General features: G+C 74.5%; 47 protein-coding genes (1 of these 47 only partly in view). 19 read left to right on the forward strand and 28 right to left on the reverse strand.

Annotated features, from left to right (window positions below):
- Positions 1–486: 486 nt before the first annotated feature.
- From ACFYVJ_RS31905 to ACFYVJ_RS31920, 4 genes are all read right to left on the reverse strand, one after another.
- The gene (locus tag ACFYVJ_RS31905; RefSeq protein WP_388898998.1) at positions 487–1,479 is read right to left on the reverse strand and encodes a fibronectin type III domain-containing protein; all 993 of its coding nucleotides are present in this window, start codon (positions 1,477–1,479) and stop codon (positions 487–489) included.
- A 116-nt stretch (positions 1,480–1,595) separates the two neighbouring features.
- Entirely contained in the window at positions 1,596–2,894 is a 1,299-nt protein-coding gene (locus tag ACFYVJ_RS31910) for a helix-turn-helix transcriptional regulator (RefSeq protein ID WP_388899001.1), read from the reverse strand.
- 1 nt (position 2,895) lies between these two features.
- On the reverse strand, positions 2,896–3,825 hold the full coding sequence (locus tag ACFYVJ_RS31915) for a DUF4097 domain-containing protein (RefSeq protein WP_388899003.1): 930 nt from the start codon (positions 3,823–3,825) through the stop codon (positions 2,896–2,898).
- 379 nt (positions 3,826–4,204) lie between these two features.
- The gene (locus tag ACFYVJ_RS31920; protein WP_388899006.1) at positions 4,205–4,384 is read right to left on the reverse strand and encodes a DUF6104 family protein; all 180 of its coding nucleotides are present in this window, start codon (positions 4,382–4,384) and stop codon (positions 4,205–4,207) included.
- A 148-nt stretch (positions 4,385–4,532) separates the two neighbouring features.
- Between ACFYVJ_RS31920 and ACFYVJ_RS31925 the strand changes: the two genes are divergently transcribed.
- The 7 genes from ACFYVJ_RS31925 (at position 4,533) to fxsT (ending at position 17,017) form a co-directional block, all read left to right on the forward strand.
- Positions 4,533–5,249 carry a CU044_2847 family protein gene (locus tag ACFYVJ_RS31925; protein WP_388899008.1) on the forward strand — a complete coding sequence of 239 codons (717 nt, stop codon included), beginning with the start codon at positions 4,533–4,535 and terminating at the stop codon, positions 5,247–5,249.
- Complete coding sequence (locus ACFYVJ_RS31930; RefSeq protein ID WP_388899011.1) at positions 5,246–7,438, forward strand: trypsin-like peptidase domain-containing protein; 2,193 nt, start codon at positions 5,246–5,248, stop codon at positions 7,436–7,438. Before ACFYVJ_RS31925 ends, ACFYVJ_RS31930 begins: the two co-directional genes overlap by 4 nt.
- Before the next feature lie 436 nt (positions 7,439–7,874).
- The gene (locus ACFYVJ_RS31935) at positions 7,875–8,951 is read left to right on the forward strand and encodes an AAA family ATPase (RefSeq protein WP_388899014.1); all 1,077 of its coding nucleotides are present in this window, start codon (positions 7,875–7,877) and stop codon (positions 8,949–8,951) included.
- A 5-nt stretch (positions 8,952–8,956) separates the two neighbouring features.
- Complete coding sequence (locus ACFYVJ_RS31940) at positions 8,957–12,250, forward strand: SAV_2336 N-terminal domain-related protein (protein WP_388899207.1); 3,294 nt, start codon at positions 8,957–8,959, stop codon at positions 12,248–12,250.
- A gap of 67 nt (positions 12,251–12,317) precedes the next feature.
- Positions 12,318–12,554, forward strand: coding sequence for a hypothetical protein (locus ACFYVJ_RS31945; RefSeq protein WP_388899016.1), 237 nt, complete (start codon positions 12,318–12,320; stop codon positions 12,552–12,554).
- A gap of 200 nt (positions 12,555–12,754) precedes the next feature.
- Positions 12,755–13,996 carry an FxsB family cyclophane-forming radical SAM/SPASM peptide maturase gene (locus tag ACFYVJ_RS31950; protein ID WP_388899019.1) on the forward strand — a complete coding sequence of 414 codons (1,242 nt, stop codon included), beginning with the start codon at positions 12,755–12,757 and terminating at the stop codon, positions 13,994–13,996.
- Positions 13,997–14,062: 66 nt separating this feature from the next.
- Positions 14,063–17,017: an FxSxx-COOH system tetratricopeptide repeat protein gene (gene fxsT / locus ACFYVJ_RS31955; RefSeq protein WP_388899022.1), complete on the forward strand. Its 2,955-nt coding sequence runs from the start codon at positions 14,063–14,065 to the stop codon at positions 17,015–17,017.
- Positions 17,018–17,138: 121 nt separating this feature from the next.
- Here fxsT and ACFYVJ_RS31960 read toward each other — a convergent pair whose 3' ends face one another.
- The 4 genes from ACFYVJ_RS31960 to ACFYVJ_RS31975 all read right to left on the reverse strand — a co-directional run bounded on the left by ACFYVJ_RS31960 (position 17,139) and on the right by ACFYVJ_RS31975 (position 24,014).
- Entirely contained in the window at positions 17,139–20,987 is a 3,849-nt protein-coding gene (locus tag ACFYVJ_RS31960) for a multifunctional oxoglutarate decarboxylase/oxoglutarate dehydrogenase thiamine pyrophosphate-binding subunit/dihydrolipoyllysine-residue succinyltransferase subunit (RefSeq protein ID WP_388899025.1), read from the reverse strand.
- Between the two features lie 303 nt (positions 20,988–21,290).
- Entirely contained in the window at positions 21,291–22,421 is a 1,131-nt protein-coding gene (locus ACFYVJ_RS31965; protein WP_388899028.1) for an ATP-binding protein, read from the reverse strand.
- Complete coding sequence (locus tag ACFYVJ_RS31970) at positions 22,418–23,167, reverse strand: response regulator transcription factor (protein WP_101421632.1); 750 nt, start codon at positions 23,165–23,167, stop codon at positions 22,418–22,420. Before ACFYVJ_RS31970 ends, ACFYVJ_RS31965 begins: the two co-directional genes overlap by 4 nt.
- A 79-nt stretch (positions 23,168–23,246) precedes the next feature.
- A complete protein-coding gene (locus ACFYVJ_RS31975) occupies positions 23,247–24,014 on the reverse strand; it encodes a spermidine synthase (protein ID WP_388899031.1) in 768 nt (255 codons plus the stop codon).
- Positions 24,015–24,121: 107 nt separating this feature from the next.
- Between ACFYVJ_RS31975 and lon the strand changes: the two genes are divergently transcribed.
- On the forward strand, positions 24,122–26,554 hold the full coding sequence (lon, locus tag ACFYVJ_RS31980; RefSeq protein ID WP_388899034.1) for an endopeptidase La: 2,433 nt from the start codon (positions 24,122–24,124) through the stop codon (positions 26,552–26,554).
- Positions 26,555–26,725: 171 nt separating this feature from the next.
- The gene (locus tag ACFYVJ_RS31985; RefSeq protein ID WP_388899209.1) at positions 26,726–26,881 is read left to right on the forward strand and encodes a hypothetical protein; all 156 of its coding nucleotides are present in this window, start codon (positions 26,726–26,728) and stop codon (positions 26,879–26,881) included.
- Between the two features lie 24 nt (positions 26,882–26,905).
- Here the strand turns inward: ACFYVJ_RS31985 and ACFYVJ_RS31990 are convergent, their stop codons facing one another.
- Positions 26,906–27,190: a hypothetical protein gene (locus tag ACFYVJ_RS31990; protein WP_388899036.1), complete on the reverse strand. Its 285-nt coding sequence runs from the start codon at positions 27,188–27,190 to the stop codon at positions 26,906–26,908.
- Positions 27,191–27,295: 105 nt separating this feature from the next.
- Between ACFYVJ_RS31990 and ACFYVJ_RS31995 the strand changes: the two genes are divergently transcribed.
- Complete coding sequence (locus ACFYVJ_RS31995; RefSeq protein ID WP_388899039.1) at positions 27,296–28,648, forward strand: hypothetical protein; 1,353 nt, start codon at positions 27,296–27,298, stop codon at positions 28,646–28,648.
- Between the two features lie 2 nt (positions 28,649–28,650).
- Complete coding sequence (locus tag ACFYVJ_RS32000; protein WP_388899042.1) at positions 28,651–29,394, forward strand: Imm52 family immunity protein; 744 nt, start codon at positions 28,651–28,653, stop codon at positions 29,392–29,394.
- 57 nt (positions 29,395–29,451) lie between these two features.
- Here ACFYVJ_RS32000 and ACFYVJ_RS32005 read toward each other — a convergent pair whose 3' ends face one another.
- Complete coding sequence (locus ACFYVJ_RS32005; RefSeq protein WP_388899045.1) at positions 29,452–30,333, reverse strand: lysozyme; 882 nt, start codon at positions 30,331–30,333, stop codon at positions 29,452–29,454.
- Positions 30,334–30,719: 386 nt separating this feature from the next.
- On the opposite strand from ACFYVJ_RS32005, the gene ACFYVJ_RS32010 reads away from it, so the two are divergent.
- Positions 30,720–31,220, forward strand: a complete 501-nt coding sequence (locus ACFYVJ_RS32010; RefSeq protein ID WP_388899048.1) for a MarR family winged helix-turn-helix transcriptional regulator — start codon at positions 30,720–30,722, stop codon at positions 31,218–31,220.
- 121 nt (positions 31,221–31,341) lie between these two features.
- Here the strand turns inward: ACFYVJ_RS32010 and ACFYVJ_RS32015 are convergent, their stop codons facing one another.
- Entirely contained in the window at positions 31,342–31,815 is a 474-nt protein-coding gene (locus tag ACFYVJ_RS32015) for a MarR family winged helix-turn-helix transcriptional regulator (RefSeq protein WP_388899051.1), read from the reverse strand.
- Positions 31,816–31,961: 146 nt separating this feature from the next.
- Between ACFYVJ_RS32015 and ACFYVJ_RS32020 the strand changes: the two genes are divergently transcribed.
- Complete coding sequence (locus ACFYVJ_RS32020) at positions 31,962–32,948, forward strand: alpha/beta hydrolase (RefSeq protein WP_388899053.1); 987 nt, start codon at positions 31,962–31,964, stop codon at positions 32,946–32,948.
- Positions 32,949–33,098: 150 nt separating this feature from the next.
- Here the strand turns inward: ACFYVJ_RS32020 and ACFYVJ_RS32025 are convergent, their stop codons facing one another.
- Positions 33,099–33,866, reverse strand: a complete 768-nt coding sequence (locus ACFYVJ_RS32025; RefSeq protein ID WP_388899056.1) for a protein phosphatase 2C domain-containing protein — start codon at positions 33,864–33,866, stop codon at positions 33,099–33,101.
- A gap of 231 nt (positions 33,867–34,097) precedes the next feature.
- Between ACFYVJ_RS32025 and ACFYVJ_RS32030 the strand changes: the two genes are divergently transcribed.
- Together ACFYVJ_RS32030 and ACFYVJ_RS32035 are read left to right on the forward strand one after the other, a co-directional pair.
- Positions 34,098–36,536: an ATP-binding protein gene (locus ACFYVJ_RS32030; protein ID WP_388899059.1), complete on the forward strand. Its 2,439-nt coding sequence runs from the start codon at positions 34,098–34,100 to the stop codon at positions 36,534–36,536.
- On the forward strand, positions 36,533–36,952 hold the full coding sequence (locus ACFYVJ_RS32035) for a roadblock/LC7 domain-containing protein (RefSeq protein ID WP_388899062.1): 420 nt from the start codon (positions 36,533–36,535) through the stop codon (positions 36,950–36,952). The genes ACFYVJ_RS32030 and ACFYVJ_RS32035 overlap by 4 nt, the downstream gene beginning before the upstream one ends.
- Positions 36,953–36,965: 13 nt before the next feature.
- Here the strand turns inward: ACFYVJ_RS32035 and ACFYVJ_RS32040 are convergent, their stop codons facing one another.
- From ACFYVJ_RS32040 to ACFYVJ_RS32080, 9 genes are all read right to left on the reverse strand, one after another.
- Positions 36,966–38,279 carry an NlpC/P60 family protein gene (locus tag ACFYVJ_RS32040; protein WP_388899065.1) on the reverse strand — a complete coding sequence of 438 codons (1,314 nt, stop codon included), beginning with the start codon at positions 38,277–38,279 and terminating at the stop codon, positions 36,966–36,968.
- An 89-nt stretch (positions 38,280–38,368) separates the two neighbouring features.
- Positions 38,369–38,626, reverse strand: coding sequence for a hypothetical protein (locus ACFYVJ_RS32045; RefSeq protein ID WP_388899068.1), 258 nt, complete (start codon positions 38,624–38,626; stop codon positions 38,369–38,371).
- A 5-nt stretch (positions 38,627–38,631) separates the two neighbouring features.
- On the reverse strand, positions 38,632–39,396 hold the full coding sequence (locus tag ACFYVJ_RS32050) for a TetR/AcrR family transcriptional regulator (RefSeq protein WP_388899070.1): 765 nt from the start codon (positions 39,394–39,396) through the stop codon (positions 38,632–38,634).
- A 47-nt stretch (positions 39,397–39,443) separates the two neighbouring features.
- Entirely contained in the window at positions 39,444–40,373 is a 930-nt protein-coding gene (locus ACFYVJ_RS32055; RefSeq protein ID WP_388899072.1) for a diiron oxygenase, read from the reverse strand.
- 222 nt (positions 40,374–40,595) lie between these two features.
- Positions 40,596–42,050: a penicillin-binding transpeptidase domain-containing protein gene (locus ACFYVJ_RS32060; protein ID WP_388899075.1), complete on the reverse strand. Its 1,455-nt coding sequence runs from the start codon at positions 42,048–42,050 to the stop codon at positions 40,596–40,598.
- Positions 42,047–43,555: an FtsW/RodA/SpoVE family cell cycle protein gene (locus ACFYVJ_RS32065; protein ID WP_388899077.1), complete on the reverse strand. Its 1,509-nt coding sequence runs from the start codon at positions 43,553–43,555 to the stop codon at positions 42,047–42,049. The genes ACFYVJ_RS32060 and ACFYVJ_RS32065 overlap by 4 nt, the downstream gene beginning before the upstream one ends.
- A gap of 130 nt (positions 43,556–43,685) precedes the next feature.
- Entirely contained in the window at positions 43,686–44,390 is a 705-nt protein-coding gene (locus ACFYVJ_RS32070; RefSeq protein ID WP_388899079.1) for a type 1 glutamine amidotransferase, read from the reverse strand.
- 19 nt (positions 44,391–44,409) lie between these two features.
- On the reverse strand, positions 44,410–44,772 hold the full coding sequence (locus tag ACFYVJ_RS32075; RefSeq protein WP_388899082.1) for a DUF6191 domain-containing protein: 363 nt from the start codon (positions 44,770–44,772) through the stop codon (positions 44,410–44,412).
- Between the two features lie 72 nt (positions 44,773–44,844).
- Entirely contained in the window at positions 44,845–45,822 is a 978-nt protein-coding gene (locus tag ACFYVJ_RS32080) for an SDR family NAD(P)-dependent oxidoreductase (protein ID WP_388899084.1), read from the reverse strand.
- A 129-nt stretch (positions 45,823–45,951) separates the two neighbouring features.
- On the opposite strand from ACFYVJ_RS32080, the gene ACFYVJ_RS32085 reads away from it, so the two are divergent.
- On the forward strand, positions 45,952–46,887 hold the full coding sequence (locus ACFYVJ_RS32085) for a LysR family transcriptional regulator (protein WP_388899087.1): 936 nt from the start codon (positions 45,952–45,954) through the stop codon (positions 46,885–46,887).
- 4 nt (positions 46,888–46,891) lie between these two features.
- Here the strand turns inward: ACFYVJ_RS32085 and ACFYVJ_RS32090 are convergent, their stop codons facing one another.
- Entirely contained in the window at positions 46,892–47,311 is a 420-nt protein-coding gene (locus tag ACFYVJ_RS32090; protein ID WP_388899090.1) for a winged helix-turn-helix transcriptional regulator, read from the reverse strand.
- A gap of 111 nt (positions 47,312–47,422) precedes the next feature.
- On the opposite strand from ACFYVJ_RS32090, the gene ACFYVJ_RS32095 reads away from it, so the two are divergent.
- The gene (locus tag ACFYVJ_RS32095) at positions 47,423–48,310 is read left to right on the forward strand and encodes an NADP-dependent oxidoreductase (RefSeq protein ID WP_388899093.1); all 888 of its coding nucleotides are present in this window, start codon (positions 47,423–47,425) and stop codon (positions 48,308–48,310) included.
- Between the two features lie 108 nt (positions 48,311–48,418).
- Here ACFYVJ_RS32095 and ACFYVJ_RS32100 read toward each other — a convergent pair whose 3' ends face one another.
- Positions 48,419–50,833, reverse strand: coding sequence for an ATP-binding protein (locus ACFYVJ_RS32100; protein ID WP_388899096.1), 2,415 nt, complete (start codon positions 50,831–50,833; stop codon positions 48,419–48,421).
- Entirely contained in the window at positions 50,830–51,570 is a 741-nt protein-coding gene (locus ACFYVJ_RS32105; RefSeq protein ID WP_388899099.1) for a VOC family protein, read from the reverse strand. Before ACFYVJ_RS32105 ends, ACFYVJ_RS32100 begins: the two co-directional genes overlap by 4 nt.
- A 75-nt stretch (positions 51,571–51,645) precedes the next feature.
- On the opposite strand from ACFYVJ_RS32105, the gene ACFYVJ_RS32110 reads away from it, so the two are divergent.
- Positions 51,646–51,939: a hypothetical protein gene (locus tag ACFYVJ_RS32110; RefSeq protein WP_388899102.1), complete on the forward strand. Its 294-nt coding sequence runs from the start codon at positions 51,646–51,648 to the stop codon at positions 51,937–51,939.
- 126 nt (positions 51,940–52,065) lie between these two features.
- On the opposite strand, the gene ACFYVJ_RS32115 is transcribed toward ACFYVJ_RS32110, so the two are convergent.
- The 3 genes from ACFYVJ_RS32115 to ACFYVJ_RS32125 form a co-directional block, all read right to left on the reverse strand.
- The gene (locus ACFYVJ_RS32115; RefSeq protein ID WP_388899105.1) at positions 52,066–53,670 is read right to left on the reverse strand and encodes an MFS transporter; all 1,605 of its coding nucleotides are present in this window, start codon (positions 53,668–53,670) and stop codon (positions 52,066–52,068) included.
- A gap of 136 nt (positions 53,671–53,806) precedes the next feature.
- On the reverse strand, positions 53,807–54,658 hold the full coding sequence (locus ACFYVJ_RS32120) for a PhzF family phenazine biosynthesis isomerase (RefSeq protein ID WP_388899108.1): 852 nt from the start codon (positions 54,656–54,658) through the stop codon (positions 53,807–53,809).
- Between the two features lie 96 nt (positions 54,659–54,754).
- Positions 54,755–55,708, reverse strand: a complete 954-nt coding sequence (locus tag ACFYVJ_RS32125; RefSeq protein ID WP_388899111.1) for a sigma-70 family RNA polymerase sigma factor — start codon at positions 55,706–55,708, stop codon at positions 54,755–54,757.
- Between the two features lie 133 nt (positions 55,709–55,841).
- Here ACFYVJ_RS32125 and ACFYVJ_RS32130 point away from each other — a divergent pair, with 133 nt between their 5' ends.
- The gene (locus ACFYVJ_RS32130; protein WP_388899114.1) at positions 55,842–56,612 is read left to right on the forward strand and encodes a methyltransferase domain-containing protein; all 771 of its coding nucleotides are present in this window, start codon (positions 55,842–55,844) and stop codon (positions 56,610–56,612) included.
- A 66-nt stretch (positions 56,613–56,678) separates the two neighbouring features.
- Here the strand turns inward: ACFYVJ_RS32130 and ACFYVJ_RS32135 are convergent, their stop codons facing one another.
- Positions 56,679–56,682: the end of an NAD(P)/FAD-dependent oxidoreductase gene (locus ACFYVJ_RS32135; RefSeq protein ID WP_388899117.1), read on the reverse strand. 1,238 nt of this gene lie beyond the right edge of the window; only the last 4 of its 1,242 coding nucleotides appear in the window; its start codon lies beyond the right edge, outside the window; it ends in the stop codon at positions 56,679–56,681.

Here is a 56,682-nt window from a genome sequence, read left to right on the forward strand (position 1 = left end):
AGGCCGACGATTCAACGCAAGGACAGCCGAAGCGTCAGTCAGAGCAAGAGCCAGACCCCCGGGCGGTGCCATCACCAATCCTCACTGTCAGAGCAGGCGCCTACCCTTGGGCGGGTGTGAGGGGAAGGCTGGGTGCGACGGCTGGGGTGCGTACGCCTGGGCGGGCGTCAGGGGAGGCGAGGCGCGCACCCTTGGGCGGTGTCAAGGGAAGGCGAGGCGCACACCCTTGGGCGGTGTCAAGACAAGGCGAGGCGCACACCCTTGGGTAGGCGTGGGTGAGGGTCGGGGCGCATACCCCTTGGGCGGGTCTGCGGGCAAGACCGGGCGCGTACGTCTGAGTGGGCGTCAGGGAGGACGAAGCTCGTACCCTCGGGCGAGCGCGGGCGACAGCCCAGGCGTATACGCCTGGGCAGGCGTCAGGGAAGGCCAGGCGCGCGCACACCCCTGCGCAGGCGGGCGAGGGCTACGCCGCCGCCATGCGCAGGGCTATCCCCCCGCCTTCACCGTCACTTCCTTCGCGAACGGACCCCACTTCCCATCCGGCAGCTTCGCCCGCACCTTCACCGCATACGTCGCCTTCCCCGACTTCTCCAGCGGCAGGCTGATCCGCCCCGTGTCCTTCGGCGCGGACTCGCCCAGGACCAGCTTCGAGGCGAACTTCCCGTCCACGTACACCTCGTACTCCGTGATGTCGCCGCCCGCCTTCGGGGCGTTCCACACCAGGTCGAGGTTCCACGCGCCGGCGTCCTTGCGGGCCGTCGCCTGGAGGTCCGTCGGGATCTCCGCGCCCGCCTTTCCACCCGGTTCCGCCTCCGTCGTGACGCTCGCGGAGGGGCTGGCCGGGCCCGAGTTGTCGGCGGCGTCGCGGGCCTTGACCGTGAAGGTGTAGTGGGTGTCGGGGCGGAGGGTGGTGACCGCGGCGGTGGTCTCCGTGCCGCCGACGCTGTGGATCTTGGTGCCCTCCTGGTAGATGTCGTAGGACGTGACTTCCTTGTCGTCCTCCGACCTCGTCCAGGTCAGCGTCGCCGAACGCGGCCCGTCCGCACGCGCCTTGAGGGTCGCCGGCCGCGTGGGCGGCTTGCTGTCGTCGGCGTCCGCCGACGGGGTCGTGACCGCGGGGGCCTGGCCCGGGCCGGAGAGCTTGCCGTCGGCATCCCGTGCCCGTACGGAGAACGTGTACGAGGACGACGGCTTGAGGCCGGTGATGTCGATCATGTGCTTCTCGGCCGGTACGTTCTGGATCTTCTTGCCGTTGCGATACACCTCGTACCGCCGGACGTTCTCCGCCTCCGCCGCCTTGTTCCACATGACGTGCACCGACGTGGACGTGCTCGTGTAGACGGTCACGCCGGTCGGCACGGTGGGCGTCTCCGGCGGTTCTGCGGCGGCGCCGCTGTCCGAACTGCAGGAGGTCGCGGTCAGGGCAAGGAGGCAGGCGGCGGTGGTGCTCAGCGCGGCGAGCGTGGGGGTGGGCCTCACAGGGACGCCTCTCATCGTGCGAGCAAAGGTCCAGACCTTTTTCGCACACTCACCGCGTACATTTCAAGACGTCGGCAGCGCCCCGCAGTTCAGTCCCGCGCGGTGCCGCCTCTGCCTCAGCCCCCTCCGCCGTGGCCCCCGCCGCCTCCGTCGCGACGCCCGTCGCTGCCCAGGCGCAGCAGTGCCGTTAGGTGCGCCGCCGCCGTGGACAGGTGGCGGCGGGCCTCGCGGAGCTGGTCCGGCGAGACGCCGTTGTCGCGGGCGGCGTCGCGGACGTCGTCGCGGAACCGGTCGAGCAGGCGCTCCAGTTCGCGGGCCAGCTCGGCGGGGGTGGCGTCCTGCGGGGTGTCCTCCTCGGCCCACTCCGGGGTGTCGGCGGGGTCCGGCTTGATGTACGACGGCCAGGGTGTCCTGACGCCGCCCATGCCCGCCGTTCCGGCGGCGGTGCCCATCCCGCCCGACGGCTGGGTGGGGGCGTTGGCCGCGTCGGCGATCGTGTCGGACGGAGAGGCGGGCCCCGTACGCGCGCTCGGCCCAGCGCCCGTGCTCGTCCCGGCGGCCACGTCCGTCCCAGCGCCCACGTCCGTCCCAGCGCCCGCGTCCGTCGCGGCGTCCGCGTCCGTCGCGGCGTCGGCGCTCGTCCGAGCGTCCGCGTCCGTCCGCGTACCCGCCTCCGCCCCCGTCCCCGCGCCCCCCGCGCCCGTGCCGCGGCCGCCGAAGCCGCCCAGGTTGCCCAACTCCCGCGTCAGCTCCGCCAGGCCGTCCATCAGGCCGCCCTGCCAGTCGCCGGTACGGACCCTCGTCTGCACCTGCTCCTGCACCTGCCGCGCGATCCGCTCCGCCTCGCTGCGCACCCGCTCCTGCGTCTCACGCGCGTGCTTGCGCGCCTGCTCCGCGTCCTGCCGGGCCCGCCGTGTCTCGTCCTTCGCGCGCCTCGCCTGCTCCTTGAACTCCTGCTTCGCGCGCTTGAAGTCCTCCTTCGCCTGCCGCCACGACTCCTTCTCGCCCGCGCTCGCGCCGCCCGACGTACGGGCCTCCTTGGCCGCCTGGCGCATCTCGCGGCGCAGGTCGCTAGCCGTGCCGCTGACGTCGGCCTGGATCTCGGCGGCGAGTTCGGCGACGGACTCGCGGATCTCCAGCTCCAGTTCCGCCAGCTCCGCCTGGCGGGCGGCGAGTTCGGCGCGGCCGGACTCGGTGATGGCGTAGACCTTCCGGCCGCCCTCGGAGGTGTGCGTGACCAGGCCCTCGGTCTCCAGCTTGGCGAGCCGGGGGTAGACGGTGCCGGCGGAGGGGGCGTACAGGCCCTGGAAGCGCTCTTCGAGGAGGCGGATCACCTCGTAGCCGTGGCGGGGGGCCTCGTCGAGCAGCTTGAGCAGGTAGAGCCGGAGACGGCCGTGGGCGAAGACGGGGGGCATGTCAGAGCACCTTCTTGTCGGACGGTCCGGACGGTCCGGACGGTCCGGACGGACCGGCGGGACCGGCCGGACCCGCGCCCGGCGGCGCGTCCTCCGGTTCTTCGTCCACCCCCTCCGGGCGGCGGAGCAGCGCGAGGGCGCCCGAGACGGTCGTCGCCTTCAGCGAGCCCTTGCCCGCCCCCAGCCGGCCGTCGACGGACTTCGCCCCCCACTGGCCGCTGACGTCCAGCGCCGGGAAGGCGTTGGAGACCGCGCCGCTCGTCGTGCTCGCGTGCACCTCGATGTCCGGCTCCTCCGGCAGCCGTACGGCGATCTCGCCGGAGACCGTGTTGACCCGGACGTCCGCGGCGCGGGCGGCGGGGGAGAGGTCGATGACCATGTCGCCGCTGACCGTGTCGGCCTGGACCCTGCCGCCGGCGCCGTCGATGAGGGTGAGGGGGCCGGAGACGGAGTTGTAGCGCAGGTCGCCTTCGAGGGCCTGGGCCTCCAGCTCCCCCGAGACCGTGTCGGCGCGGACCGGGCCGGAGAGTCCGACGAGGGTGGCGCCGCCGCTGACGCCGCGTACGTCCGTACGGCCCGCGATGCCCGAGACGACCGCGTCGGCGCCGACGACGCCGACCTCGACGCGGGCGGTGGCCGGCACGGCGAGGGAGACGACGACGCGGCGGCGCCAGCCCTTGCGGTCGAGCCACTTCAGGAAGCCGCGCCAGGGCAGGTCCTCGTACGCGACCGTCAGCTCGCCGTTCTCCAGCGAGACGCGCAGCGGCGGGCCCTCGATCTCGCTGACCTCCAGGCGCGCCGCGCCCGGCCGACCGGCGTCGTCGTGGGTCCCGACGACGTGCACGGCTCCATTGACGATCCGCACCTTCAGGGCCGTGACCGGCTCCTCGAAAGCGAGGGTCTGGGGATCGGCCACAAGCTGCACCGACATCCACGGCCTCCTGACTCGGGCTCTGGCGAGCGCTCCCACCCAACGCAACATATCGCGTCTCTGCCAAGACACGATATATCGCGGTGCACGGAAGTCAAGCGTAGCCCCGGGGGCGGGTCCGGTGTGGAGGGGCGGACCCGGTGCCGGTGGCGGAGTGGCGGATCCTGCAGCCTGCCTGGCGGACGTTCTTCGTCCGGACCCAGGTGAGCCGGGTACTTCAGGTGTGCGTGCGACTGGTTCCGGACCGGCGGACGGTCCGTGCCCCAGACCGGCAGTGGGCAGTCACGTGGGCCGCCGGTGCAGCGAGAGGGGCGCTGTCGCACACGTACTCCCGCGGGCGCCGCTCGGCAGGCTGCGACCGGTCGGGCTGTGCCTGTGCCTACTCCTCGTCCTCGTCGTCGAGGCGGGCCAGCCAGGTGGCCAGGCGCTCGACCGGGACCTCGAATTCGGGGTTCAGGTCGACGAACGTGCGCAACTGCTCGGCGAGCCACTCGAAGGTGACCTCGTCCTCGCCGCGCCGCTTCTCCAGCTCCTCGATGCCGCGGTCGGTGAAGTACATGGTGGGTGCTCCGGAAGGGGGAAAGTGACCGGTTCAGTATCGCTCACCGGGGCGGATGGGCGGCGTGGGGCCGCGGGTACCGTCGCGGGGCGGCGGTCCGCGGACTAATGTCGGTGCATTGGGCACCGAGCGTAGTCGGGGGAACCGGATGAGCAGCAACCTGCCGCAGCGCGTGACTCTGCCGGACGGCACCGAGGTGTGGGTCCGGGCGACGCCGCTCGACGAGCGGGTCGCGGCGGGTGCGCGGGCAGGGACGCGGGCGGGGGTGCCGGCGCCCGCGGGTGCCCCCGGGGGCGGCGCCGGGCCGGACGTCGAGCCCGAGGCGGACCTCGACGCGGATATCGCCGACCTCGCGGACGCCGGCTACGACCCCGACTACGCCCCCAGCTACGACGCCGACGACGACACCGACCTCGAACCCGTCGCCGACTGGGGCCGGTTGACCTCCCGGGTCGCCGGGCTCACGCCCCTCATCGGCGGAGTGGCCGCCTCCGTACGGGCCGCCGCCGCGGCCGCCGCGCCGGACGAGGTGAGCGTGACGTTCGGCGTGGAGATCTCCGCGGGGACGGGGAAGGCGATCGCGCTGCTCGCCGACGCGAACACCACGGCCCAACTGTCGGTCACCCTGACCTGGCAGCCGGGCTCGCGCCCGGCCGGCCCCTCGGGAGCCGAGTCCGATACGGCATCCACGGCATCCACGGCATCCACGGCATCCACGGCATCCACGGCATCCACGGCATCCACGGCATCCACGGCATCCACCGCATCCACCGCATCCACCGCATCCACCGCATCGACCGCCACGTCCGATACGGCTGCATCTGGTGCATCCGGCACGTCTTCCACGGCGTCTGCACCGGTATGAGGGTTCCGATCGAGAGCAGCGAGGCGGCGGACTACGCGCGTTACCAGCTCTGCAAACTGGCCGCCGCGGCGACGGTCGACATCCGGGCGGCGCCCGGGTCGGAGGACCGGTCGCTGTGGGGCAGCGGGTTCCTCGTCGCGCCGGAGTGGGTGCTGACTTGCGCGCACGTCTTCGTCCACCCCGACGGCTGGCGGCGCGGTACGGCGCCGGGCGAGCTGATCGGCGTGGTCGTGGGCGGGCGTACGGTGCCGGGGCGGGTGGAGTACAGCATGCCGTCGCCGGACAGCACCGCCGCGCGGATGGGCCGCGATCCGGAGGTACGGGACGAGACGTTCGCGGAAGCGGTGATGCAGGTTGGGCCGGATCTGGCCCTGGTGCGGCTGTTGCCGGTACGGGCCGAAGCGGCAGGCGTGGGCGCCCCGGCCGGCGAAGCGCGGTACGGGCTCCCGCCCGCGGCAATGTTCGGCGCCCAGACAGGTGCCCAGACGGGCCCTCAGCCAGGCGTTCAGGCGGGCACTCAGCCCGTCGCCCGGCCCCCGGCCGGCAGCGAACCCGTCTGGCTCGGCGACCGCTACGACGACTTCCTCGACCAGGCCGTCCTCCTCAGCGCCCCCGGGCGCGCCGGCGCCGGGAGCGAGGACGTCGACGCGGCGCTGCTCAGTGCCGAGTTCGCCGGGCGCAACGGGCAGCAGATCCTGCTCGGCACCCCCACCCCGATCCGCCGGGGCGCCTCCGGCGGGCCCGTACTGCACCTGGGCCGCGGCGAGGTCGTCGGCGTCGTCAAGGCCCGCTACCGCAGCGGCACCGGCGGCGGCACCGCCGTGTCCCTCGACGAGCTCCACGCGCTCTCGGACGAGCACCTGCTGCCCGGCGCGACGGGCCTGGGCCCCGAGCCGTACCGCGAGCTGATGCGGCTGCACGACGCCTGGCACTGGCACCGCCACCACGGCATCGACGACGAACGCACCTCCTGGACCGACCTGCAGCGCGCGCTGGGCCCGGCGCGGTTCGGCGCCTGGGGCGCGCTCGACCGGCTGAGCGCGCTGTGGCGGCTCGCCGACCTGCCCGCGCCGCGCGACCCGGAGGTCGTCGAACGGCTGGTGCACCAGGTGCTCGACATCCAGGGGCGCCCGCTGGGCGCCCGGCGGCTGCGCGACTGGCGCGACGGCCACGGGCTGCTGCACCGGCACGCCGCGCCGGAGCGCGCGCTGCGCGACATGCTGCTCTATCTGAAGCTCGTGGCCCGCGAGGCCGCCGCCGACATCGGCGCGGGCTCCGACGCGGGGGCGGGTACGGCCGTCGGATCCCTCGAGTCGTGGGTCGCGGAGCGCGCGGGCGAGCTGCCGCCGCGGCAGCGGCAGGAGATCCGCGCGGTGCGGCGGGCGCCGGTGAGCGTCCTCGTCACGTTCGACAAGCTGCCGTTCCTCGACCCCGCCGCGGGGTCGGTGCCCCGCTACAACTGGACCGTGCGGCGCGGCTACGGCAAGGGGGAGTGGGAGCACGTCGCGCTCGACCAGTCGTACGCCGGGGGCTCGTTCGAGGAGGCGGAGGCGCACGTGCTCCAGGCGCTGGCGCCGCAGTTGCTCGGGGCCGACGCGGAGGCGCAGACGCGGGTGCGGCTGGAGGTGGCGCTGCCGGAGGAGCGGCAGGCGCACCCCACGTACCGCTGGGAGCTGCCGGCGTCCGGCCGGGCGACCGCGGCCCGGCCGCCGGCGGGCACGGTGCGCCCGGTGGTGCACCGGGACGCGGCGCGCGCCGGTCCCGAGCCGGAGCCGCTGTGGCGCGACCGGTGGCGGCGGATGAGCCGTGCGCCGCGGCAGCGGCTGGTACGGGCCGCGCCGCCGGGCTGGGGGCGCGGTGCGGGCGACGGCGGGGTGCCGGTGTTCTGCCACGCGCTGGGCGACGGCAGCGGGCGGGCGGCGGTCGTGGGGCAGTTGCTCGACGAGGGCACGGCCGTCGCGCTGTGGCGCGCGGGGGGCCACCGGGGCGAGGAGTGCGGCGAGGACTGCGCGGCGTACCACGAGGAGCTGGCGGCGCTGCTGGCGGACGGTGCAGGAACGGTCGTGCGCGATCTGCCGGGGCGGCTGCACGAGGTGCGCCGGGAGGCGCTGGAGGCCGGCCGCGGGTGCGCGGCGGACGTGATCCTCTTCTACGACGACGCGGACGACACGATTGGTGCCGGTGGTTGAGCGGCGGTGGAGGGGGAGTCGAGGGGCTTGGCGAGCGACAGGCGCGAGTTGGCGCGGTACGCGGGTGGCGTGATCGGGGCCCGCCGGGTGCCGGTGTGACCGGTGTGGCGCGTGGGGCGACGCCCGCGGACCCGGATTATCACCCCGGTGTGCCCTGCCCCAGGGGGCGTGAACGGCGTACGGGTGGTGGTGAATGGGTGAGCCGGGCGGTGAACGGGTGAACGCCGCGCGGGCGTCCGGGTGCGCCGTACGCGAACCCCGTGCCCCCACTGCGCAGTTGGACGAAACCGGCCCGCCACCACGCGGATTGGCCGATTCGGCACCCGGCGTCAGCGCGCCCGGCTAGCCTCTTACCCCCGTGAGGGTTGCCCTCGTCCGTCCCCGGGCAGACAGTGGGGCAAGCCCGCTGCCCGGTCGGCGACAAAGGGGTTACGACGTGAGCGAGTGGCTCATCTACCGAGGCACCGGCGCCCCCCACGACGGCATGGAGAGACTGCCGGCACCGCCTCCCTGGCGAGAATTCGACGGCGGTCCACCGGTGCCTCCGCCGGCCGCGCTGGAGCCCTCCTCCGAGCGCAGGCTCGGCCAGCGGCGCCGCGAGGCCAGCCACCACCGGCCCAGCACCCGCGAGTGCGAGATGGTCAACGCCGCGCTGTATCTGCGCCGCCCGCTGCTCGTCACCGGGCAGGCAGGCAGCGGCAAGAGCACGCTGGCGCACTCCGTGGCGTACGAGCTGGGTCTCGGCCGGGTCCTGACCTGGCCCATCGTCAGCCGCAGCACACTGCGCGACGGGCTGTACGCATACGACGCCATCGGCCGCCTCCAGGACGCCCAGCTCGACCGCGCCGCCCGCCGGGCCGACAGCGCGGACACCGCTGACACCGCTGACACCGCAGCCCCCGCCGGCGCGGCGGGCGCCGCCGAGGAGCCCGGCGGCGGCATCGGGCGCTACATCCGCCTCGGGCCGCTGGGCACCGCGCTGCTGCCCTCCGCGCGCCCGCGCGTGCTGCTCGTCGACGAGCTGGACAAGAGCGACATCGACCTGCCGAACGACCTCCTGCACGTGCTGGAGGAGGGCGAGTTCACGATCCCCGAGCTGGAGCGGATCGCCGACCGCGCGCCGGTGGTCGAGGTGCTCAGCGACGACGGTACGAAAGTGCCCGTGCGCGGCGGCCGGGTGCGCTGCGGCGCCTTCCCGTTCATCGTGCTCACCAGCAACGGCGAGCGCGAGTTCCCGGCACCGCTGCGCCGCCGCTGCATCGAGCTGCAACTGCCGGTGCCGGACCGGGCGCGGCTGACGGGGATGGTCCGGGCGCACTTCCCCGAGGGCGACGACGAGCGGTTCACGGAGCTGATCGACCGCTTCCTGGCGGCGGGCCCCGGCGACGTACGGGCCGTGGATCAACTGCTCAACGCCATCGAGCTGACCCGGCAGGCCGATTGGGACCAGGCGGACGGCTCCGCCCGGCGCGTGACCGAGGAGCTGATGCGGCCCATCAACAGGCCGCGGTGAGCACGATGGCGGGGCACGGGGCTGCTGCGGGCGGACAGGAGAAGGCCGAGGAGCTGGTGGGCCGGCTCCTCGCGGCCGGGCTGCCGCCGGACGCCCGTGGCCTCGCCGACGTCCTGTGGTTCGCGGAGGAGCTGGCGCGCAGCGCGGAGGCGGCGGACGGCGCCGATGCGCGCGCCGATGTGCCGGGGTCGGCGAACCGCATGAAACCAGCCACTTTTCCCGATGCCGCCGACGCTCCCGAAGGCTCCGACCCCGCGACCGCCGAGGGCACGGACGGCGCCGACGAGACCGGCGCGGGGGCGCATACGGCGCCCGAGCGGCGCGTGGGGCTCGCGGCGGGCCCGGGACTCCTGCCGCGTACGCCGGTGCCCGACGCCGTGGACGCCCCCGCGTACCGGCAGATCGGCCGTGTCGGCGTGCCGGAGCCCCCGGCGCTGCCCGCCCTCGTGCCGCTGCAGCGCGCGCTGCGCCCGCTGCGGCGCTACCAGCCGCGGGTCGCGGCCGTGGCGCCCGGCGAGCTGGACGAGGAGGAGACCGCGGAGCTGAGCGCGCGGGCCGACCTGGTCATCCCCGTGCTGCGGACGCCCCGGCGGCGCGCCACGCTCCAACTGCTCATGGACGCCTCGCCCGCCATGGAGGTATGGGGCCGGCTGCTGGAGGACCTGCGTACGGTCGCCGAGCGCTCCGGTGCGTTCCGTGACGTCACCGTGCACCGCCTGCACCCGCTGCCGGACGGCGGCGTCGGCTGCACCGGCGAGCCGGGCCGGCCGTCGATGCTCCAGGACGCAGGCCAGTTGCACGACCCGGGCGGGCGCCGGCTGACGCTCGTGCTCAGCGACTGCGCGGGCCCGATGTGGCACGACGGCCGGATGCAGCGGATGCTGCACGGCTGGCTCGGCACCGCCCCCGTCGCCGTCGTCCAGCCGCTGCCGCACCGGCGGTGGCGCGAGATGCCGTTCGCCGCGCTGCCCGGACTGCTCGTCCGGCACCCGGGACCGTACCCGACGCTGGAGTTCCGCCCCGGCACCCGCGGCGACGTGCCGCCGGCCGGCGCCCGCGCGCTGCCCGTGCTCGCGCCGGAGCCCGCCGCCGTCGGCACCTGGGCCCGGCTGCTGGCCGCGGGCGAGGGGCTGTCGCTGCCCGGCGCCGCCGGCTGGGTGCGCCGGGACCACGCCGCCGCCCCGGCCGCGGCGGCCCGCCCCGCCGACGTACGCCCCGACCCGGCGGCCACGCTCGCCGCGTTCGACGCGACGGCCTCGCCCGCCGCCCGGCTGCTGGCCATCCACCTGGCCGCCGTGCCGCTGGTCCTGCCCGTCATCCGGCTGGTGCAGCGCGCGCTGTTCCCCGACACCGGGCCCGCCGAGACCGCCGAGATCCTGCTCAGCGAGCTGGTCGTGGCGCGCGACCCGGCGCGCGGAGCGGGGCGTGAGCCGGCGCGCGAACCCGTGGGCGAGGACCCGTGGTTCGACTTCCGCCCCGGCGTGCGCGAGCTGCTGCTGCGCCGGCTCAGCCACGGCGAGGCGGCGCTCGTGCTCAAGCACTGCTCGCTCTACATCGAGCGGACCTTCGGGCAGGGCGCGCGCAACTTCCCCGCCGTCGCGGTCGCGTACCTCTCCGGCGAGGACCGCGAGCCCGACCTCGGCGGCGCCAAGGTCCCCGACCAGTTCGCGCGCGTCTCCGAGCAGGTGCTGCGCGCCTTCCAGCCCGCCTACCGCGGTCCCGCCGCCGCGGGCGGCGCGGAGCTGCTGCGGCAGTACGAGGACAACCGCAGCGTCCGCGACCTGCTGGACGCCGTACGGGCCCTGCGCCGCGCCGTCGTCGAGGAGCGGGACACCGCGCAGCAGGGGCTGCTGGCCCGGGCGCTGCTGCTGCACTGGCAGCGGCTGCGCGAGCCGGACGCGCTGGCGGAGGCCGAGCAGTGGGCCCGCGGCGCCCTGGCCGCGGACGGCTCGGGAGCGCCGGCCGGCGGCGGCGTGCCGCTGGCGGCCGCCGCGCCGCCGCTGCGCGAACGGCTCACGTACGCCGAGGTGATGTGGGAGGTGGCCCGCGAGCGCGTGGCCGACGGCGAGCACGAGCAGGCCGTCGCCGCGCTCCGCGCCTCCGCCGCCCAACTGCGCGAGAGCCGCCCCCTGGCCACCACGCACGCCGCCCGGCGCGAGCGCGGCGGCCTGCTCGCCGAGGTGCTGCGCCGGCTGCACTCCCTGACCGGCGACGGCGCGGCGCTGCACGAGGCCGAGGAGACGATAGACGAGCTGCTGGCCGGCTGGCCCGACGAAGAGCTGGTGCCCGCGCGGCTGTTCCTGGCCCGCGGCCGGGTCACCCTGGGCCGCGCCCAGGCGGAGCGCACGGTGGACGAGGTCCGGGCGTACGGGCTGCGCGCCGCCGCCGACCTGCGTACCGGCGTCGACCTGCTGCGCATGGAGGGCGGCCCGGAGCTGCGGCGCCAGGAGTGCGAGGCGCTGCTCGACCTCGCGGAGGCCAACACCACCGCCGCCGGCGACGCGGGCGCCGCCCGCGCGCTGGCCGCGCTCGACCGCGCCGGCCGGCTGGCCGCCGCGCTCGACGACTACCGGCTCCAGGCCGAGAGCCTGCGCCGCAAGGCCCAGGTGCGGATCGCGGAGTTCACCCGGGGCGGCGCCGCCGAGCTGCTGGTCGAGGCCGACGGCTGGCTGACGGACGCGCTGGCGCTGCTGCCCCCGGGCGCGGCGCTCTACGGCGAGGTGCTGACCGAGCACGGCGAGCTGCTGCTGCGCCGCGGCCGGCTGGCCCCGGACGACGCCGGGCTGCGCGGCCGGGCGGTGCCGGTGCTGCGCGAGGTGCTGGCGGAGACGCCGCAGCGCCACCCGGACCTGCCGCGGCGGCAGTTGCTCTTCGGCCGGGCCCTGCGGCTGCGCTACGAGGCGTCCGGCACCCGCACCGACCTGTACGAGGCGGAGTGGGTGCTCGACCGGGCCGCGCGGGAGGACGACGCACCCGCGCGGGTGCGGGCGCAGGCGTGGCTGGAGCTGGGGGACGTGCAACTCCTGCTGGACATAAGGACCGAGTTCCGGCAGCGGCAGGAGCGGGCGGCGGACTGCTACCGGCGCGCGGCGCTCCTGGCCGAGGAGGCAGGCGACGCGGCGGAAGCCGCCCGGGCGCACCACCGGCGCGGGCAGATGCTGGAGCCGACGGCGGGGCGCGCGGTGGCGCTCAGGGCGTACCGCGACGCCTGGGAGCAGTGGAGCCGGGCGGAGCAGACGGAGAGCGCGGGGGCGCTGCTGACCCGGGAGCAGATCCGCACCCTCGAAGCCGGCGACTGACCCGCCGCCGTTTTGCTGCACGACTGTTCGGGGAAGGACTCTCACACCCTTCCGGAGGAGTTACAGCGTGGAGAACCCCCTGTCGGCGAAGCCGGGCGGGACACCGTCAGCCGCGGGCGCGGCCGTCCGTCTGCCCGACTTCAGCGACGTCGACGTGTATGCGGTGGCCGCCCGCGGCGAGCCGCCGGTACTCGCGGGAGCCGTCGCCCACCTGCTCCGCAACTGGCCGTCCGACAACGATGCCGGGGCCTACTTCGAGAACGGCCCGCCGGACGCCGGCCAGCCCGTATCCGGCGGCAACTGACCGCCGGCGACATCACGGCGCACGCTCCGGCCGATGCCACCTCACAGCCCGCCGACGAAGCCGGGCGGTCGGATTGCGGCAGATTCCGTACAGAAGCAGTCAGTTGGGCTTCCGTTTGGTTTCACCTGTGTGACTTGTGCGCCATGCATTCAGGGGCGGTGGTTCGTCACCGCCCGGACTCGGGGGAGCCGGGGAGCCGCATGGAGTACGGAGATACGGGCGCGGAGGAGGCGCCCTGGCCCGGCCGGCTGCTGGACATCGGCCGGCTGCGCGCCGCCGGGGTCCCGGCGGTGCCGTTCCGGCAGTTCATCCTCAAGGTGCACAGCCGGTGCAACCTCTCCTGCACCTACTGCTACGTCTACCACGGCGCCGACAGCGGCTGGCGCGAGCGGCCCGCCCGGATGCCGGAGGCGACCACCCGCCGCACCGCCCAGCGCATCGCGGAGCACGTACGCGGCCACGGGCTGAACCGGATCCGCGTCGAGCTGCACGGCGGCGAACCGCTGCTCGCCGGCGCGGCCTCGCTGGTCCGGCAGACGGCGATGGTACGCGCGGCCCTGCCGGCCGGCTGCGCCGTCGTCGCCGGCGTGCAGACCAACGGCACGCTGCTCACCGAGTCCGCGCTGGAGACCCTCGCCGCCGGTGACATCCGGGTGGGGCTGAGCGCGGACGGCGGCACCCCGGAGCTGAACAGCCGCCGCGTCGACCACGCCGGGCGGCCCGCCTGGCCCGCCCTGGAGCGCGCGGCCCGGCTCCTGCGCCGGCATCCGGAGAGCTACGGCGGCATCCTGTGCACGGTCGACGTCACCGCCTCGCCGGCCGCGGTGCTGGACTCGCTGTGCGCCCTGGAGCCGCCGGTCATCGACTTCCTGCTGCCGCACGCCAACTGGTCGGCGCCGCCCGCCCCGGTGCCGGGCCGCGGCCCCACCCCGTACGGCGACTGGCTCTGCGAGGTCTTCGACCTGTGGTGGGACCTGCCCAGGCCGTCGCCCCGGGTGCGGCTGTTCACCGAGATCCTCGGGCTGCTGCTGGGCCGGCCGAGCGCCACCGAGTCGGTGGGGCTCTCGCCGGTCACGGCGCTCGTGGTGGAGACCGACGGCGCCATCGAGCAGATCGACTCGCTCAAGTCCGTGTACGAGGACGCCGCCGGCACCGGTCTCGACGTCTTCCGCAACTCCTTCGACGAGGCGCTCAACCACCCGGGCATCGCCGCGCGCCAACTGGGCCTGCGGGCGCTGTCCGCGCAGTGCCGCAGGTGCACGGTCGTCGGGGTGTGCGGCGGCGGCAACTACGCGCACCGGTTCCGGGCCGGCGAGGGGTTCCGTAACCCCTCCGTGTACTGCGCCGATCTGGAGCAGCTCATCAGGCACGTCGCCCACCGTCTGGCGGCCGCGGTCGCGGGACAGCGGAAGGTGACGGCGGGTCCGCCGTGCGTGAGCTGACGGGCCACCAGATGGGGTACTGTGCCACGAGGACGGCCTGCCTCGGCACCGGAGGGAGACGGTCGTATGGCCAAGCCCATCAGCATCAGTTACGCGGGGTTCAACCGCCCCTGGGCGGCCTGGATCGCCTATCAGCTCGAGCTGCTCGGACACCCCACCTCGATGCTGCGCTGGAGCCCCGCGCCCGGCCGGCCGCTCGTCGACGAGCTGACGGGGTTATTGGAGGCGCCCGACCGCATCCTGCTGGTGCTCGACGACTGGTTCTTCGGCCTCGGCCCGCGCGAGACGGACGAGTGGAACGAAGCCCTGCGGACGATCATTCCGCAGCACGGGCAGCGGTTCGCCGCCGCCAGCGTGGCCACCGACATGCCGGTCGCGGCGGCGGCCCTGGCGCCCGTGGACCTCCGCGACCTCGGCACCGTCGAAGCCCGGCGCCGCGTCCTGACCCGGCTCGGCATCGACCCGGACACCCCGGTGCGCCCGGACCGCGAGCCGGAGCGGGCCCCGCGGTTCCCCAACGACCCGCCGGTGGTCTTCAACACCCCCCGCCGCAACTACCGCTTCACCGGCCGCGACGACATCCTGGAGCGGCTCCACGGCACGTTGTCCGCCGCCGGCCAGGGCGCCAGGATCGCGCTGTCCGGCATCTCCGGCGTCGGCAAGAGCCAGATCGCCATCGAGTACACGCACCGGTTCGGCAACGACTACGACGTCGTCTGGTTCGTCAACGCCAGCTACCGCATGACGGCCCGCGAGCAGCTCGCCGACCTCTCCGTACGGCTGAACCTCCCGGTCGGCAGCAACATCGGCGACCGGCTCCGCCGGGTCCGCGAGGCGCTGCGCACCGGCCGCCCGTACCGCCGCTGGCTGGTGGTCTTCGACAGCGCCGACGAGATGGAGCTGATCGACGACATCATCCCCGAGGGCGACGGGCACGTGCTCATCACGACCCGTACCCGGGACTGGGCCGTCAGCGGCGGCGCCGAGCAGATCGAGGTCCCGCACTTCACCCGGGCGGAGAGCACCGCCTTCGCCCGCCGCCGCGCGCCCCGGCTGACCGAGCCCGAGGCCGACGGACTGGCCGAGGCCGTCCAGGACCTGCCGCTGGTGCTGAGCCAGACCGCGGCGTGGCTGGACTCCAGCACGATGGCGCCGGCCGACTACATCGAGCTGCTGCGCGAGAAGGAACCCGGCAAGGTCGGCATCAGCATCGGCTCCGACTATCCGATGGGCTTCCTGACGAGCTGGTCGATAACGCTGAACGGGATGCGCGAGAAGACGCCCGCGGCGGCGGCGATGCTCAACCTCCTCGCGTTCTTCTCCCCGGACAGCATTCCGGTGTCCCGCATCGTCGAGCGCAGCGACCAACTGCCGTCGCATCTGGCGGAGCTGGCCAACGATCCCATCAGTTGGCACTCCGCCCTGCGCCGGCTGTCGGAGTCCACCGCGGTGACGATCGACTACCTCACCGACCCTTCGCCGGAGACCGAGGTCGAAAAGGTTCAAATGCACCGTCTCTACCACCGCTTCCTGCGGAGTGACCTCCCGGAGGACGAGCGGGAGGCGATGTCGGCGACCGCCTGCCGGATCCTGGCGGCGGCCGACCCCCGCCGTCCCACGGACACGCGGGAATGGGCGAGGTATGCCGAGCTGCTGCCGCATCTGGAGCCGGCCGGTGCCTTGGAGAGCGCCGACCCCGCCGTGCAGGAACTCGTCCTGCACTGCATCAACTACCTGCTCCAGCGCGGCGAGTACCGCGCCGCCCTGAGGATGTGCGAGCTGACGCTCGCCCCCTGGACCATCCGGCTCGAACCCACGCACCGCTCGATGATCACGCTCGTGCACTCGCACGCCGAGGCGCTGCGCAACCTCGGCCGCTACCGCGAGTCCGAGGCCGTCGGCCGGCGGCTGGTGGACGTGCTGAGCCCGGTGCGCGACGAGGAGGACCCCGACCTGCTGGCGGCCAGGAACGGCCTCGGCGGCGCACTGCTGGGCCTCGGCGAGTACCAGACGGCGCGGGGGTTCTTCGACGACGTCCGGCAGAAGTACGCCGGTCTCCTCGGCGCCGACCATCCGCGCACCATGGCGCTGCGCAGCAACCTCGCCTCCGCCCTCGCACTGCTCGGCCGGTACGAGGACGCGCTGGAGATCTACCGGGTCCTGCTGGTCGAGCGGGAGCGGCGGCTGCGCACCCGCCACCACCAGACCATGGCCTCCGGCACCCGCTACGCCTGGATGCTCCGCCTCCTCGGCCACTACGAGGAGGCCCACTCCCGGCAGCAGCGCAACGCCGCGCTGCACCGCCAGATCATGGGCGAGCACAACCCGCAGACGCTGCGGGCCGAGCACAACCTCGCGCTGTGCATGCGCCGGCTCGGCAAGCTCGCCGAGGCCGACCGCGCCATGGAGTCGGTCGTCCAGCGCTTCACCCAGGTCCAGGGCCCCCGGCACCCCGAGACCCTGATGGTCGAGGCCGACTACGCCACCTTCCTGCGCGAGCACCGCGACCTGCGCCGGGCCCGCGAGCTGGCCGAGTCCGTCAACCGGCGGTACGAGGCGATGCTCGGCGAGCACCACCCGTACACCGCCGGCACCCTCGGCAACGTCGGGCTGGCCCTGTGGCCCACCGGCGACTGGCAGGAAGCCTCCGAGATCGCCGAGCTGGCGCTCACCCGGATGACCGCCGCCGTCGGGCCCGCGCACCCGTGGACCCTGGGCTGCGCGCTGAACGCGGCCGCCGCCCGCAACCGGCTCGACGCCCCCGATCACGCCGAGGAGCTGAGTCGGCAGACGGCCGACACCGTCAAGGAAGTCCTCGGCGCCCGGCACCCCATGGCGCTGTCGGCGATGATGGCGCTCGCGGACGACCTGCGGTCGCTGCGGCGTTCGCAGGAGGCGAAGAAGGTTGAGCGGGAGGCGATGCAGAACCTCAGCGAGACGCTGGGCGCCGATCACCCGCACACCCTGGCGTCGCGCCGCCGGGAGCGCCCGTACTGGGACTTCGAGCCGCAGCCCACGTAGGAGGCGGGCGGACCCCCGGGTCCGTGCAGACGAGAGCAGACGAGAAGGGCCCCGCGCAGTGCGCGGGGCCCTTCTTTGCGCTGGTACGGACCGGGCGCCCGGCCCGTACCAGCGCGGGGACTCAGAGGTCGAAGACCTCGGCCATCAACTGGGCGTGCTCCGCCTGGTGGCGCTTGGCCGAGCCGACCGCCGGCGAGGACGACGACGGGCGCGAGACCCGGCGCAGCCGGTCGGCGTTCGGCACCGGACCGGAGCCAATGATGAGGTCCAGGTGGTCGACCAGGTTGAGCGCGATGAACGGCCACGCGCCCTGGTTGGCCGGCTCCTCCTGGGCCCAGACGAACGTCGTGGCGCTGCTGTAGCGCGCCAGCTCCGCCTGGATCTCCGCCCCGGGCAGCGGGTACAGCCGCTCCACCCGGACGATCGCGGTGTCCTTCGCGCCGCGCTTCTGCCGCTCGGCGTCGAGGTCGTAGTAGACCTTGCCGGAGCAGAAGACGATCTTGCGGACCGCCGCCGGCTCGACCGAGTCGTCGCCGATGACCGGCCGGAAGCCGCCCGAGATGAACTCGTCCGTCCGCGACGCCGCCGCCTTCATCCGCAGCATGGACTTCGGGGTGAAGACCACCAGCGGCTTGTGGTGCGGGTTGTGGACCTGCCAGCGCAGCAGGTGGAAGTAGTTCGACGGCAGGGTGGGCATCGCGACGGTCATGTTGTTCTGCGCGGAGAGCTGCAGGAACCGCTCGATACGGGCCGAGGAGTGGTCCGGGCCCTGGCCCTCGTAGCCGTGCGGCAGCAGCAGCACGACGCCGGAGGACTGGCTCCACTTCTGCTCGGCGGAGGAGATGAACTCGTCGACGACGGTCTGCGCGCCGTTGACGAAGTCGCCGAACTGCGCCTCCCAGAGCACCAGGGAGTCCGGGCGGGCCAGCGAGTAGCCGTACTCGAAGCCCATCGCCGCGTACTCGCTGAGGAGCGAGTCGTAGACGTTGTAGCGGGCCTGGTCGGGGGCGAGGTAGTTCAGCGGGGTGTAGTCCTCGCCGGTCTTCTGGTCGACGAGCACCGCGTGCCGCTGGCCGAACGTGCCGCGGCGGGAGTCCTGGCCGGCGAGCCGGACCGGGGTGCCCTCCATCAGCAGCGAGCCGAACGCCAGCGTCTCGCCCATGCCCCAGTCGATCGTGTCGTCCTCGACCATCGACACCCGGCGCTGCAACTGCGGCAGCAGCCGCGGGTGCACCGAGACCTGGTCGGGCAGGCTGACCTGGGAGTCGGCGATCCGCTTGACGACCTCCTCGGAGACGGCCGTCTCCACGGCGACCGGGAAGCCGGGCAGCGCGTGCGCCGGCACCTCGGCCGGCGCGGGCGTCTCGGTGGCGTCCCGTACCTCGGTGAAGACCTTCTCCAACTGGCCCTGGAAGTCCTGCAGCGCCTGCTCGGCCTCTTCCATGGTGATGTCGCCGCGGCCGATGAGCGACTCGGTGTAGAGCTTGCGCACCGAGCGCTTCTTGTCGATCAGCTCGACCATCTGCGGGTTGGTGAACTGCGGGTTGTCGCCCTCGTTGTGCCCGCGGCGGCGGTAGCAGATGAGGTCGATGACCACGTCCTTGTTGAACGCCTGGCGGTACTCGAAGGCCAGCCGCGCGACGCGCACGACGGCCTCCGGGTCGTCGCCGTTGACGTGGAAGATCGGCGCCTCGATCATGCGGGCCACGTCCGTGGCGTACATCGACGAGCGCGCGGACTCCGGCGGGGCGGTGAAGCCGACCTGGTTGTTGATGACGACGTGCACGGTGCCGCCGCAGCGGTAGCCGCGCAACTGCGACATGTTGAGGGTCTCGGCGACCACGCCCTGGCCGGCGAACGCGGCGTCGCCGTGGAGCGCCAGCGGCAGCACGGTGAAGTCCGTGCCGCCCTTGCCGATGATGTCCTGCTTGGCGCGGACCACGCCCTCCAGCACCGGGTCGACGGCCTCCAGGTGGGAGGGGTTGGCGGTGAGTGAGACCTTGATCTGCTCGCCGTCCAGGCCGGTGAAGGTGCCCTCCGTGCCCAGGTGGTACTTCACGTCGCCGGAGCCGTGCATCGACTTCGGATCGAGGTTGCCCTCGAACTCGCGGAAGATCTGCGCGTACGACTTGCCGACGATGTTCGCCAGCACGTTGAGCCGGCCGCGGTGCGCCATGCCGATGACGACCTCGTCGAGGCGGGACTCGGCGGCGGCGTCGATGACCGCGTCCAGCAGCGGGATGACGGACTCGCCGCCCTCCAGCGAGAAGCGCTTCTGGCCGACGTACTTCGTCTGCAGGAACGTCTCGAACGCCTCCGCGGCGTTCAGCCGGCGCAGGATGCGCAGTTGCTCCTCGCGCTCCGGGGTGTCATGCGGACGCTCCACGCGCTCCTGGATCCACTTGCGCTCCTTCGGATCCTGGATGTGCATGTACTCGATGCCGGTGGTGCGGCAGTACGAGTCCCGCAGTACGCCGAGGATGTCGCGCAGCTTCATCATCGACTTGCCGGCGAAGCCGCCGACGGCGAACTCCCGCTCCAGGTCCCAGAGCGTCAGGCCGTGCTCGGTGACGTCGAGGTCGGGGTGCTTGCGCTGCTTGTACTCCAGCGGGTCGGTGTCGGCCATGACGTGGCCGCGGACCCGGTAGGAGTGGATCAGGTCGAAGACCCGGGCGGCCTTGGTGACGTCGTCGTCGTGGCTGGCGTCGATGTCGCGGAGCCAGCGGACCGGCTCGTAGGGGATGCGCAGGGACTTGAAGACCTCGTCGTAGAAGTCGTTCTCGCCCAGCAGCAACTGGTTCATGATCCGCAGGAACTCGCCGGAGGCGGCGCCCTGGATGACGCGGTGGTCGTACGTCGAGGTGAGCGTCATGACCTTGGAGACGCCCAGCTTGTTCAGGGTGTCCTGGGAGGTGCCCTGGAACTCCGCGGGGTAGTCCATGGCGCCGACGCCGAGGATCATGGACTGGCCGGGCATCAGCCGGGGCACGGAGTGCACGGTGCCGATGCCGCCGGGGTTGGTGAGCGAGCACGTCACCCCGGTGAAGTCGTCCATGGTGAGCTTGTTGGACCGGGCGCGGCGGACGATGTCCTCGTACGCCTGCCAGAACTCGAAGAAGTTGAGCGTCTCGGCCTTCCTGATGGCCGCGACGACGAGCTGGCGGTCGCCGTTGGGCTTCACCAGGTCGATGGCCAGGCCGAGGTTGACGTGCTCGGGCTTGACCAGGGTGGGCTTGCCGTCCTTCTCCGCGAAGGAGTGGTTCATCGACGGCATCAGCTTCATCGCCTGGACCATCGCGTACCCGATGAGGTGCGTGAAGGAGACCTTCCCGCCGCGGGCGCGCTTCAGGTGGTTGTTGATGACGATGCGGTTGTCGAAGAGGAGCTTCACCGGGACCGCGCGGACGGACGTGGCCGTCGGCAGCTCCAGCGAGGCGTTCATGTTCTTGGCGACGGCGGCGGCCGGGCCCCGGAGGGTGACCAGCTCGGGCCCCTCGGCCGGGGCCGCCGGTGCCGCGGCGGGCTTCGCGCCCGGCTTGGCCGCGGGCTTCGCGGCCGGCTTCGCCGCCGGCGGGGCGGGCGCGGCGGCCACGGGCCGGCCGTCGACGGCCGGCGGCGCGGCGGGCGCGGTGGCCTGCTGCGGCGGCGCGGCGGGGGCCGGAGCCGGGGCGGGCGCCGGAGCCGCGGCCTGGGCGGGGGCCGCCTGGGCCGCGGGGGCCGGGGGTGCGGCGGACGGGGGCTGCGCCGTCTGCGTCGCCGCCCCCTGGTTCCCGCCGGCGGTGCCCGGCTTGTAGTCGGCGAAGAAGTCCCACCAGGCCCGGTCCACCGAGTTGGGGTCCTGGAGGTACTGCTGGTAGATCTCGTCGACGAGCCACTCGTTGGGACCGAAGGCGGCAGCAGGGTCCCGGCCCTGACTGGGCTCTTCGGTACGGACGCTCGACGAGCTGCTCTTAGGGGACTGTGACGACACGGCGGCAACCGCCCTCTTCCGCTTCACAAGGTGATGGACAGCGGAAAACAAGGCTACGCCCCTGGAGCTGGAACGTGCAGGCCGCACCCGCCGGAGGTCGCGTAAGTCACAATGCGAACGTGGTTTGGACCCCGGATTTGGCGGGAAACAAAGACAGTTTGCCTGCGTGCGGCATGGGGGCATCTAGGCGGTGGCGCCGCGTCCCGTCCTCGTACCGGGCCGTTCACCGGCTGCTCTGCCGCCGTTGCGGGTCCGTTCCCGCGCCCGGCCAAGGTCAAGTGTAGGTCAAGTGCCAAACGAGCGTTAACCCGGAAGGGTGAGCTTGATCCGGCAGCCGCGGGGTGATTCGGCCACCCCGATCCGGCCGCCGTGCAGACCCACCGCCCAGCGCGCGATCGCCAGCCCCAGCCCGGTGCCGCCGCCGTCCGCCCCGTGGTCGGCGAGCACCCCGTTCTCCCGGCCGCGGTTGAAGCGCTCGAAGACCCGGTGCCGCTCGGCCGCCGGGATGCCCGGGCCCTCGTCGAGCACCTCCACCTCCAGCGCGTCCGGCTGTGCGCCGGCGCGGGCGCGCACGGTGACGCGGCCGCCGGGCGGGCTGTGCTTCACGGCGTTGTCGATCAGGTTCGCCATCACCTGGTGCAGCCGCTCGGGATCGGCCCGTACGGACAGCTCCGGCGGCGAGACGTCCAGGTGCAGCCGGACGTCGCCGCGCCCGCGGGGGCCAGGGACACCGCCGTCCCCCTCCGGGGCGCCGGCCGTGCCGTGCGCGCCGCTGCCGAAGTGCGCCTCCTTCAGCACGCCCGCGAGGTACGGCTCCACCGCGAACCGCCGCAGCCGCAGCGGCACCACCCCGCTGTCGATCCGCGACAGGTCGAGCAACTGCTCCACCAGCCGGCCCAGCCGCTCCGTCTGGCGCAGCGCGGTGCGCATCGTGTCCGGGTCGGCCTCGGAGACGCCGTCGACCACGTTCTCCAGCACCGCGCGCAGCGCGGCGATCGGGGTGCGCAGCTCGTGCGAGACGTTGGCGACCAGCTCCTTGCGGTGCCGGTCGACGGACTGCAGGTCCGCCGCCATCCGGTTGAACGTCTGCGCCAGCTCGCCGAACTCGTCCCGGCGGCGGGTGGCCAGCCGGGCGGTGTAGTCCCCGTGCGCCATGGCCCGCGTGACCGCCGTCATCTGCACCAGCGGCGACGTCAGCCGCTGGCCCACGAACTGGGTGATCAGCAGCGAGGCGATGAGCGAGAAGACCGTGATCAGCCGGACCTCGGTGGAGGAGCGGATCGCCACCCACACCAGCCCGGTGGCGATCACGACCGAGCCGATGACCAGCGCGCCCAGCGCCGCGTTCACCGACCGCACCGGGTCCAGCGGGCGCAGCGCCTCCCACACCCGGCGCCAGAAGCCGGGCTCCGCACCGCCGTCCGGCACCGTCATGTGACGGGGGTCTCCAGCGCGTACCCCACGCCGTGCACCGTGCGGATCCGCTCCGCGCCTATCTTGCGGCGCAGCGCCTTGATGTGGCTGTCGACCGTCCGCGTCCCCGAGGCGTCCTCCCACTCCCAGACCTCCACCAGGAGCTGCTCGCGGGAGAGCACCGCCCGCGGCTGGTTGGCCAGACACGCCAGCAGCTCGAACTCCGTCGGCGTCAGATGCACGTCGTCCCCGCCGACCCGCACCCGCCGCTCGGTGTGGTCGATCTCCAGCTCGCCCAGGCGCAGCGTGTCGTCCCGGGCGGCGCCCGCCGCCAGCGTGGCGCGCTCCACGCGGCGCAGCAGCACGTGCACCCGCGCGGCCAGCTCGCGCATGGAGAAGGGCTTGGTCATGTAGTCGTCGGCGCCGACGCCCAGGCCGACGAGCATGTCCGTCTCGTCGTCCCGCGCGGTCAGCATCAGCACCGGCACCAGCCGCTGGGCCTGCACCCTGCGGCACACCTCCAGCCCGTCGAAGCCGGGCAGCATCACGTCGAGCACGAGCAGGTCGGGCGCCCACTCCGCGGCGGTCGCCACCGCGGCCGGGCCGTCCCCTGCCGTACGTACCTGGAAGCCCTCGGCGCGCAGCCGCGCCGATATCGCCTGCCCGATGGTCGGGTCGTCCTCCACTACCAGCACCCTGCGCTGGGCACCGGGCGTCACTGCGGCCGCGTGGTCGGCGCGGCCGTTCAGGGCTTGTCTGTCTGCCATGTGTTCGTGGCCCTCGCCGTCTCTTCCCCGTAGGCCCTCCGGTTCAGCTAGCAGCGTATGGGGAGGTGACACGCCTCGGCTACGGGGAACGGGGAGCCCCCGCCCGGGGTTCCCCACCGGCGTCCGCCTCGCCGCGCGCCTCGTCGTCCGGCGGGCGGACGGCGAGGTGGACGGCGTCGGGGACGCCGCGGCGTACGGGGATCTCCTCGGTGCGTACGTCCGTGAAGCCGGCGGTGCGGAGGGCGGCCTCGAAGCCGGTGGAAGGGCGGGCGGACCAGACGGCCAGGACGCCGCCGGGGGTGAGGCGGCCGAAGCAGGCGGCGAGACCGGCCGGGGCGTAGAGGCCGGAGTTGCCCTCGGTGACGGTCCAGTCGGGGCCGTTGTCGATGTCCAGGCAGACCGCGTCGTAGCGGTACGGCGCGGTGGCGAGGTGGTCCAGGAGGTCGGCCTCGACGAGCCCGACGCGCGGGTCGGCGAGGGCCGCGCCGCTGAGGTGCGCGAGCGGCGGGGCCCCGGCCGCCGGGCCGGTGTGCCACTCGATGACCGCCGGCTCGCGCTCGACCACCGTGATCCGCCCCCAGCGCGGGTCCGCCGCCGCCTCGGCGAGCGAGAAGCCCACGCCCAGCCCGCCGATCAGCACCGCGGGCGCCGCCGCGGCCGGGTCCAGCGCCCCGGCCGCGGCCCGGATCAGCAGCCGCTCGGAGCGGCCGTCGGAGGTGTCCATGAGGAAGACGCCGTTCGCGATGATCTCGTGGTGCGCCCCGCGGCGGCGCAGCACGACCTCCCCGTACGGGCCGGACCTGCGGTCGAGCGTCACCGCGCCCGCCGTGTCGTTCTCGCTGCTCATGGCCCCATCCTGCCCGATCGCTGACAGCGAACAGACGGCCGGGAACAACCCGGGACCTCTCCGGGTTGAGCGCATGTAACTCAACTTGCATGCCGAAGGGGAGATCAATGGCTACCGAGTCCGGCTCCAACGCTCCGCTGGCCCTGCCCGTCCTGCCGCTCGATGACGAGGTCGTGCTCCCCGGCATGGTCGTGCCGCTCGACCTCTCGGACCGCGAGGTGCGGGCCGCGGTCGAGGCCGCGCAGGCCGAGGCGCGCGGCAGCGGACGCAAACCCCGGGTGCTGCTCGTCCCCCGGGTCGACGGCACATACGTGGGCACCGGCGTCCTCGGCCGTGTCGAGCAGGTCGGCCGGCTGGCCGACGGCGACCCCGGTGCGCTGATCCGCGGCGTCGCCCGGATCCGTATCGGCGCCGGCACCACCGGCCCCGGGGCCGCGCTGTGGGTGGAGGGCACCGAGATCGAGGAATCCGTTCCCGACCCCGTTCCCGGCGCCGTCACCGAGCTGACGAAGGAATACAAGGCGGTCGCGACCGACTGGCTGCGCAAGCGCGGCGCCTGGCAGGTCGTGGACCGCGTGCAGCAGATCGACGACGTCGGCCAGCTCGCCGACAACTCCGGATACTCGCCGTTCCTGACCATCGAGCAGCGCGTGGAGCTGCTGGAGACCGCCGACCCGGTGGCCCGGCTCAAGCTCGCCACGCAGTGGCTGAAGGAGCACCTGGCGGAGCAGGACGTCGCCGAGTCCATCGCCAAGGACGTCCAGGAGGGCGTCGACAAGCAGCAGCGCGAGTTCCTGCTGCGGCGCCAGTTGGAGGCCGTGCGCAAGGAACTGCGCGAGCTGAACGGCGAGCCCGAGGGCGAGGAGTCCGACGACTACCGCGCCCGCGTCGAGGCCGCCGACCTGCCGGAGAAGGTCCGCGAAGCGGCCCTGAAGGAGGTCGACAAGCTGGAGCGCAGCTCCGACGCCTCACCCGAGGGCGGCTGGATCAGGACGTGGCTCGACACCGTCCTGGAGATGCCGTGGAGCGAGCGCACGGAGGACGCGTACGACATCACCGGCGCCAAGGAGATCCTGGACGCCGACCACGCCGGCCTGGAGGACGTCAAGGAGCGCATCACCGAGTACCTGGCCGTGCGCAAGCGCCGCGCGGACCGGGGCCTGGGCCTCGTCGGCGGCCGCCGCGGCGGCGCCGTGCTCGCGCTCGTCGGCCCGCCCGGCGTCGGCAAGACCTCGCTGGGCGAGTCCGTGGCGCGCGCCATGGGCCGCAAGTTCGTCCGGGTCGCCCTCGGCGGCGTCCGCGACGAGGCGGAGATCCGCGGCCACCGGCGTACGTACGTCGGCGCGCTGCCCGGCCGCGTCGTCCGCGCCATCAAGGAGGCCGGCTCGATGAACCCGGTCGTCCTCCTCGACGAGATCGACAAGGTCGGCTCCGACTTCCGCGGCGACCCCGCCGCGGCCCTGCTCGAAGTCCTGGACCCGGCGCAGAACCACACGTTCCGCGACCACTACCTGGAAGTCGAGCTGGACCTGTCGGACGTCGTCTTCCTGGCCACCGCCAACGTCCTCGAGGCCATCCCCGAGGCACTGCTGGACCGGATGGAACTGGTCCGCCTCGACGGCTACACCGAGGACGAGAAGGTCACCATCGCCCGCGACCACCTGCTGCCGCGGCAGTTGGAGCGCGCGGGCCTGGAGGCCGGCGAGGTCGCCATCGAGGACGACGCGCTGCGGAAGCTGGCGGGCGAGTACACCCGCGAGGCGGGCGTACGGAACCTGGAGCGCGCCCTCGCCCGGCTGCTCCGCAAGATCGCGGCGCAGCACGAACTGGGCGACGCGAAGCTGCCGTACGCGGTCGGCGTCGACGCACTCCGCCCGCTGATCGGCCGGCCGCACCACACCCCGGAGTCCGCCACCGACCCCGCGTCGCGCCGCACGGCCGTCCCGGGCGTGGCGACGGGCCTGGCCGTGACCGGCGCAGGCGGCGATGTGCTCTACATCGAGGCATCGCTGGCCGACCCCGAATCGGGCGCCTCGGGACTGACCCTGACGGGCCAGCTCGGCGACGTGATGAAGGAGTCGGCGCACATCGCGCTCTCCTTCCTGCGCTCGCGCGGCGCGGAGCTGGAACTGCCGGTGGCCGACCTGAAGGACCGGGGCATCCACCTGCACGTGCCGGCGGGCGCGGTCCCGAAGGACGGGCCCAGCGCGGGCATCACGATGACGACGGCACTGGCGTCGCTGCTCAGCGGCCGGCAGGTGCGCACGGACGTGGCGATGACCGGTGAGGTGTCGCTGACGGGCCGGGTGCTGCCGATCGGCGGCGTGAAGCAGAAGCTGCTGGCGGCGCACCGGGCGGGGGTCACCACGGTGATCATCCCGAAGCGGAACGAGCCGGACCTGGACGACGTCCCGGCTGAGGTGCTGGAGAAGCTGGAGGTCCACCCGGTCTCCGACGTCCGCCACGTCCTGGAACTGGCCCTGACCCCGGCCGGCGCCACCGCACAGGCGGCGGACCCGGAGGTCCCGGTGGCGGCCTGACGGCCCGACGGCTGACGGCCCGACGCCCTGACGGCTGACGGCCCGACCTGCCGGCCCCCTGTCCCCGTCCCCTACCCCCCGCCCCCAGACACGGCCCCTCCCGACCACCCACCCGGGAGGGGCCGTTCGGCGTGCGTATCCGCCGGTACGGGAACGGGTGCCGGAACCGTCTTGGCGGCCGCGGGCGGCTCGTACGGGCTGAAGGCGTCGATCACGTGGGAGGTCGACTGGACCGGCTCGGGCGGTACGGGCGGCGACCTGCCCGACAGCGTCTTCGAGACGACGTACGACGTGACGGTGGAGGAGATCCAGACCGTGGTGCGCTGACCGGAACGCATCTCCCGGCCGCGGTCACTCCTCGAAGACGAAGGCGCGGCCCAGCGCCTGGTCGGTGACGCAGGTCTGCATCTCGCTCATGGTCAGCCGGTCCGCGAGCTCCGTGACGGCCAGCTCCCTGCCCTCGACGATGGTCGACCCCAGCATCATCAGCCGCCCCAGCAGGTCCGACGCCTCCTCACCACCGACCGCGTCCGACTCCGGCTCGGGCGGCCGGGAGGCGTCGCGCGGCAGGGTACGGCGCAGCGCGATACGCACCTCCGCCAACTCCTCCGAGCTGATCGTCAACTTGTCCGCCACGGCGCCTCCTTGCCCTGATTACCACTCGTTCGGCCGCGGTGCCTCCCCTAGTGTTCGGTCGCGGACGGGCTTTCGGCAACACGGCGGGGGGAGCGGAGGGCGCACGTGGGAGACAGGCCGACCGGCTGGTCCGTGGTGGGCCTGCCGGGAGACCCGGTACCGGTCGAGTTGGAGACCCTGCGGAAGTTCAGGAAGTTCTGCTCCCAGCGCGAAGACGACGCCTGGCGCGCCTCGACACGCACGTACAGCCTGATCGTGCGGGTGGAAGAAGCCGGGCTGGCGGGTGACTGGAAGAAGGCGCTCCTCGGCCGGCTGGCCTTCATGCACGGGCAGTTGGAGAGCGAGGGCGGGGGCTACCGGGTCGCCGGAGAAGCACTCGACGTCTTCGTCAAGGCGGTACGGCCGATCCAGGAGCGGGCCGACGAGGCACTTGAGAAGGCCCGGACGGAATCGGGACGGATGTCGGCCGCGATGCAGCAGGTCGCGGAGTACGACGAGCAGAAGAAGACGCTGGAGCGCCGCGGCGGGCGCGCGGACCCGTGGGACTTACGGGAGCGCGGCCGGCAGCAGGAGTCGGCGGAGGAGGCTGCCGACCGGCTCTCGCGGCATTACAGGGCAGCCCAGGACGCGAAGACCGACTTCGAGGGCGTACTGGCGACGTTCCTTGAGGAGATGCGCGACGCCCTGAAGTCCTACCTGGTCCGGGCCATCCGCGGGGACGTCCGGCCGCCCGACACCATGCCGGGCGGGCGGGACCCGGCCTGGTGGGAGAAGGCACTGCACTACCGCGACCAGGTCAAGGGGATCCTGGACGGCACGCTGGAGACCGCCGCGGGGATCACGGCGCAGACCCTCGACGGAGCCACCGACATCGGGGCGGAACTCACCTTGATGATGGTGGGGATGAGAACGCCCGGCGGCCCGGGCGCGGCGTGGGCCCTGGCGGGGGACCGGGCGGCGGTGTCGGCGTACTCGGGGAGCTACGCGTTCGGCACGTACGGGGCGAGGTCCCTGGACGAGGGCCGGCTGTACGCGAAGACCTGGATCCAGAACACCCCCGCGGGCCAGCGCCCCCACCGCCCACCACCGCCGGACCGCGGACCGGGGAAGTGGTCGGACGACACACGGGAGTCGATGTCGGTGGAGACGGCGGAGGCCCAGGAGAAGGCGACGGGGGTGAAGTGGCCGTGGTCGTACGAGTACGGGGGCAAGCGGTGGGACAACTACGAGGACGGGCACCTGGTCGACGCGAAGGCGAACTATTCGAGCCTGGTCAACAGGGAAGGCAACTTCTACGACTTCCTGGAGAAGAAGGAGATCGATAAGGCGAAGAAGGCGCTCAAAGCAGCCGGTGAGGAGCCGGTCCGCTACGTTGTCACGGACAGGGCGACCTATGAGACATACAAGGAGCTGTTCAGGCGCGAGCGGCTACCTATCGACGTGGTGCACAAGGGGTGACCGTGGGGCATTCGGAGCTGCCGTTCTTCTATCTCGGCGCCTACTGGGGGATGCGCGAACAGACCCTGGACGACGTGGCCGGGGACATCAGTGCAACGGTGCGGGCGCTCGGGGAAGCGCATCCGGCGCTCCGTTCCTGGTGGTGGGAAGACCGTGCAGCGCCGGTTGATCCGGATTCCCAGTGGCTCCGGGACGAGCTTGAGGCGGCTCGTCGGCGCGACGGGGACGGTGAACCTTCTGCGGGGGACGGATACAGCGTGTCGTTCCACAACGAGCCGTTTCCGGACTATCACAGCGGTCCTGGAAGCGAAACAAAGGTCAAATTGAGCTTTTTCGCGGGGGAGTCCGGGACTCCGCGGCTCAGCAACAACTGTGTTCTCACCCTGCCTGCACCGAAGCGTGCTCCCCAGGGACTCTATGACCTGCAGTCGTTGAAGCTCGCGCTCCACTGGATGGCGGACATCTGGCGCCCTGATCACGCGCTCTGCGTCAATACACCCCTGGCCGACGCCCAAGGCGACTGGATGAAGGTCAGCCCGCAGGTCGGGTGGATCACCTACCTCGGGCCCAAGTACACCGACGGCATCGAGCGCGCCGAGCTTCCCCACGGCGTCCAGGCCGCCGCGCGCGCCGACGGCGCGCTGCTCTGGTTTCCCTTGCCCGCCGCGGACGTCGCCCCCCGCATGGTCGTCGACCTGCGGGAGGCTCTCGTGGCCGCCGGGTGTCTGCCCGCCGGGAACGGGTGACCGCCGGTCTCTCCGGAGGAGCAGCTCCGGAGGGACCGGCGGGGGTTGGGGGCGGGGTCAGCCGTTGGCCAGGGCCTGGAGGCGGTCGTAGGCGCCGTTGAACTTGTTGTGGTCGCCCACCGTCGGGCCCGTCGAGGTGTACTGCCAGAAGGTGTAGAAGCCCCAGCCCGCCGGCAGCGTCCCCGGCGAGGAGGCGTACCGGGCGATCCACAGCGGGTGGTTGCCCGCGTAGCCGCTGTAGTTGCCCGTGCACTGGGTCCACCAGTTGGTGTTCGTGTAGATCACCGCGTACCGGCCCGTGCGCTCGCGGTAGCGGGTGAGGAACGAACTGATCCAGCTCCGCATCGACGCCTGGCTGAGGCCGTAGCACGTCGCGCCGTAGGGGTTGTACTCGATGTCCAGCACGCCCGGCAGCGTCTTGCCGTCGCGGGACCAGCCGCCGCCGTTGCTCGCGAAGTAGTCGGCCTGCGCGGCGCCGCTCGCGCCGTTCGGGAGGGCGAAGTGGTACGCGCCGCGGATCATGCCGATGTTGTACGAGCCGTTGTACTGCTGGGCGAAGTACGGGTTCTTGTAGCCCGTGCCCTCGGTCGCCTTGACGTAGGCGAAGCGGTTGCCGGCGTTCCAGAGCGTGGACCAGTTGACGTTGCCCTGGTGGCTGGAGACGTCGACGCCCTCGACGGTCGCCAGCGGGCCCGCCTCCTGGCCGGCCGCGCCGGCCGACCCCGCGGGGGCGCCGGTGCCCTCGTGGAGGCGGATGCCGGCGCCCATGTACGCTTCGCCGCGCTCCAGGTCACGGGGGTTGGGGTTGAGCCGGTCGCCGGCCGCGGCGGCCGGGCTGGTCAGGCCGACGACGAGCGAGAGCGAGGTGGCCGCGACGGCGGTGGCGGCGGCGAGGGAGCGGCGCCCGATGCGCCGGCGGGTGCGGACTGCGGATGACATGCGTTCCTCCGGGTGTGGGGGTTCCTCGGTGGTGCCGGATTTGCCGGTGGTACCGGTGGTGCCGTCGTTCCGGTAAGCCGTGATTCCGGTGGTGCCGGTAGGCGGAGGGGCGGAGGTGCCGGGCGTGTGGTGCTGCCGGCTCTGGGGTGTGGCGGGAGCGGCGGGGCGGCAGTGGCCCGTCCTCGTACGCCTGCGGGGCCTTGGCCCGGCCCTTGGTGTGGCCATGTCACTACGTGCTGCGCCGAAGGTAAGCGCAGTGCGCGCGGGAGCGAAAGAGGGTCCGGCAGGTGCCTTTGGTCTACGCCTGCGAAATACTGGGGGAGCTGCGGCTTCTGTCGCTTCTGAAGAAAACTTTCAGCCCGTGGAAAGCCAGAAGGGCCCCTGACGTGCACAAGGCCGAAACCCCCGGAGGCGAGCAGGCGGACGAGGAAAATGGTGTGGACCACGTCTTCCTCGATCTGGAGCGGGAACTCGCCGTCTTCTACCGCCGGGCCCGCGGCATCGCGGCCGACATGGCCCGCCAGGTCGACCCCGGGCTCGAACCCGGCGCGTACGCCCTCCTGGCCCAACTGGAGGGCGCCGGGCGGCGCGCCACCGAACTCGCCGGCTACTTCAACATCGGCAAGGCGACCGTCAGCCGGCAACTCCACGCCCTCGAAGAGCTCGGCCTCGTCGACCGCGAACCCGACCCCGCCGACGGCCGGGCGGCCCTCGTGCGGCTGACGGAGGAAGGGCGGCGGCGGGTGCTGAGCGTACGGCGGGCGCGGCACGCCGAGTACGTCCAGCAGCTCGCCGGCTGGGACCCGGCCGAAGTCGCCGAACTCGCCCGGCTGCTCGGACGGTTCAACGAACTGAACGCGGGCGGAGGCGGCGGCGCGCGGCGGTAGGAGCGGGTGAGGCTACGGGCGGGCTGTCTCTCCCGGCGGCCGTGTCCGTGCCGGGCGCTGTCTTCTTACGTCGTCCCGGGCCGCCGCGTTCCGGGTGGCTCGGCCCTCCTGCCGCCTGCCGTCAGCCGTGTGCCGCCAGGTTCGCCGTCATCCTCCGCAGCAGCGCCTTCGCCTGCTCCTGCTCCTCCGCCGTCAGCCCCATCGCCTCGTCCAGCGACGGCACCACGACGTTCGCCTTCCGGCGCAGCTCCGTGCCCTCCGGGGTGAGCGACACCTCCACCAGCCGCTCGTCGTCCGCGCGGCGCTGCCGTGTCACCAGACCGTTCGCCTCCAGCCGCTTCAGCAGCGGGGTCAGCGTGCCGTAGTCCAGATGCAGGGCGGCGCCGAGGCTCTTCACCAGCGACGGCCCATTCTCGTAGAGCGCGACCAGCACCAGGTACTGCGGGTAGGTCACGCCGAGCTTGTCGAGCAGCGGGCGGTACGCGTTCATGACCGCGCGCTGCGCGGAGTACAGGACGAAGCACGTGAACTCGTCCAGCTTGCGGAACTCGTCCTCGGTCCCCGGCGCCTCGGCCGCGGTGTCGGTGGTCGCCATACGGGCCCCTCTCTCTGCGCGTACCGTCATCGTACCCGTCAGGGGGCTCCAAAGTTAATTACGAGCGATTGACTTGTGTACAAGGTAATCGTGCTCTAGTGTTGTGGGCATCGAGAGGGAGACCGACCCCCGGAGGAGCACCCGCCATGTCCGAGAACCGGCAACCCGCCGCGTACACCCCCGCCGCCCCCGTCCTGGAGCCCGCCGCCGCGGCCTTCGCCGAGGCCACCGCCAACCCGCCGTACCTGTTCGACCTCGGCCCCGCCGAGGGCCGCAAGACCGTCGACGAGGTGCAGTCGGGCGAGATCGAGAAGCCCGAGGCCGCCGAGGAGTGGATCACCGTGCGGGGCGGGCCGACCGGATCCGTGCGGGCCCGGATCGTCCGGCCGGCAGGTGCCGCGGGGGAGCTGCCCGTGATCCTCTACCTGCACGGCGCCGGCTGGGTCTTCGGCAACGCCCACACCCACGACCGGCTCGTCCGCGAACTGGCGGTGGGCGCCCGGGCCGCCGTGGTCTTCCCCGAGTACGACCTGTCGCCCGAGGCCCGCTATCCCGTCGCCATCGAGCAGAACTACGCGGTCGCCCGCTGGATCGTCACCGACGGCGCCGCCAACGGCCTCGACCCCGCACGGATCGCCGTCGCGGGCGACTCGGTCGGCGGCAACATGTCGGCCGCCCTGACGCTCCAGGCCAAGGAGCGCGGGGACGTACCGCTGGTGCAGCAGGTGCTCTTCTACCCGGTCACGGACGCGAGCTTCGACACCGGTTCGTACCGCAGGTTCGCCGAGGGCTACTTCCTGCGGCGCGACGCGATGCAGTGGTTCTGGGACCAGTACACGACCGACGAGGCACAGCGCGCCGAGATCACCGCCTCGCCGCTGCGGGCGAGCGCCGAGCAACTCGCGGGCCTGCCGCCGGCGCTCGTGATCACCGCCGAGGCCGACGTCCTACGGGACGAGGGCGAGGCGTACGCGAACAAGCTCCGCCAGGCCGGGGTGCCGGTCACCGCCGCCCGCTACCAGGGCGTCATCCACGACTTCGTGATGCTCAACGCCCTGCGCGAGACCCACGCCGCGGACGCCGCCATCGGGCAGGCCGTCGCGGTCCTGCGGCGCGCGTTCGGCACCGAGTGAGTCCGTACCGCCCCTTCTCGCCCCTCCGTTCGGCCCGGGCAGCTTCCCAAGCCGCCCGGGCCGCGGGCTGTCCGGACGTCACCGCTGCCCCGATCCTGACATTGTCCGCCATCTGTCATCTGTCATCCGTCACCTGCCAGTCGTCCCCCGTCACAGCTCCACGAGGACCGCCGACGCGTCGTCGTGCACCTTCCCCCTGCGGTACCGGCTGCGGTCCGCGTCCGCCGCCTCCGCCGCCCGTACCTCCGCCACCACGCCCTGCGGCCCCGCCTTCCGCACCCGCTGGAGCAGCGCCGCCCAGTCGCCGAAGCCGAACACCTCGGTCCAGCGCGTCACCCCGTCCGTCAGCGCCGCCAGCGCCGCCACCTCCGTACGCGGCACGCTGCCCACCACCGCCCGCGCCGCGACCCCCGGGTCGGCGGCGGCGGTGAAGAAACCGCCCTCGACGTTGCGCATCTCCTCCGCCGGACGGCTCCGCGGCAACTGCGACAGCCGCAGGTCGAGCACCGGCCGCACCGCTCCGTCCGGCCGCTCCAGCAGCAACGCCGCGTCGCACAGCACCAGGTACTCCACCCTCTCACCGTCCCACCGCGCCGCCGCCACCGTGGCCTGCGGCGTCCGCCGGTGGCTCAGGTCGCAGGCCGGGCCGTGGGCCGCGGCGGTGCGGCGGACGGCCGCCGCCAGGCAGTCCGCCAGCGGCGCCTCCCGGGCGCCCGCCAGCTCCAGGAACGCGCCGCCGAGCCGCGCCACGAACCACGGCACCCCGTGGACACAGCCGGTGTCACCGTCCCGCGGCGGCGTCACGCCGTCCAGCACCACCACCGCCCCGCCGGTGCCGGAGGCGGGCAGGGCCACGGCGGCGTAGTCCTCGTTCGGAGCGGGGGGTGCGGCGGGGTCGCTGGCCAGTTCGATGCGCATGATCCCAGTCTGCCCCTACGGGCCGCGCGGCCCGTGACGCCGAGCGGAAGGACCGGCGGCACCCCGGCAAAACATGTTCGCTCGTTCGAGTGAGCGCCGGGGCAAAGTCCGCCTGCATAGGACACCTGCTGCCAAGGTCGTCCCGCGGGCCGAGGCGCAACCGGACTCAGCCACCAACAGTCCGAAATGCAAGGACATGGCTCCGCGGGACAAAGAGTCGAAGGAGGGCCATTGCGGACCCCCGTGCAGCCGGAACGGCAGGAGGGCAGGGGCGCCGGACACCGTCGTGGTGCGCACCCCGCGCCGCGCACGTCGCCGCGCGCCAAGGCGGCGTACCTCGTCGTCGGCGCCGCGGTGCTCGCGGCGGGCGCACCCGGCCTGGTCGGCGCGCTCCGCGGCGTCGGCGGCGCGGACCCGGAGGAGCGCGCGCAGGCGGCGAGCGCGCTGCAAGTGCACGGCGTGCTGCTGGCGTTGTGCGCGGTGCTGGCGGTGGGCGTCGTGGTCTACGCGGCGCGCGGCGTGCGCGCCGCCGACGGCCCCGGCACGGGCGCGGAGGCCGCGGAGAAGGCGGCCGAACTCGCCGCCGTACGGGCGGAGCTGGCGGCGGCCAGGGAGAACCACGTCGTCGAGCGCGACTCGCTGCTGCGCGAGCGGGCGGCGCTCGCCGAGCGCATCGGCGGGCTCCAGGCCAGCGTCCAGGGCACGTTCGTCGGGCTGTCGCGCCGCACGCTGGGGCTGGTCGAGCGGCAACTGTCGTTCATCGACGAGCTGGAGGCGCACGAGCAGGAGCCCGGCACGCTGGAGACCCTCTTCCGGCTCGACCACCTCGCGGCCTGCATGCGCAGGCACAGCGAGAACCTGCTGGTGCTCGCGGGCGCCGACCACCGCGGCACGCGGCGCGCGAACGTCCCGCTGATCGACGTGCTGCGCGCGGCGGTCGGCGAGATCGAGTCGTACCAGCGGGTGGTGCTCTCTCCCGACCTGCCGCAGGCACACGTCACGGGCTTCGCCTCCGGCGACGCGAGCCACCTGCTGGCGGAGCTGCTGGAGAACGCCACGTCGTGCTCCCCGCCGGAGTCCGAAGTGCTGCTGACCGGGCGGCTGCTGGGGACCGGCGACCTGCTGCTCGTCGTACGGGACGAGGGCATCGGCATCAGCCCGGCGGGCCGGGTCGACGACCTCAACGCCCGGCTCGCCGACACCGACCCGGGCCCGGCGCCGCGGGAGGCGCTGGGGCTGGGCCTGTACGTGGTCGCGCGGCTGGCGGCGCGGCACGGCGTGGGCGTGGAGCTGCGGCCGCGGGACCGGGGGCTGGACGCGGAGATCCGGCTGCCGGGACGGCTGTTGGTGGGCGGCACGGCGGACGGTACGGACGGCGGTGGCGATACGGCGGGGCTCGCGGGAGCCGGTGCGGCGGACGGCGGCGCCGGTGCGGTCGGCGGTGGCGGTGGTGGTGGCGCCGGGTCGGTCGGTGGTGCCGCCGGGTTCGCGGGAGTCGGCGCGGTGGGCGGTGGCGGTGCCGCGGTGGCGGGCGCTGCCGGCGGTGTCGGTGCCGGTGGCGTGGGTGCCGGTGGCGTGGGTGCGGGTGGCGTGGGTGCCGCGGCCGTCGGTGATCCGGGCCGAGCCGTGCCTGTGGCTGCGGCCGGAGCCGCGGTCGGCGGCGGGCGGGGGACCGTGGCGGCCGCGCGCGGTGCCCAACCGGAGCCGGGTCCGGGAACGGACGCGGGCGGCCCGGGCGTACGGGACGGGAGTGCGGCGGCGCCCGTACGGCCTGCCGGGAGTGCGGCGCCCGTACGGGTCGGGCCGCAGCGCTCCGGCCCGCCGCCCGACGGCGGCGTACGGCCCTCGACACCGCCGTTCGCGTCGGCCCGGCCCGCCGTCGCCCCGCGGACCGGCGGATGGGTGCGCGCCGAGGCGGGGATGCTGCCGCGGCGCCAGCCCGGCAGTTCGGTCTCCGGGGGCGCGGTGGCGCCGCTGCGGCACGGTACGGCGACGGGCACCCCCGTGCCGGCCGGGGCCGGGGCCGCCGCCGGTGCGGCGGTGCACGGTACGGCGCCCGCCCAGGCGGTGCCCGGCCAACCAGCGTCCGCCCACACCTCGTCCGGCCACGCCTCGTCCGCCCACGCGGTGCCCGGCCGGCAGGTGCCCGCCCACGCGGCATCCGCCCATGCCGCACCCGCCCACGAGGTCGCGGCCGACCCGGCGCCCGGTCGACCCGCACCCGTCGCCGCGGCCGCAGGCCGCCCGCCCGCCGAGCACACCGCGACCGGCCAAGCCGCCCCCGGCCTCCCGGCGTTCGAGCACCCCGCCCCCGGTCACCCGGCTGCCGAGTATCCGGCCGTCCTCCACCCCGGCGCCGCCGCCACCGGCCCGGCGGCGCTCAGCCCCGTGCCGGCCGGGCGGGCCGCCGCGCCCGGTCAGGCCGCCGGTGCTCCGGCCGCCGCCCGTGCCGTCGCGGCGCAGCGCGGCGGCGAGTCGTCCGGCGGGTGGCCGGCGGCCCCGGTGCGGGCCGTGGTCGCGGTGCCCTCGCAGGCCGAGCGGCGGGGCGTGGACGCGCGGGAGGTGCGGCGGTTGCTCGGGGGGTTGCAGCAGGGGTCCCGGGACGGGCGGCGGGCCGCCGCCGCCGAGGCCGCGACATGGGACGCGAAGGAGCAGGGAGCCAGTACGTGAACAGCGCACAGGACCACCGGGACACCATCAGCAGCCTGCGGTGGATGCTCGACAACTTCACCGCGGAGGTGCCGGGCGTAAGGTCCGTGGTCGTCGTCTCCGTCGACGGGCTGCCCCTCCTCGCCGCCCCGCCGCAGTCCGCGTCGGCCGGGGAGCAACTGGCCACCGTGGTCTCCGGCATCGGCGGGCTCACCAACGGGGCCGCGGACGTCATGGACGGCGGCAGGGTGAAGCAGACGATGGTGGCGATGGAGGACGGCTGCCTGGTGGTGATGCAGGCCGGGGACGGCTCGCTGCTCGGCGTGCTGACCGAGCCGGACTGCGACCTGAGCGTGGCCGCGTACCACATGGAGCTGTTCGTCGGCCGGGTCGGCCACGTCCTCACCCCGGGTCTGCGCGGCGAGCTGACCGGCTGAGCGCGCGCGGCCGTCAGCCGGGGCGTACGGCGCCGCGCAGGGGGCGGATGGTGACGGGGACGACCCGTACCCGCTGGCCCGTGCGCGGTGCCTCCAGCACCCGGCCGTGCCCGAGGTACAGGGCGACGTGCGAGGCGTCGCGGTGGTACACGACGATGTCCCCTGGCCGCATCGCGGTGAGCGGCACCCGGCGCAGCTCGCGCCACTGCCCCCGGGCGGTGCGCGGGATGCGGACGCCCGCCTCGCGCCATGCCCGTTGCGTGAGCCCGGAGGAGTCGTAGGCCCGCGGCCCGCCGGCGCCCGCGCGGTAGGGCTTGCCGACCTGGTCGAGGGCGTACGAGACGGCGTGCCGCCCGGCGCGCGACGGCTCCCGTTCCGCTGTGCTCCAGGCGCCCGGCTCGTCCGTCCGGTCCGTATCGCCGGAAGCGCCCGGGCGGGCCCCGCCCGGCTTGCCGTCCGTCACCGCGTCCGGGCCGTCGCCGTCCGGGCCGTCGCCGTCCTCCCCGTCCGGCGCCATCAGTTCGCGCCGGTCTTCTTCCGCTCCCCGCACCTCCAGCCGGTCGAGCGCCGCGAGCTTGGCGGGTGTCAGCTCCGCGAGGGCGTCGGCCACCTCGGCCAGCCGGTCGTCCACGCGGTCCCGGCGCCGCTTGCGTTCGCCCGCCAGTTCCCGCTGCCGGTCGAGCGCCTCCCGCGAGGAGTCCGTGAGCGCGCCGAGCCGCTTGGCGCCGGACTCCAGCCGGGTGACGACGGCGGCCTGGTTGCCGATGGCGCGGCTGATGACCTGTTTGCGGTCGAGCGCGGTCTCGGTGTCGCGGGCGACGAGGAGCTGGAGGTACGGGGCGAGCCCGGGGCCCCGGTACTGCGCGCGGGCGAGGAGTCCGGCGCGGCGGCGGGCGGTGGCCAGGTCGGCGCGGGTGTCGGCGAGATCGCCGGTGAGCCTGGTGGTCTCGGCGCGGGCGTCCTTCAGGTCCTCGGCGGTCGCGTGGTACGCCTCGGTGGCGCGTTCTGCCTGCCCGTGGAGGGCCTGGAGCCGGGTGAGCAGTTCGCCGAGCGGGGCGTCGGCGGCCGGTTCCGCGCCGTCCGCCGCCGGTGCCGCGGGACCCGGGGCGGCGCCGGCGGCGCCGGCGGCGCCGGCGGCGGGGCCGCCGGGGCCCGCGGGGTCGCGGGGGTCACCGGGGCCGGCCGGATCGGCGGCGCCGGCCGCGTCTGCCGCCTCCGGTACGTCCGGTACGTCCGGCACGGGGGCCGCGTCGGCGGGCAGGGCCAGCACGGTGGCGAGGAGGACGGCGGAGGCGGCGGTGAGGGCGGGGCGGCGGGTGCGCGACATGTACGCAAGGCTGCCCCCGCCGTCGCCGCATTCCCGTCAGCACTGGGCGAAACCGAGTAATACCATCACCCGTGAGGATTGACGGCCCGTCAGCGCGACCAGGGCCACTTGCGCCGCTCGGGCACGCCTTCCGGGTCGTACGTGTACACCCATCCCCGCGGCAGCTTCAGTCGCGGGCTGAGGTTCGCCGGCTCCAGCCGGTAGACGTGCACGGTCGGCGGGCCGCCGTCGGGGTCGGGCACCGGCACCTCGTACACCTTCGGCGGCCGGCCCGTCGCGCCGACGTGCACGGCGAGCGTGCGGCCGTCCAGCGGGCCGCCGACGAACGCGGTGTCCTCCGTGCGCACGGCGGTCAGTCCTCGCCGAGCAGATGGCCGGCGTCGGGCAGGAACGGCGCGATGCGGCGTACGAGGTCGCCCGCGGGGCCGTCGGCCGTCTCCAGCTCCAGCGCCCGGCGCAGCACCCGGCCGCACTCCTCGTCGCCCGCGGCGGTGGCGACCAGCAGCGCGATGAAGTGGTCGACGAGCCAGCCGCGCAGCTCCGGCAGCGGCGGCTGCTTGCCCTCGTCCAGCCAGATCAGCGAGGCGCCCTCGACCGCCGTGATCCAGGTGCGGATCATGGTGAGCAGCCGGTGTCCCGGCTCGGGCACGCCGATGTGCAGCAGGATCTGCTCGGCGGCGGAGCGGCGGACCTCGTCCACGATGGCGGTGGTGCGGCTGGTCTGGACGACGCTGCCGCCCTGGAGGAGGGCCTTGAAGCCGGCGTCGTGCTCGTCGACGAAGCCGAGGTAGCTGTCGAGGGCGCGGGTGAGGCGGCGGGTGAGCGGGCCCTGCTGCGGCTGGCGGAAGCACAGCTCCAGTTCGTCGGCGGCGCTGCGCAGGGCGGCCTCGTAGAGCTGCTGCTTGCCGCCGGGAAAGTAGCGGTAGACGAGCGGGCGGGAGACCTCCGCGGCGGCGGCGACGTCGTCGAGCGAGACGTCCTCGGGGGCGCGGTGGGCGAAGAGGCCGAGCGCGGCTGCGAGCAGTTGGCTGCGGCGCTGGGAGACGCTCAGCCTGCGGTACGCGACCGCCGGCGGGGGCGCGGCGGGGCGGGCTCCCCGGTCGGACGCAGTGCTCATGTCCGGCAGCGTAGCCCGCCGGGCCGGCGCCGGCGGCCCCGCCCCGTTCAGGCCAGCAGGCCGGAGCTGCGCCACAGCCTGCGCCCGACGCCCTGGAGCACCCCGATGTCGTCGAGGAAGTCCGTCAGCCGCTTCGCACCCGTCTGCATCACCTCGCGCCGGTGCGGGCTGGCCTTGACCTGCGCCACCGCCTCCGCCCGGTTCAGGCCCGCGTCCGTGTAGACCTGCGGGTTGACGAAGGAGACGGAGAACACCCGGGCCGCCTCGCCGGAGGTCAGCCGGGTGAAGTTCCGCTCCCAGCGCGGTGCGGTGAGCATCTGCCGGCGCAGTTCCTCGCGCGCGTACCTCACGTGCCGCGCCTCCTCCACGACGTGGATCCGGGTCACGCCGCGCACGAGGGTCTGGACCCGCTCGTCGGGGAAGACGAGCCGCTGCATCCAGTCGAGGATCTCCTCGCCGAGGAGGGTCGCGGTGAAGGAACCGGGGGTGGTGGAGACGGTCTTGAGGATGCGCGCGAGGTTGTGGTGGAAGCGGCTGACGGGGTACGGCTCCGCGCCGCCCTTGGTGATCATCCGGGCGAACATCATGGAGTGCCGGCACTCGTCGGCTATCTCGGTGAGCGCGTAGCGCACGTGGTTGCTCGTGACCGGCTTGTCGTAGATGTGCCGGACGAGCAACTGCATGAGGATGATCTCGAACCAGATGCCCAGCGAGGCCAGCGACGCGGCCTCCAGCCGGGCCAGCTCCATCCGCTGCTCCTCGGACATCCGCCGCCACATGGGGGTGTCGTAGAGGGAGACGAGCTCGGGCGGCCAGAACCACTTGCCCTCTTCGACCGGGGCGTCCCAGTCCAGTTCCTTGTCCGGGTCGAAGGAGTGCTTCTCCGACGCCGCGAGGAGCCGTTCCGCAACCTTCTCGCGGTCCTTGAGCGGGCCGAGCGCGTCCGTCAGCGCGAAGTGCCCCGTCGTCGTGGTCATCGCGTCTCCTGGGAGAGTCACCGGCGGTCACCTCTTATGAGACAGCTTGTCAGCAAGCTCGTCAATGGCCCCGACGCGTTTGGCTGACGCATGAGTAAGGTGGCCAACTGGCGGGAGCGGTCCCGGGCTTCGCCGACCCGCCGCGTACGCGTGCCGCGTGCACGCGCCGTGAAGGCCCCGTGCCCCCCGCGTACGGGCCGACACCCCGGCCGCGCCGCCGCTTCAGCGCAGCGCCGCCCGCATCACCCCGCGCGCGACCGGCGCCGCGCTGCCGCCGCCGCTGATGTCCGCGCGGTCCGCCTCCGCGTCCTCCACGACCACCGCCACCGCCACCCCCGGCACCGCCGCCCCGGGCCGCTGCGCCCAGGAGATGAACCAGGCGTACGGGCTCTCGGAGTTGTCCACCCCGTGCTGCGCCGTACCCGTCTTGCCGCCCACCGTCAGCCCGTCGATCGCCGCCAGCCCGCCGGTGCCGTCGCTGACCGCGTCGATCATCATCTGCCGCAGCAGCGCCGCCGTCCCCGGGGTCATCGCCGTCTCCTCGTACGCGGGCCGGGTCCGCGCCACCGTCTCGCCGCCGGCGTCCGCGAGCCGGTCCACCAGGTACGGGCGCATCGACCGGCCGCCGTTGGCGATCGTCGCCGCGACCCGCGCCATCTGCAGCGGCGTCGCCCTGGTGTCGTACTGCCCGATGGCCGACAGCGCGACCTGCGCCGGGTCCATCCGGGTGTTGACGTGGCTCGGCAGCACGGGCGAGGGGATCGGGAGGCCGCCGTCGTTGAAGCCGAACGCCTCCGCGGTCTCCACGATCTGCTGGGTGCCGACCGTCGCGCCGAGCTTCGCGAACACCGTGTTGCACGACTCCGCGAACGCCTCCCGCAGCGGCGCGTCGGCGCAGCCGCTCGACTCGTTGCGCAGGAGGGTGGTGCTGCCGATGAGGCGGTACGGGTTCGGGGTGCGGGTCGGCGCGTCGATGTCGGTGACGGTGCCGGACTCCAGCGCCGCCACCGCCGTGATCACCTTGAACGTGGAGCCGGGCGGATACGTCTGCCTGATCGCCCGGTTGAGGAGCGGCTGGGCGGGGTCCTTGCTCAGCCGGTCCCAGGCCAGCGTGGTGGCGGGGGAGTTGCCGGAGAGCAGCGCGGGGTCGTAGCCGGGGCTGCTGACGAGGGCGAGGACGCGGCCGGTGGCGGGTTCGAGGGCGACGACGGCGCCCTTGCGGCCGCGCAGCCCGCGGAACGCGGCCTTCTGCACGGCCGGTACGACGGTGGTGTGCACCTGGCCGCCGCGCTGGCGGCTGCGGGTGAGGTCGCCCCAGAGCGGCAGCGGGGCGAGCCGGCCGTCGGTGCCGGCGAGGACGCCGTCCTCGGCGTCTTCGAGGAGGGTGGCGCCGTAGAGCTGGGAGGCGAAGCCGGTGACGGGGGCGTAGAGGCGGCCGTTCGCGTAAGAGCGCTCGTAGCGCAGGCCCTGCCGGGTGTCCTCGGAGCCGGTGAGGCGGCGGCCCGCGGCGTAGATGTCGCCGCGGGGCTGGGCGTAGCGCTCCAGGGCGTGCCGGCGGTTGGCGGGGTTGGCGTCGTACTCGGGGGCGTTGAGCACCTGGACGCGGGCGGCGCCGACGAGGAGGCCGAGGAAGAGCAGCAGGCTGCAGGCGGCGGCGATACGGGTGTTGCGGATCACCGGGCGCCGTCCGCGGGGCGTGCCTCGTCGATCACGGGGACGACGAGGGGGACGGTGGCCGGGGCGGTCGCGGCGGCGGGTTCCGGTTCGGCCCGTGCGGGTGCGGGTGCGGGTTCCGGCGCCGGGCGTTCCTCCGGCGGCGTACGGGCCTCGTCGCTGAGCCGGACGAGCAGCGCGACGATCACCCAGTTCGTCACCACGGAGGACCCGCCCTGCGCCAGGAACGGCGTCACCATCCCGGTCAGCGGAATCAGCCCCAGCACCCCGCCCGCGATCACCACCACCTGCAGCGTGATGATCGCGGCCAGGCCCGCGGCGAGCAGCGCGCCGAACGGCTCGCCGATGGCGATCGCCGTGCGGTAGCCGCGGGCGACGAAGAGGGCGTACAGCAGGAACAGCGCGGTAAGCCCGGCGATCCCCAACTCCTCGCCCGCGGTGGCCAGGATGAAGTCCGACTTGCCGGCGAAGCCGATCAGCAGCGAGTGCCCCTGGCCGAGCCCCGCGCCCAGCGCGCCGCCCGCCGCGAACGCGAACAGGGACTGCGCCAACTGCCCGGGCCCGTGCCCCTCCTCGATGGCGCGGAACGGCGACAGCCAGTCCTCCACCCGCGTGTGCACGTGCGGCTCCAGCGCCCCGACCGCCACCGCCCCCGCCGCGGCCAGCAGCAGCCCGACGGCCAGCCAGCCGAACCGCCCCGTGGCCACGTACAGCATCGCCACGAAGAGGCTGAAGAACAGCAGCGAGGCGCCGATGTCCCGCTCCAGGATCAGCAGCACCAGGCTGATGCCCCAGACCGCGACGATCGGCCCGAGCACGCGCCGCGGCGGCAGCAGCAGGCGGCGGATGCGCGGGCCGCTGGTGAAGGTGAGGGCGTGGCGGTTGGCGGCGAGGTAGGAGGCGAAGAAGATCGCGAGGAGCACCTTGGCGAACTCGCTGGGCTGGAGGGAGAGACCGCCGATCCGGATCCAGATCCTGGCGCCGTTGACGGCGGGGAAGAGGATCGGCGCGGCCATCAGGCACAGGGCGGTGAACGCGTACTTCGCGGCGCGCGGGCGCAGGTCGCGGTGGTCGCGGAGGAAGAGCAGGACGGCGGCGAAGAGGGCGACGCCCACGGTGGACCAGAGGAGTTGGGTGGGCGCGGCGACGTCGCCGGGGGTGCCCTGGTCGAGGCGGTGGATGAGGACCAGGCCGAGGCCGTTGAGCAGCAGCGCCACCGGCAGCAGCACGGGGTCCGCGCGGGGGGCGCGGAAGCGGACGACGAGGTGGGCGAAGAGGGCGAGCCCGGCGAGGCCGCCGAGGTGGGTGGCCAGGTCGGCGGGGAGCGCGCCGGAGGTGGCGTAGCCGACGGCGGCGTAGCCGTAGGCGATGACGCCGACGGCGCAGACCAGGAGCCCGAGTTCGGCGCCGCGGCGGCGGGGGCGGGGCACGGGGGGCGGCGGCGTGGCCAGCCGCCGGGCACGGCCCGGCGGGCGGAGGGCCTGGGCCGGGTCGGTGGCGGTGGTCATTCGGGCAACGTAGCAAGCGGTGGCCGATTTGCCGGGTATGCCGGGGGTGGGGTGGGTCGCGCGGAGGGGCGCGGTGCCGTCGGCGGCGCTCGCTGTCGTACGGGGCGGGGCGCAGGGCTGCCGCGGCGGGTCAGCCCTCGGCCCGTACCGCCTGTGCGAAGCGGTGCGCCACCTGCTGCCAGACGCGCGCCGACTCCTGCTCGTCGCGGTCCGCCTCGGTACGCATCCGGGCCGGGTCGAAGCCGCGGGCGCGGATGGACTCGTCGCTCCAGGCGTGTACGCGGTCGGCGCCGGCCTCCGGGTGGAACTGCACGCCCCAGGCCCGGGCGCCGTAGCGGAACGCCTGGTGCGGGCAGCGCTCGCTCTCCGCCAGCCACACCGCGCCCGCCGGCAGCTCGGTGATGGCGTCGACGTGCCGCTGGACGGCGGTCACCCGCGGCGGGAGCCCCGTGAAGAGGGCGTCCTCCGCGGCCTCCGGGCGCAGCGCGATCGGCGTGCTGCCCAGCTCCGGTTCGCCGTGCGAGGCGGTGACCCGGCCGCCGGCGACGTGGGCGAGGAGCTGGCCGCCCTGGCAGACGCCGAAGACCGGGACGTCCCGCTCCAGCGCCTCGGCGACCAGCTCGCGCACCGCAGCCAGCCACGGCATCGCCACGTCGTCGTCGGGCATGGGGCCGCCGCCGAGCGGCACGATCGCGGCGTGGTCGAGGTGGCGGGGGAGGGGCGCGCCGGCGTAGGCGTGCACGACGTCGAGGGTGACGCCGTCCTGCTCCAGCCACGCGCCGAAGCGGCGGGGGCCGCCGCCGCGGCTGTTCTGCACCACGAGAACCTTCGTCATGCGTGCGATTCTCGGTCAGCTACGCGCGCGGGGTGTCGCCGGGGGTGGGAGCGGGGGTGGCCTGCGGCGGGATCGCGTCGGCGGGTGCGGTGTCGCCGGGCTCGGCGTCGGCGGGTGCGGCAGCGGCGGGTACGGCGTCGGTGGGCTCCGCGTCCGCGGGTGCCGCGTCGGTGCGTACGGCGTCGGAGGGCACCGCGTCCTCCGGCTCCGCGGCCGGCTTCGCCGCCTGTCCGAGGGCGATGACGACCTTGCCCGACGTGAGGTCTATCGGCCCGCGGTGCGGGTCGCCGGAGCCCACGTCGTCCACGACGAGCTCCATCCGCTCCCGGGCCCGCCGGGCGTGGGCATGGCTGGGCGCGAACAGCTCCGCAACGATGTTCATCCCCGTGCCTCCCGCGACTCGGCTCGTTCGAACAACGCCGCGGCCCGCGGAACCGTTCCCGCCGCGCCGCCCTCAGGCCGTCAGCCAGCCGCCCGAGACGTCCACGTCCGTGCCCACGACCGGCGCCGCGGCGGACGAGCCGAGCCACATCATCACCGCGGCCATCTCCTCGGCCCGCACGATGCGCCGGATCGGATAGTCCCGCGCGATCTCCTCGTACGTCAGCCCGAACGCTTCCGCCGCCCGCCGCAGCATCGGGGTGTCCACCGCCCCCGGCGCGAACGCCGTCACGCGCACGCCCTCCGGCGCGTACTCCAGCGCCGCCACCTTGGTCAGCGACGCCACCGCGTGCTTGCTGGCGTTGTACGGGGAGACGGTCGCGAAGCCGACCTCCGCCGAGATCGACGCCGTGTTGACGACGACCCCGCCGCCCTGCGCCAGCATCTGCGGGATCTCGTACTTCATGCAGAGGAACGTCCCGGCGGCGTTGGTGCGCCACACGTCCTCCATGTCCGCGAGAGTCTGCTCGTGCAGCCGCACCGCGCGCGGGCTCTCGATGCCCGCGTTGTTGTACGCGACGTCGACGCGCCCGTAGCGCCGTACGCAGCCGCGCACGAAGTCCCGTACCTGGTCCTCGTGGCGCACGTCCGCGCGCATGTACGTGGCCTCGCCGCCCGCGCGGCGGATGTCCGCCTCGATCCCGCGGCCGAGCCGGGCCCGGCGGCCGCAGAAGAAGACCTTCGCGCCGCGGTCGGCCAGCGCGCGGGCGGCGGCCTCGCCGATGCCGGAGGTGGCGCCGGTGACGAGCACCACCTTCCCGTCGAACTCACCGTCCACGGCGCTCTTCGCCCCGCCGGCGGCCGGGGCCGCGGCCCGCGCGGTCCCGGTCCCGGCGGCGCCCGCGGCCAGCCCCGCGGTCAGGCCGGCGGCGCCGGTCCTGAGCAGGGCGCGTCTGGACGCCGGCCGGGCGGCGGCGTGTTCGGCGGCGGGGCGTCCGGGCTCGGGGCGGGCGGCCGCGGGCCGGGCGTCTTCGGTCTCGCGTGCGGGCATGGGCGGGCTCCTCTCCGCGGTACGGGCGGGGCCGCGCGGCTCCGCCCGTGCCGGTTCGTGTTCCGGTCGGGACCACCGAAACACCGGAGTCCGGGGCCGGTCCAATGCCTGCACCCATACGCTTCCGGCATGGATGAGCAGCCGGCCGCCGAGGTTCCCGCGGCGGACGTCGACACGCGCGTGCTGCGCTACTTCCTCGCCGTGGCCGCGCAGTTGAGCTTCACGGCCGCCGCGCGCGAGCTGTACGTCACCCAGCCCTCGCTGAGCCGGCAGATCCGCCGGCTGGAGGCGGACCTGGGCGCCGAGCTGTTCGAACGGGCCGGGCGCGAGGTGCGGTTGACCGCGGCCGGCGAGGCGCTGGTGCCGGCGGCGCGCCGGATCACCGGCGACTGGGCGGCGGCGGTGCGCGAGGTCCGTACGGCCGCGGCGGCGGCCCGGGACGTGCTGCGGCTCGGCTTCGTCGCCACCGGCGCGGGGCCGCTCGGGCTGCGGGCACGGGCGGCCTTCGCCGCCCGGCGGCCCGGCACGGTGCTGGAACCGAAGCGGTTCGACTGGGGCGGCGAGGCCGAGGGGCTGCGCCGCGGGCTGGCCGACGTGGCGTTCGTCTGGCTGCCCGCCGACCTGACGGGGCTGCACGCGCGCACCGTCGCCACCGAGCGCCGCTGGGTCGCCCTCCCGCGCGCGCACCCGCTGGCCGCACGGCCGGACGTGGGCATCGCGGACCTGGGCGACCAGCAACTGATGTGGACGCGCAGGGCGCCGAAGGCGTGGGTCGACTGGTGGGCCGTCAACCCGCGCCCCGACGGCTCCGAGCCGGTGTGGGGGCCGGAGAACGACAACGTCGAGGAGATGCTGGAGCAGGTCGCGGCGGGCGGGGCGGTGTGCTTCGCCGCGGAGTCGATGACCACGTACTACACGCACCCCGAACTGGTCTGGCGGCAGGTGCGCGACATCGAGCCGCTGCGGATCGCGGTGGCCTGGCCGCGGGAGCGGAGGAGCCCGCGGGTGGCGGACTTCCTGGCGGCGGTACGGGAGTGCGTCCGCGACCCGCAGGCGTACGCGTGAGCCCTCAGCCCGCCGCCGCTGCCCCCGTCTCCTGCATCTCGTAGCGCTCGCGGGCCGCGTGCACCTCCTCGATGTGCTCCTCCGCCCAGTCCTTCACGGCGGTGAGGAGCCCGGCGAGGCTGCGGCCGAGCGCCGTCAGCTCGTAGTCGACGCGGACCGGGACGGAGGGCGTGACGGCACGGGTGAGGATGCCGTCGCGCTCCAGCGTGCGCAGGGTCTGGGTGAGCATCTTCGGGCTGACGCCGGCGATCTTCCGGCGCAGGTCGCTGTAGCGCCGCGGGCCGCCGGCCAGGGCGGCGACGACGAGGCTGACCCACTTGTCGCTGAGGCGGCCGAGGAGCTGGTTGGTGGGGCAGTCCCGCATGAACGCGTCGTACGCGAAGCGCTCCTGGTCGCGCCGCTGGGCCGCGGTCGTCGTCGCCATGACTCTCCTCCGGGTGGCCTAGGCACTCTCAGGTAACTACTTACCGGAGGATACCTACTCTTCCTAGGGTTGCGGCAGCGGAGACCGATACCGATCAGGGAGAGACAGGTCATGCGTGCTGCAGTGGTGACGGAGTTCGGCGGCCCGGAGGCCGTGGCGATCGCCGACGTGGCGGTGCCCGAGCCGGGCCCGGGGCAGGTGCGGATCAAGGTGGCCGCGGCGGCGGTCAACCCCGTGGACGGCGGGACGCGCGCCGGGGTCTTCGGCGCCGCGCCGGGCGGGGCGTACACGGGGCTCGGCTGGGACGCCGCGGGGACGGTGGACGTGGCGGGCGCCGGATTCGCCGCGGGGGAGGCGGTGGTGGCGCTGGTGCACGGGGTGGCGAAGCGGCTGGGCTCGCATGCCGAGTACGTGGTCGTGGACGGCGCCGCGGTGGCCCCGGCGCCGGCGACGGTGGACGCCGTGCACGCCGCGACGCTGCCGCTCAACGCGCTCGCCGCCGACCAGGCACTGGGCCTGCTGGACCCCGCGCCTGGCACCTCGCTGCTGATCACCGGCGCGGCCGGGTCGCTCGGCGGGTACGCGATCCAGCTCGCCGCGGCCCGCGGCGTCGCGGTGACGGGGCTGGCCCGGGAGTCCGACGAGGAGCTGGTCCGCGGCCTCGGCGCGGCGTTCACGACGGCCCCGGCCGCCGCCGGCTACGACGCCGTGCTCGACGCGGCGGTGCTCGGCGGCGAACAGGCCCTGCCCTGGACCCGCGACGGCGGCGCCTTCGCCGCCGTCATCCCCGACACCGCACCGCCCCCGGTCCGCGGCATCCGCACGGCGGCCCTCGACGTCCGCGCCGACGGCAAGCGGCTGGCGGAGCTGGCCCGGCTCGTCGACGACGGCGTGCTGACGCTCCGGGTCGCCGGGACGTACGACCTGGCCGACGCCCCGAAGGCGCACGCCCGGCTGGCGGAGGGCGGGATACGGGGGCGGCTGGTGCTGGTGCCGTAGGGCGGGGCCGCGGTAAGGGGCAAGGCACCTGGGAACGAGCCCCTTACACGGGCCCGTTGCGACCCGCCGCGACATTGCCGACCTCACGGCTCCGGCCGGCGGCCAGGCTCAGTCCGCGGACCCGAGCCGTGCGGTGATGCCGTCGCGGAGCGCGGCCGTCCGCCGGTCGCCGTAACCGGCGAGCAGGGCGAGGGCCGCCTCCCCGTGGCCGCGCGCCCCGTCCGGATCGCCCGCCCGCACCGCCGCGGCGAGGCCGTCGAGCGCGACGGCCTCGTGCCAGGGGTCGCCGAGTTCGTGAAAGCGGGCGGCGCCCCTGCGGTGCCAGGCGGCGGCCTCGCCGGCGCGGCCGAGCGCCCGGCAGGTCTCACCGGTCCCGTGCCAGGCGAGGGCCTCCCGGCCGCCGTCGCCGATGCGGCGGTGCACGGCGGCCGCCCGGTCGTAGGTGGAAAGGGCCTCGTCGAACAGCCCGTTGGCCCGCTGCGCGGCCCCCAGGGCCAGCAGCCGCAGCCCCTCCGACGTCGACTTGCGGCGCCGTACGGCGATGTCCACGGCGCGCCGCGCCGACTCCAGCGCCGCGGCCGGCTCGCCGCGCTCGCGCTGGATGCCGCTCAGGGTGCGCAGCACGCTGCCCTCGCCGAGTTCGTCGCCGAGGTCCCGGTAGGCGGCCAGCGCCCGGTGCGCGTACTCGTCCGCCGGGGTGAGATCCCCCGCCTCGTAGTGCGCGGCCGCGAGGTTGGCCAGTTCGACGGCCACCCACCGGGGCAGGCCCAGCTCCCGGTAGGCGTCCAGCGCCTGGGCGAAGTGGGTGACGGCGGCGTCCAGCCGCCTGCGGGTGAGGAGGACGAGACCCAGCGAGTTCAGCGCGGCGGCCTCGTCCTTCCTGTCCCCCAGCTCGCGGCGGAGTACGAGGACTTGGCGGTGGCACTCCTCGGCTTCCGCGAGGCGGCCGGCGCGCCTGTGCGCCTCGCCCAGGCACCGCAGCACCCACGCCTCCGCGTGCCGGTCGTGCAGGGCGCGGCTCGCCGCCAGCCCGAGGCGGGCCGTCTCGGTCCACTCCGCGAGGGGCGCGGCGCGGATCGAGCCGCGCCACTGCACGACCGGGAGCTGCCAGGCGAGGGCGTGGAGCCGGGCTCCGGCGGCGGCCCGGGTGGCGGCGTGGACGTTGACGCGCTCGCGTTCCGTCCAGTCCACGGCCGCGTCGTAGTCCGTGAAGGACAGGGGAGCGGTGCCGTCACCGGGCCGGGGGAGGGGCAGCTCGACCCCGTCGGGGCGGACGTACGCGCGCGCCGCCTCTGCGGTCAGCAGATACCACGTCAGTACGCGCCCGAGCGCGGCGTCCCGTTCGTCCGGGCGCATCTCGGCGTGCGCCCGGTCGGTGGCGTACGCGCGCAGCAGGTCGTGGAGTTCGAACCGGTCGGGGGCGGTCTGCTCCAGCAGGTGGACGCCGGCGAGCGCGTCGAGCAGCCGCCGGGTCGCCCGCGGTGGGCCGGCGGCCAGCGCGGCGGCCGCGGCGAGGCTGAAGTCCGGCCCGGGGTGCAGGCCGAGGAGCCGGAACAGCCGGGCTTCCGCCTCCGGCAGCGCCTGGTAGGACCAGGCGAAGACCGCGCGCACCCCGTCCTCGTCCCCGTCCTCGCCGTCGTCTCCCATGCTGAGGGTTTCCCACAGCGACGACTCGTCCCGCAAGTCGGCCAGCAGATCGCCCAGGCTCAGGTGCGGACGGCTGACCGCACGCTCCGCCGCGACCCGCAGGGCGAGCGGGAGCCGGGCGCAGAGCCGCGCGAGTTCCGTCAGTTGGGACGCGTCGTCCCCGGCGCGGCGTCCCGCCGTGGTGGCGCGCAGCAGCGCGACCGCGTCGGGCTCCGGCAGGGGGCGCAGCGTGAGTCCCTGCGCGCCGTCGCGTACGGCCAGGCCGCCGAGGTGGCGGCGGCTGGTGACGAGCGTGAGGCAGCCGGGGCCCGCGGACAGCAGGGGGCGGACCTGGGCGGCGGAGGCCGCGTTGTCCAGCACGGTCAGCACCCGGCGGCCGGCGAGGTGGGAGCGGTACAGCGCGCCGGCGGCGTCCGGTTCCGCGGGGATCGCCGGGGCCGGGACGCCGAGGGCGGTGAGCATCCGGTGCAGCGCCTCGCCCGGCAGCAGCGGGCGGCCGGGGTCGTAGCCGCGGAGGTTGACGTGCAACTGCCCGTCGGGGAAGCGCGCGGCGATCCGGTGGGCCCAGGCGAGCGCGAGGGAGGTCTTGCCCACCCCGGCCGTCCCGGTGACGACGACCAGGGCCGGTGCCTGCTCCGCGGCGGCGAGCATGCCGTCCAGGTCGTGCAGTTCCGTGGCCCGGCCGGTGAAGTCGCGGGGCGCGGCAGGAAGTTGGCGGGGGACCGGGACGTCGGGGTCCTGGGTGCGGGGCCCTGCGTGGTGGACGTGCAGGCCGCCGCTGATGTCGCGGGCCTGGATCACGGCGCCGGCGGTTCCGGACATCTCGGAGCGGGTGGCGCCCGAGCGGTCGCCGGTGTCGTCCGCCTGCCGCGTCACGGCAGGGCGAGGACGCAGAACTCGTGGTCCTCCGGGTCGGTCAGGCAGGTCCACGGGGCGTCGCCCTGGCCGACGTCGAGGTCGCGGGCGCCGAGGGCGCGCAGCCGGGCCACCTCCGCCTCCTTGTCGTCGCCCGGGTACGGCAGCAGGTCGAGGTGGACCCGGTCGGGGGCGGTCTTCGGGTTCGGGACGCGGAGGAGTTCGAGGTACGGGCCCGTGCCCGCGGCCGCGCGCAGCACCCCGTGCTCGTCGCCCACCTCGTGCACCGTCCAGTCCGTCGCGCCGCCCCAGAAGCGGGCCATGGCCCGCGGGTCCGCGCAGTCGACGACCACCGCGGCGACCGGCCCGGTGTCCCGGTAGACGTCCCGCGGCTCCAGCACGCAGAACTCGTTGCCCTCCGGGTCGGCGAGCACGGTCCACGGCACCTCCGCCTGGCCCACGTCCACGGGGGTCGCGCCGAGCGCGCGGAGGCGGGCGACCAGTTCCTCCTGGTGGGCGGCCGAGGTGGTGGCGAGGTCGAGGTGCACCCGGTTCTTCGCCGCCGTCTTGGGCTCCGGTACGGGCACCACGTCGATGCCCAGGGCGACCGGGTGCGGCCACCTGAGGCCGCCCGGGGGGCCGGCGTAGGTGGTGGCGCCGGACGCGTGCACCTGCCAGCCGAGCGCCTCCGCCCAGAACCGGCCGACCGCCGCGTGGTCGACGGCCTTGATGTTCACCTGGACGGGTCGCAGAGCCATACCGGCGATCCTATGCACCCGTGTCGCGCGTGGCGGCTCGCTTCTTGAAATCGAACACACGTATGATAGCGAGTCGTGAGCGACTACGAGTTTCCGGAGGAGTTGCTGCGGGCGAAGCGGGAGTGGTTCGCCGTCGCGCAGCGGTTGGAGGAGTTCCCGCTGCGCCCGTATACGGACAGCGCGGGCGTCGAGCACCGGGCCGGCAGCGGGTGGACGCCCGAGCTGGACCGGCAGGAGACGGTGCTGCGGAAGAGGTTCCGCGAGCTGTCCGTCGAGATATCGATCCACCCGTTCTGGGAGACGCTGAACGGGGGTACGGTCGCGGCGCGGATGGCGCTGCGCGAGGCGGCCCGGCCGCCGGCCGGCTGAGGCGCGGGCGGCGGGGCGGGGTCCGGACGGCGGTCCGGGGCGGGCGGGAAGTCCGCCCACCCCGGGGGTGGTTCGACGGGTTACGGGTGCGGGCGACGGATCACGGTTGCGCGGCCGGGGCCGCGCTCAGCCGCGTACCGGCTCCGGGGCGGGTGCCGCGTCGTCGCCGGCTCCGCCGGCGTCCGCCGTCTTCTGGTCCTCCTGCGAAGCCGTGCCCGTGGGCGGGACGTGGTTCAGCAGGCGTACGGCCAGGACCGCCACCCCCGCCAGCAGCACCGCCGCGATGATCGCCGCCACGTGCATCCCGCTCACGTACGCCTCCCGCGCCGGCGTCAGCAGCGCCTCCGCCGTCCGCGCCGGCAGGTCCGCCGCCGCCGTGGCCGCGCCGGTGATGCCCTCCCGGGCGGCGTCCGCCGCCGGGCCCGGGGTGCCGGCCGGCACGCCGTCCTCCATCTGCCCGCGGTAGACGATCGTGCCGATGCTGCCCAGCGTCGCGATGCCCAGCGCGTAGCCGAACTCGCCGCTGGTCTCGTTCATCGCCGCCGCCGAGCCCGCCTTCTCCGGCGGCGCCGAGCTGACGACCAGGTCGGTGCCGAGCGTCACCAGCGGCCCCGCCCCCAGGTTGATGAGCGCGAACCCCGTGACGACGTACGGCAGTCCGCCGGAGACGTCGGCCACCACCAGCAGCAGCAGGCCCACGACCGAGACGCAGAGCCCGCCGCCGATGAGCCGGGCCGGGCGGACGTAGCGGGCCGCCATGGGGGCGAGGCCGAAGCTGAACCCCGAGGCCACCACCGCGGGCAGCATCCACAGACCCGCCTTCAGCGGCGTGAGCCCCTGCACCATCTGCAGGTACTGCGTGATGAACAGCATCAGCGCGCCCATCAGGAAGGTGCCGGCGAACATCCCGCCGAGGGCGGTGCAGAAGGCCCGGTTGCGGAACAGCCGCAGGTCCATCAGCGGGTGCTCCAGCCGCTGCTGGCGGCGTACGAAGACGGTCCCGAACGCCCCGCCCGCCGCGAGCGCCGCCAGCGGCACCGGCGCCCAGCCGTCCTTCGCCAGCTCCTTCACCGCGTACACCAGCGGCAGCACCGCGGCCAGCGACAGCGCCACGCTCGCCAGGTCCAGCCGGCCCGCCTTGGTGTCGCGGTACTCGGGCAGCACGATCGGGCCCAGGACCAGCAGCAGCACCATCGCGGGCACCCCGAGCAGGAACGCCGAGCCCCACCAGAAGTGCTCCAGCATCGCCCCGCCGACCAGCGGGCCGATCGCCGCGCCGCCCATGAAGCACATGAACCAGACGCCGATGGCCGCGGACCGCTGCCTGGGGTCCCGGAACATGTTGGTGATCAGCGCCAGTGTCGAAGGCGCCAGCGTCGCCCCCGCGATGCCGAGCAGCGCGCGGGAGGCGATCAGCATCTCCGGGCTGGTGGAGTACGCGGCGACCACGGAGGCGACGCTGAACGCCGCCGCGCCGGTGAGCAGCAGGCGGCGGCGCCCGATGCGGTCGCCGAGGGTGCCCATCGTGACGAGGAAGCCGGAGAGCATGAACCCGTAGATGTCCATGATCCAGAGCTGCTCGGTGCTGCTCGCCCCGAGGTCGGCGCTGAGGTGGGGCAGGGCGAGCAGCAGGACGAAGACGTCGATCGAGATGAGCAGGACGGGCAGCGCGAGCACCGCGAGCCCGATCCACTCCCGCCGCCCGGCCCGTGTCGCGATGTCGGTAGCCATGAGGTGTGCTCCTTGTCGGAAACAACCGTCCGGCGCCCCCTCCGGGCGCCTCTCACCCATGCGTCGAGCGGGCGGGACGGATTTCGACAGCGGAGCGGAGGAAATCCCGAATGTGAGGTGGATCACATGGCGTGCCTCAGAGGCGGACCGCCGCGCCCGTCACGTGCACCCGGGGATCGCCCGCGCGCAGCTCCACCTCCAGCAGCGAGGGGCTGCCCATGTCGTGGCCCTGGTGGAGGGTGAGCCGGTCCTGCCCGGCGGCGAGGCCGAGTTCGCGGGCGTACGCGCCGAAGGCGGCCGCCGCCGCGCCGGTGGCCGCGTCCTCCACCACGCCGCCCACGGGGAACGGGTCGCGGACGTGGAAGACGGCGGGGGACTCGCGCCAGACGAGCTGGACGGTGGTGAGGTCCAGCTTCTCCATCAGGGCGCGCAGCCGGCCGAAGTCGTAGTCGAGGTCGGCGAGGCGGGCGCGGGTGGCGGCGGCGAGGACGAGGTGGTGCGCGCCGGCGAAGGCGACGCGCGGGGGCAGGGCGGGGTCCAGCTCGGCGGCGGACCAGCGCAGCGCGGCCAGTGCCTCGGCGACGTCGGCGTCCGCGGCCTCCCGGACGTGCGGCTCGACGCTGCTGAGCGTCGCCTTCAGCGCCCCGTCCGCCTCGGTCACCGCCACCGGGACCCGCCCGGGCCGGGTGTGCAGGGCGAAGTCCCCGGCGCCCAGCCGCTCGGCGAGCGCGACGGCGGTCGCGACGGTGGCGTGGCCGCAGAAGGGGACCTCGGCGGCGGGGCTGAAGTAGCGGGCGGTGAACGAGCGGCCGGGGCCGGCCTCGTCCGCGGGGCCCGGGGTGAGGAAGGCGGTCTCCGAGTAGCCCACCTCGGCCGCGATGGCGGCCATCCGCTCGTCGGAGAGCCCGGCGGCGTCGAGGACGACACCGGCCCGGTTGCCGCCGGCGGGGTCGGTGCTGAAGGCGGTGTAACGCAGTACGTCGGTCATGAAGGGGCAACCCGCGGCGGTGCGCTCGGTGTTCCCGCAGGTACGCGGCCGGGTACCCGGCGGGCGCCGGGGGCGGCCGGGGCGGGCGGCCCCGGGTCACCAGCTCGCGAGCACCGGCGGTCCCGGTTCGTACCGCCGCCAGGCTTCGTTGAGGCGGCCGAGGCGGGCCGGGTCGGCGATGCCGCGCACCAAAGCGATCTTCCCGTGGGCGAGGTCGAACGTCACCGCGCCGAAGACCTTGCCGCCGACCGCGAAGAGGATGGCGGGACCGCCGTTCACGTGCGCGGAGTGGACGACGGGTATGCCGCCGGCGAAGTGCCGTTTCGAGGCCGAGGACGCGAAGCCGGCCCGGGCGATGGCGGCGATCCGCTGCGGGGTGTCGTACTGCAGCATCGTCCCGGTCAGGCCGGCGCCGTCGGAGATCGCCGTCGCGTCGTCGGTGAGCAGCTCCACCAGCCGTTCCGTACGGCCCGAGGCGGCGGCGAGGAAGAACTCCTCGACGATGCGCAGGGCGGCCGCCTGATCGACCGCGCCGCCGCGGCGGCGGGCGGCGGTGACGCGGCGGCGGGCCCGGTGCAGGTGCTGCTGGCTGGCGGACTCCGAGATGCCGAGGATCCCGGCGATCTCGGCGTGGCCGTAGGAGAAGGTCTCGTGCAGGAGGTAGACGGCCCGCTGGACGGGGGAGAGACGCTCCATCAGGGTCAGCACGGCCAGCGACACCGACTCGCGCTGCTCGAAGGTGTCGGCGGGGCCGAGTATCGGGTCGCCGTCGAGGACGGGTTCCGGCAGCCAGGAGCCGACGCTGCGCTCGCGGCGGGCGCTGGCAGAACGGAGCCGGTCGAGGCAGAGGTTGGTGACCACCCTGGTCAGCCACGCCTCCGGCACCTCGATCCGCCGCCGGTCGGCGGCCTGCCAGCGGAGGTACGCGTCCTGCACGGCGTCCTCGGCGTCGGCGGCGGAGCCCAGCATCCGGTAGGCCAGCGAGGCCAGCCGGGCCCGGCTGGCCTCGAACCGCCCGGTGTCGAAGCGGTCGGTGGCGGTGCCGTCCATGCGCTCCACCCTAGGACTCCCTCGTCCCGGGGCCGCTGCGGCGGCCGCGGACGGCGGCCCGCCGGCCGGACCGCGCCGGCCGCGGCCGGCCGTGCTTGACCTCATGCCGACATGAAGTCGCAGCATGGCGTCCATGTCCACGAACCAGGAAGCGGTGGCAGAGCACCGCGACACCGAGGCCCTGCTTGCCGTCATCGACGCCGCGGACCGGCTGCCCGGCGCGGCCCGGCTGCGGGACCGCTCCTACGAACTGCTGTCCCCCGTCCCGGGCTCGACCGTCGTCGACGTCGGCTGCGGCGCCGGCCGGGCCGTGGCCGAGCTGGCAGGACGCGGCGTCCACGCGGTGGGGGTGGACCCCAGCCCGCGGATGCTCGCCGCGGCCAGGGAGCGGTGGCCGGAGGCCGAGTTCCGGGCGGCGGGAGCGGAGGAACTGCCGTTCGCCGACGGCAGCGTCCAGGGCTACCGGGCCGACAAGGTCTTCCACGTACTCCGGGAGCCGGGGCGCGCGGTGGCGGAGGCGCGGCGGGTCCTCCGCCCGGGCGGCAGGATCGTCCTGGCCGGGCAGGACTGGGACGCCATCATGATCGACTCGAACGACGCGGCGCTCACCCGCACGATCGTGCACGCCCGCGCCGACCTCCTGGGCGCGCCCCGCGCCGGCCGGCAGTACCGCGGCCTGCTGCTGGCCGGCGGCTTCGCCGAGGTCACGGTCGAGGTGCACACCACCGTGTTCACCGACCCCGCGATGCTGTCCCTGCTCACCAGGCTCGCCGAGCCGGCCTGCGCGAGCGGCGCCGTCGCCCGTGACCGGGCGGACGCGTGGCTCGCGGAACAGCGCGGGCGTGCCGAGGCCGGCCGGTTCCTCGTCGCCGTGCCGGTGTTCGTGGCCTCCGCCTCCGCCTGAGCCGCCGGCCGGCCGGCCGGCGCCGTCCGCGACGTCCGCGGAACCGGCGTCCGCCGCCCGGCGCATCTAG

Origin of the sequence: Streptomyces sp. NPDC004134, assembly GCF_042874195.1 — a bacterium.
GTDB lineage: Bacteria > Actinomycetota > Actinomycetes > Streptomycetales > Streptomycetaceae > Streptomyces.

Coding starts and splice junctions, on each gene's coding strand:
- ACFYVJ_RS31910 (WP_388899001.1), bottom strand. CDS start 2,894: ATGCCCCCCGTCTTCGCCCACGGCCGTCTCCGGCTCTACCTGCTCAAG.
- ACFYVJ_RS31915 (WP_388899003.1), bottom strand. CDS start 3,825: ATGTCGGTGCAGCTTGTGGCCGATCCCCAGACCCTCGCTTTCGAGGAG.
- ACFYVJ_RS31920 (WP_388899006.1), bottom strand. CDS start 4,384: ATGTACTTCACCGACCGCGGCATCGAGGAGCTGGAGAAGCGGCGCGGC.
- ACFYVJ_RS31925 (WP_388899008.1), top strand. CDS start 4,533: ATGAGCAGCAACCTGCCGCAGCGCGTGACTCTGCCGGACGGCACCGAG.
- ACFYVJ_RS31930 (WP_388899011.1), top strand. CDS start 5,246: ATGAGGGTTCCGATCGAGAGCAGCGAGGCGGCGGACTACGCGCGTTAC.
- ACFYVJ_RS31940 (WP_388899207.1), top strand. CDS start 8,957: ATGGCGGGGCACGGGGCTGCTGCGGGCGGACAGGAGAAGGCCGAGGAG.
- ACFYVJ_RS31950 (WP_388899019.1), top strand. CDS start 12,755: ATGGAGTACGGAGATACGGGCGCGGAGGAGGCGCCCTGGCCCGGCCGG.
- fxsT (WP_388899022.1), top strand. CDS start 14,063: ATGGCCAAGCCCATCAGCATCAGTTACGCGGGGTTCAACCGCCCCTGG.
- ACFYVJ_RS31965 (WP_388899028.1), bottom strand. CDS start 22,421: ATGACGGTGCCGGACGGCGGTGCGGAGCCCGGCTTCTGGCGCCGGGTG.
- ACFYVJ_RS31970 (WP_101421632.1), bottom strand. CDS start 23,167: ATGGCAGACAGACAAGCCCTGAACGGCCGCGCCGACCACGCGGCCGCA.
- ACFYVJ_RS31975 (WP_388899031.1), bottom strand. CDS start 24,014: ATGAGCAGCGAGAACGACACGGCGGGCGCGGTGACGCTCGACCGCAGG.
- lon (WP_388899034.1), top strand. CDS start 24,122: ATGGCTACCGAGTCCGGCTCCAACGCTCCGCTGGCCCTGCCCGTCCTG.
- ACFYVJ_RS32005 (WP_388899045.1), bottom strand. CDS start 30,333: ATGTCATCCGCAGTCCGCACCCGCCGGCGCATCGGGCGCCGCTCCCTC.
- ACFYVJ_RS32015 (WP_388899051.1), bottom strand. CDS start 31,815: ATGGCGACCACCGACACCGCGGCCGAGGCGCCGGGGACCGAGGACGAG.
- ACFYVJ_RS32020 (WP_388899053.1), top strand. CDS start 31,962: ATGTCCGAGAACCGGCAACCCGCCGCGTACACCCCCGCCGCCCCCGTC.
- ACFYVJ_RS32025 (WP_388899056.1), bottom strand. CDS start 33,866: ATGCGCATCGAACTGGCCAGCGACCCCGCCGCACCCCCCGCTCCGAAC.
- ACFYVJ_RS32040 (WP_388899065.1), bottom strand. CDS start 38,279: ATGTCGCGCACCCGCCGCCCCGCCCTCACCGCCGCCTCCGCCGTCCTC.
- ACFYVJ_RS32050 (WP_388899070.1), bottom strand. CDS start 39,396: ATGAGCACTGCGTCCGACCGGGGAGCCCGCCCCGCCGCGCCCCCGCCG.
- ACFYVJ_RS32055 (WP_388899072.1), bottom strand. CDS start 40,373: ATGACCACGACGACGGGGCACTTCGCGCTGACGGACGCGCTCGGCCCG.
- ACFYVJ_RS32065 (WP_388899077.1), bottom strand. CDS start 43,555: ATGACCACCGCCACCGACCCGGCCCAGGCCCTCCGCCCGCCGGGCCGT.
- ACFYVJ_RS32070 (WP_388899079.1), bottom strand. CDS start 44,390: ATGACGAAGGTTCTCGTGGTGCAGAACAGCCGCGGCGGCGGCCCCCGC.
- ACFYVJ_RS32075 (WP_388899082.1), bottom strand. CDS start 44,772: ATGAACATCGTTGCGGAGCTGTTCGCGCCCAGCCATGCCCACGCCCGG.
- ACFYVJ_RS32080 (WP_388899084.1), bottom strand. CDS start 45,822: ATGCCCGCACGCGAGACCGAAGACGCCCGGCCCGCGGCCGCCCGCCCC.
- ACFYVJ_RS32085 (WP_388899087.1), top strand. CDS start 45,952: ATGGATGAGCAGCCGGCCGCCGAGGTTCCCGCGGCGGACGTCGACACG.
- ACFYVJ_RS32090 (WP_388899090.1), bottom strand. CDS start 47,311: ATGGCGACGACGACCGCGGCCCAGCGGCGCGACCAGGAGCGCTTCGCG.
- ACFYVJ_RS32095 (WP_388899093.1), top strand. CDS start 47,423: ATGCGTGCTGCAGTGGTGACGGAGTTCGGCGGCCCGGAGGCCGTGGCG.
- ACFYVJ_RS32105 (WP_388899099.1), bottom strand. CDS start 51,570: ATGGCTCTGCGACCCGTCCAGGTGAACATCAAGGCCGTCGACCACGCG.
- ACFYVJ_RS32115 (WP_388899105.1), bottom strand. CDS start 53,670: ATGGCTACCGACATCGCGACACGGGCCGGGCGGCGGGAGTGGATCGGG.
- ACFYVJ_RS32120 (WP_388899108.1), bottom strand. CDS start 54,658: ATGACCGACGTACTGCGTTACACCGCCTTCAGCACCGACCCCGCCGGC.
- ACFYVJ_RS32125 (WP_388899111.1), bottom strand. CDS start 55,708: ATGGACGGCACCGCCACCGACCGCTTCGACACCGGGCGGTTCGAGGCC.
- ACFYVJ_RS32130 (WP_388899114.1), top strand. CDS start 55,842: ATGTCCACGAACCAGGAAGCGGTGGCAGAGCACCGCGACACCGAGGCC.